Origin of the sequence: Terribacillus sp. AE2B 122, assembly GCF_902497585.1 — a bacterium.
GTDB lineage: Bacteria > Bacillota > Bacilli > Bacillales > Amphibacillaceae > Terribacillus > Terribacillus saccharophilus_A.
In genome coordinates, this window is sequence record NZ_LR700942.1 from 74930 (window position 1) to 132180 (window position 57251).

63 protein-coding genes and 1 other annotated feature (1 of these 64 cut by a window edge) are annotated in these 57251 nt (G+C 44.3%); of the genes, 52 read left to right on the forward strand and 11 right to left on the reverse strand.

The features are described 5' to 3' along the window. Window positions 1-155: 155 nt before the first annotated feature. From accD to AE2B122_RS00370, 5 genes are all read left to right on the forward strand, one after another. A complete protein-coding gene (gene accD, locus AE2B122_RS00350; protein WP_175072790.1) occupies window positions 156-1013 on the forward strand; it encodes an acetyl-CoA carboxylase, carboxyltransferase subunit beta in 858 nt (285 codons plus the stop codon). Then, the gene (gene accA, locus AE2B122_RS00355; RefSeq protein ID WP_095220152.1) at window positions 1010-1963 is read left to right on the forward strand and encodes an acetyl-CoA carboxylase carboxyl transferase subunit alpha; all 954 of its coding nucleotides are present in this window, start codon (window positions 1010-1012) and stop codon (window positions 1961-1963) included. The genes accD and accA overlap by 4 nt, the downstream gene beginning before the upstream one ends. 185 nt (window positions 1964-2148) lie before the next feature. Further along, window positions 2149-3108 carry a 6-phosphofructokinase gene (gene pfkA, locus AE2B122_RS00360; RefSeq protein ID WP_175072791.1) on the forward strand — a complete coding sequence of 320 codons (960 nt, stop codon included), beginning with the start codon at window positions 2149-2151 and terminating at the stop codon, window positions 3106-3108. A gap of 33 nt (window positions 3109-3141) precedes the next feature. Then, window positions 3142-4902, forward strand: a complete 1761-nt coding sequence (pyk, locus tag AE2B122_RS00365) for a pyruvate kinase (protein ID WP_095272609.1) — start codon at window positions 3142-3144, stop codon at window positions 4900-4902. Window positions 4903-5000: 98 nt separating this feature from the next. Then, the gene (locus AE2B122_RS00370; protein ID WP_175072792.1) at window positions 5001-5393 is read left to right on the forward strand and encodes an FxsA family protein; all 393 of its coding nucleotides are present in this window, start codon (window positions 5001-5003) and stop codon (window positions 5391-5393) included. Here the strand turns inward: AE2B122_RS00370 and ytvI are convergent. Further along, window positions 5390-6508 carry a sporulation integral membrane protein YtvI gene (gene ytvI / locus AE2B122_RS00375; protein WP_175072793.1) on the reverse strand — a complete coding sequence of 373 codons (1119 nt, stop codon included), beginning with the start codon at window positions 6506-6508 and terminating at the stop codon, window positions 5390-5392. The genes AE2B122_RS00370 and ytvI overlap by 4 nt on opposite strands. Window positions 6509-6553: 45 nt before the next feature. Between ytvI and AE2B122_RS00380 the strand changes: the two genes are divergently transcribed. The 17 genes from AE2B122_RS00380 (at window position 6554) to thrS (ending at window position 26681) form a co-directional block, all read left to right on the forward strand. Next, a complete protein-coding gene (locus AE2B122_RS00380) occupies window positions 6554-7018 on the forward strand; it encodes a DUF441 domain-containing protein (RefSeq protein WP_095220157.1) in 465 nt (154 codons plus the stop codon). A gap of 173 nt (window positions 7019-7191) precedes the next feature. Continuing rightward, a complete protein-coding gene (citZ, locus tag AE2B122_RS00385; RefSeq protein WP_095220158.1) occupies window positions 7192-8310 on the forward strand; it encodes a citrate synthase in 1119 nt (372 codons plus the stop codon). 73 nt (window positions 8311-8383) lie between these two features. Further along, a complete protein-coding gene (gene icd, locus AE2B122_RS00390) occupies window positions 8384-9655 on the forward strand; it encodes an NADP-dependent isocitrate dehydrogenase (RefSeq protein WP_095220159.1) in 1272 nt (423 codons plus the stop codon). Window positions 9656-9676: 21 nt separating this feature from the next. Continuing rightward, window positions 9677-10615, forward strand: coding sequence for a malate dehydrogenase (mdh, locus tag AE2B122_RS00395; RefSeq protein ID WP_175072794.1), 939 nt, complete (start codon window positions 9677-9679; stop codon window positions 10613-10615). A gap of 504 nt (window positions 10616-11119) precedes the next feature. Next, a complete protein-coding gene (locus AE2B122_RS00400; protein WP_038562167.1) occupies window positions 11120-11815 on the forward strand; it encodes a response regulator transcription factor in 696 nt (231 codons plus the stop codon). Beyond that, window positions 11815-13188, forward strand: coding sequence for a two-component system histidine kinase PnpS (pnpS, locus tag AE2B122_RS00405; protein ID WP_095272596.1), 1374 nt, complete (start codon window positions 11815-11817; stop codon window positions 13186-13188). Before AE2B122_RS00400 ends, pnpS begins: the two co-directional genes overlap by 1 nt. Before the next feature lie 92 nt (window positions 13189-13280). Beyond that, entirely contained in the window at window positions 13281-15917 is a 2637-nt protein-coding gene (gene polA, locus AE2B122_RS00410; protein ID WP_175072795.1) for a DNA polymerase I, read from the forward strand. Between the two features lie 21 nt (window positions 15918-15938). Next, complete coding sequence (mutM, locus tag AE2B122_RS00415; RefSeq protein WP_095220163.1) at window positions 15939-16763, forward strand: DNA-formamidopyrimidine glycosylase; 825 nt, start codon at window positions 15939-15941, stop codon at window positions 16761-16763. An 11-nt stretch (window positions 16764-16774) separates the two neighbouring features. Beyond that, entirely contained in the window at window positions 16775-17383 is a 609-nt protein-coding gene (coaE, locus tag AE2B122_RS00420; protein WP_371809480.1) for a dephospho-CoA kinase, read from the forward strand. A 98-nt stretch (window positions 17384-17481) separates the two neighbouring features. Then, a complete protein-coding gene (locus AE2B122_RS00425) occupies window positions 17482-18513 on the forward strand; it encodes a glyceraldehyde-3-phosphate dehydrogenase (protein ID WP_095220164.1) in 1032 nt (343 codons plus the stop codon). A gap of 238 nt (window positions 18514-18751) precedes the next feature. Next, window positions 18752-19126 carry an adenosylmethionine decarboxylase gene (gene speD / locus AE2B122_RS00430; RefSeq protein WP_038562156.1) on the forward strand — a complete coding sequence of 125 codons (375 nt, stop codon included), beginning with the start codon at window positions 18752-18754 and terminating at the stop codon, window positions 19124-19126. A 172-nt stretch (window positions 19127-19298) separates the two neighbouring features. Next, complete coding sequence (gene fabF, locus AE2B122_RS00435) at window positions 19299-20534, forward strand: beta-ketoacyl-ACP synthase II (RefSeq protein WP_175072796.1); 1236 nt, start codon at window positions 19299-19301, stop codon at window positions 20532-20534. 142 nt (window positions 20535-20676) lie between these two features. Next, window positions 20677-21141, forward strand: a complete 465-nt coding sequence (gene nrdR, locus AE2B122_RS00440; RefSeq protein WP_095220166.1) for a transcriptional regulator NrdR — start codon at window positions 20677-20679, stop codon at window positions 21139-21141. 29 nt (window positions 21142-21170) lie between these two features. Beyond that, window positions 21171-22535 (forward strand): replication initiation and membrane attachment family protein, encoded by a 1365-nt coding sequence (locus tag AE2B122_RS00445; protein ID WP_175072797.1) that lies wholly within the window; start codon window positions 21171-21173, stop codon window positions 22533-22535. 25 nt (window positions 22536-22560) lie between these two features. Continuing rightward, window positions 22561-23496 carry a primosomal protein DnaI gene (dnaI, locus tag AE2B122_RS00450; RefSeq protein WP_095272587.1) on the forward strand — a complete coding sequence of 312 codons (936 nt, stop codon included), beginning with the start codon at window positions 22561-22563 and terminating at the stop codon, window positions 23494-23496. A 109-nt stretch (window positions 23497-23605) separates the two neighbouring features. Continuing rightward, a complete protein-coding gene (ytxC, locus tag AE2B122_RS00455) occupies window positions 23606-24415 on the forward strand; it encodes a sporulation protein YtxC (protein WP_254593414.1) in 810 nt (269 codons plus the stop codon). Between the two features lie 319 nt (window positions 24416-24734). After that, window positions 24735-26681, forward strand: a complete 1947-nt coding sequence (gene thrS, locus AE2B122_RS00460) for a threonine--tRNA ligase (protein ID WP_095220170.1) — start codon at window positions 24735-24737, stop codon at window positions 26679-26681. Window positions 26682-26845: 164 nt separating this feature from the next. Here the strand turns inward: thrS and AE2B122_RS00465 are convergent, their stop codons facing one another. Next, window positions 26846-27337 carry a DUF1648 domain-containing protein gene (locus AE2B122_RS00465; RefSeq protein ID WP_175072798.1) on the reverse strand — a complete coding sequence of 164 codons (492 nt, stop codon included), beginning with the start codon at window positions 27335-27337 and terminating at the stop codon, window positions 26846-26848. 363 nt (window positions 27338-27700) lie between these two features. Here AE2B122_RS00465 and AE2B122_RS00470 point away from each other — a divergent pair, with 363 nt between their 5' ends. The 7 genes from AE2B122_RS00470 (at window position 27701) to AE2B122_RS00500 (ending at window position 30976) form a co-directional block, all read left to right on the forward strand. Beyond that, entirely contained in the window at window positions 27701-28042 is a 342-nt protein-coding gene (locus AE2B122_RS00470; protein ID WP_095220172.1) for a PadR family transcriptional regulator, read from the forward strand. Next, a complete protein-coding gene (locus tag AE2B122_RS00475; protein ID WP_175072799.1) occupies window positions 28039-28377 on the forward strand; it encodes a DUF1048 domain-containing protein in 339 nt (112 codons plus the stop codon). The genes AE2B122_RS00470 and AE2B122_RS00475 overlap by 4 nt, the downstream gene beginning before the upstream one ends. A 290-nt stretch (window positions 28378-28667) precedes the next feature. Continuing rightward, window positions 28668-28788 (forward strand) — a sequence feature (ribosomal protein L20 leader region). A gap of 79 nt (window positions 28789-28867) precedes the next feature. Continuing rightward, complete coding sequence (gene infC / locus AE2B122_RS00480; protein ID WP_038562130.1) at window positions 28868-29392, forward strand: translation initiation factor IF-3; 525 nt, start codon at window positions 28868-28870, stop codon at window positions 29390-29392. A 26-nt stretch (window positions 29393-29418) separates the two neighbouring features. Beyond that, complete coding sequence (gene rpmI, locus AE2B122_RS00485) at window positions 29419-29613, forward strand: 50S ribosomal protein L35 (RefSeq protein WP_095220174.1); 195 nt, start codon at window positions 29419-29421, stop codon at window positions 29611-29613. A gap of 39 nt (window positions 29614-29652) precedes the next feature. Continuing rightward, window positions 29653-30009, forward strand: coding sequence for a 50S ribosomal protein L20 (rplT, locus tag AE2B122_RS00490; RefSeq protein ID WP_038562125.1), 357 nt, complete (start codon window positions 29653-29655; stop codon window positions 30007-30009). Window positions 30010-30064: 55 nt separating this feature from the next. Beyond that, the gene (locus AE2B122_RS00495) at window positions 30065-30325 is read left to right on the forward strand and encodes a DUF1294 domain-containing protein (RefSeq protein WP_095220175.1); all 261 of its coding nucleotides are present in this window, start codon (window positions 30065-30067) and stop codon (window positions 30323-30325) included. Window positions 30326-30403: 78 nt separating this feature from the next. After that, the gene (locus AE2B122_RS00500; protein ID WP_095220176.1) at window positions 30404-30976 is read left to right on the forward strand and encodes a TVP38/TMEM64 family protein; all 573 of its coding nucleotides are present in this window, start codon (window positions 30404-30406) and stop codon (window positions 30974-30976) included. Window positions 30977-31009: 33 nt separating this feature from the next. Here the strand turns inward: AE2B122_RS00500 and AE2B122_RS00505 are convergent, their stop codons facing one another. Next, window positions 31010-31384 (reverse strand): hypothetical protein, encoded by a 375-nt coding sequence (locus AE2B122_RS00505; protein ID WP_095220177.1) that lies wholly within the window; start codon window positions 31382-31384, stop codon window positions 31010-31012. A gap of 113 nt (window positions 31385-31497) precedes the next feature. Between AE2B122_RS00505 and AE2B122_RS00510 the strand changes: the two genes are divergently transcribed. Together AE2B122_RS00510 and AE2B122_RS00515 are read left to right on the forward strand one after the other, a co-directional pair. Then, entirely contained in the window at window positions 31498-31989 is a 492-nt protein-coding gene (locus tag AE2B122_RS00510; protein WP_175072800.1) for a dUTP diphosphatase, read from the forward strand. Between the two features lie 19 nt (window positions 31990-32008). Beyond that, a complete protein-coding gene (locus AE2B122_RS00515; protein ID WP_175072801.1) occupies window positions 32009-33088 on the forward strand; it encodes a M42 family metallopeptidase in 1080 nt (359 codons plus the stop codon). A gap of 34 nt (window positions 33089-33122) precedes the next feature. On the opposite strand, the gene AE2B122_RS00520 is transcribed toward AE2B122_RS00515, so the two are convergent. Then, window positions 33123-33740, reverse strand: a complete 618-nt coding sequence (locus AE2B122_RS00520; RefSeq protein WP_305852002.1) for a lytic transglycosylase domain-containing protein — start codon at window positions 33738-33740, stop codon at window positions 33123-33125. An 81-nt stretch (window positions 33741-33821) separates the two neighbouring features. Continuing rightward, a complete protein-coding gene (gene sspI / locus AE2B122_RS00525; protein ID WP_095220180.1) occupies window positions 33822-34034 on the reverse strand; it encodes a small acid-soluble spore protein SspI in 213 nt (70 codons plus the stop codon). A gap of 94 nt (window positions 34035-34128) precedes the next feature. Between sspI and AE2B122_RS00530 the strand changes: the two genes are divergently transcribed. From AE2B122_RS00530 to AE2B122_RS00550, 5 genes are all read left to right on the forward strand, one after another. Further along, entirely contained in the window at window positions 34129-34869 is a 741-nt protein-coding gene (locus AE2B122_RS00530) for an RNA methyltransferase (RefSeq protein ID WP_095220181.1), read from the forward strand. Between the two features lie 338 nt (window positions 34870-35207). Further along, window positions 35208-36242, forward strand: coding sequence for a phenylalanine--tRNA ligase subunit alpha (pheS, locus tag AE2B122_RS00535; protein ID WP_095220182.1), 1035 nt, complete (start codon window positions 35208-35210; stop codon window positions 36240-36242). Between the two features lie 15 nt (window positions 36243-36257). Then, window positions 36258-38684, forward strand: coding sequence for a phenylalanine--tRNA ligase subunit beta (gene pheT, locus AE2B122_RS00540; RefSeq protein WP_175072802.1), 2427 nt, complete (start codon window positions 36258-36260; stop codon window positions 38682-38684). Window positions 38685-38753: 69 nt separating this feature from the next. Beyond that, complete coding sequence (locus AE2B122_RS00545) at window positions 38754-39206, forward strand: NUDIX hydrolase (RefSeq protein ID WP_175072803.1); 453 nt, start codon at window positions 38754-38756, stop codon at window positions 39204-39206. A gap of 150 nt (window positions 39207-39356) precedes the next feature. Then, window positions 39357-39662 (forward strand): HNH endonuclease, encoded by a 306-nt coding sequence (locus AE2B122_RS00550; RefSeq protein ID WP_175072804.1) that lies wholly within the window; start codon window positions 39357-39359, stop codon window positions 39660-39662. Here AE2B122_RS00550 and rnhC read toward each other — a convergent pair. Next, window positions 39659-40636, reverse strand: coding sequence for a ribonuclease HIII (gene rnhC, locus AE2B122_RS00555; RefSeq protein WP_371809481.1), 978 nt, complete (start codon window positions 40634-40636; stop codon window positions 39659-39661). The genes AE2B122_RS00550 and rnhC overlap by 4 nt on opposite strands. 117 nt (window positions 40637-40753) lie before the next feature. On the opposite strand from rnhC, the gene zapA reads away from it, so the two are divergent. From zapA to AE2B122_RS00595, 8 genes are all read left to right on the forward strand, one after another. After that, window positions 40754-41029 (forward strand): cell division protein ZapA, encoded by a 276-nt coding sequence (zapA, locus tag AE2B122_RS00560; RefSeq protein ID WP_038562093.1) that lies wholly within the window; start codon window positions 40754-40756, stop codon window positions 41027-41029. Beyond that, entirely contained in the window at window positions 41022-41588 is a 567-nt protein-coding gene (locus tag AE2B122_RS00565; RefSeq protein ID WP_095222221.1) for a CvpA family protein, read from the forward strand. Before zapA ends, AE2B122_RS00565 begins: the two co-directional genes overlap by 8 nt. Window positions 41589-41652: 64 nt before the next feature. Further along, entirely contained in the window at window positions 41653-43368 is a 1716-nt protein-coding gene (polX, locus tag AE2B122_RS00570; RefSeq protein WP_095220188.1) for a DNA polymerase/3'-5' exonuclease PolX, read from the forward strand. A gap of 24 nt (window positions 43369-43392) precedes the next feature. Continuing rightward, complete coding sequence (locus AE2B122_RS00575) at window positions 43393-45735, forward strand: endonuclease MutS2 (RefSeq protein WP_175072806.1); 2343 nt, start codon at window positions 43393-43395, stop codon at window positions 45733-45735. Window positions 45736-45755: 20 nt separating this feature from the next. Beyond that, entirely contained in the window at window positions 45756-46160 is a 405-nt protein-coding gene (locus tag AE2B122_RS00580; RefSeq protein ID WP_095220190.1) for a DUF350 domain-containing protein, read from the forward strand. A 99-nt stretch (window positions 46161-46259) separates the two neighbouring features. Then, window positions 46260-46574 carry a thioredoxin gene (gene trxA / locus AE2B122_RS00585; RefSeq protein WP_095220191.1) on the forward strand — a complete coding sequence of 105 codons (315 nt, stop codon included), beginning with the start codon at window positions 46260-46262 and terminating at the stop codon, window positions 46572-46574. A gap of 79 nt (window positions 46575-46653) precedes the next feature. Continuing rightward, entirely contained in the window at window positions 46654-48468 is a 1815-nt protein-coding gene (gene uvrC, locus AE2B122_RS00590) for an excinuclease ABC subunit UvrC (RefSeq protein WP_095272554.1), read from the forward strand. 426 nt (window positions 48469-48894) lie between these two features. Continuing rightward, a complete protein-coding gene (locus tag AE2B122_RS00595; protein WP_175072807.1) occupies window positions 48895-49188 on the forward strand; it encodes a hypothetical protein in 294 nt (97 codons plus the stop codon). Between the two features lie 68 nt (window positions 49189-49256). On the opposite strand, the gene AE2B122_RS00600 is transcribed toward AE2B122_RS00595, so the two are convergent. After that, the gene (locus AE2B122_RS00600) at window positions 49257-49700 is read right to left on the reverse strand and encodes a YslB family protein (RefSeq protein ID WP_175072808.1); all 444 of its coding nucleotides are present in this window, start codon (window positions 49698-49700) and stop codon (window positions 49257-49259) included. A 318-nt stretch (window positions 49701-50018) separates the two neighbouring features. On the opposite strand from AE2B122_RS00600, the gene AE2B122_RS00605 reads away from it, so the two are divergent. The 4 genes from AE2B122_RS00605 (at window position 50019) to AE2B122_RS00620 (ending at window position 53598) form a co-directional block, all read left to right on the forward strand. Then, window positions 50019-50639: a succinate dehydrogenase cytochrome b558 subunit gene (locus AE2B122_RS00605; RefSeq protein ID WP_095220196.1), complete on the forward strand. Its 621-nt coding sequence runs from the start codon at window positions 50019-50021 to the stop codon at window positions 50637-50639. 32 nt (window positions 50640-50671) lie between these two features. Beyond that, window positions 50672-52441, forward strand: coding sequence for a succinate dehydrogenase flavoprotein subunit (gene sdhA, locus AE2B122_RS00610; protein ID WP_095220197.1), 1770 nt, complete (start codon window positions 50672-50674; stop codon window positions 52439-52441). Beyond that, window positions 52441-53217, forward strand: a complete 777-nt coding sequence (gene sdhB, locus AE2B122_RS00615; RefSeq protein WP_095272546.1) for a succinate dehydrogenase iron-sulfur subunit — start codon at window positions 52441-52443, stop codon at window positions 53215-53217. Before sdhA ends, sdhB begins: the two co-directional genes overlap by 1 nt. Window positions 53218-53349: 132 nt before the next feature. Continuing rightward, on the forward strand, window positions 53350-53598 hold the full coding sequence (locus AE2B122_RS00620; RefSeq protein WP_175072809.1) for a hypothetical protein: 249 nt from the start codon (window positions 53350-53352) through the stop codon (window positions 53596-53598). Between the two features lie 105 nt (window positions 53599-53703). On the opposite strand, the gene AE2B122_RS00625 is transcribed toward AE2B122_RS00620, so the two are convergent. Beyond that, complete coding sequence (locus AE2B122_RS00625) at window positions 53704-54234, reverse strand: TetR/AcrR family transcriptional regulator (protein WP_175072810.1); 531 nt, start codon at window positions 54232-54234, stop codon at window positions 53704-53706. A gap of 1 nt (window position 54235) precedes the next feature. Next, window positions 54236-54934, reverse strand: coding sequence for an MBL fold metallo-hydrolase (locus AE2B122_RS00630; RefSeq protein ID WP_175072811.1), 699 nt, complete (start codon window positions 54932-54934; stop codon window positions 54236-54238). A gap of 132 nt (window positions 54935-55066) precedes the next feature. Here AE2B122_RS00630 and AE2B122_RS00635 point away from each other — a divergent pair, with 132 nt between their 5' ends. The 4 genes from AE2B122_RS00635 (at window position 55067) to AE2B122_RS00650 (ending at window position 56497) form a co-directional block, all read left to right on the forward strand. Further along, window positions 55067-55237, forward strand: coding sequence for a hypothetical protein (locus AE2B122_RS00635; RefSeq protein WP_175072812.1), 171 nt, complete (start codon window positions 55067-55069; stop codon window positions 55235-55237). Between the two features lie 98 nt (window positions 55238-55335). After that, a complete protein-coding gene (locus AE2B122_RS00640) occupies window positions 55336-55659 on the forward strand; it encodes a hypothetical protein (RefSeq protein WP_175072813.1) in 324 nt (107 codons plus the stop codon). Next, a complete protein-coding gene (locus AE2B122_RS00645) occupies window positions 55656-55799 on the forward strand; it encodes a hypothetical protein (protein ID WP_175072814.1) in 144 nt (47 codons plus the stop codon). The genes AE2B122_RS00640 and AE2B122_RS00645 overlap by 4 nt, the downstream gene beginning before the upstream one ends. Then, window positions 55796-56497, forward strand: a complete 702-nt coding sequence (locus AE2B122_RS00650; protein WP_175072815.1) for a peptidase E — start codon at window positions 55796-55798, stop codon at window positions 56495-56497. Before AE2B122_RS00645 ends, AE2B122_RS00650 begins: the two co-directional genes overlap by 4 nt. Before the next feature lie 8 nt (window positions 56498-56505). Here the strand turns inward: AE2B122_RS00650 and AE2B122_RS00655 are convergent, their stop codons facing one another. Further along, entirely contained in the window at window positions 56506-56673 is a 168-nt protein-coding gene (locus tag AE2B122_RS00655) for a hypothetical protein (protein ID WP_175072816.1), read from the reverse strand. Window positions 56674-56838: 165 nt separating this feature from the next. Continuing rightward, window positions 56839-57251, reverse strand: the 3' portion of a protein-coding gene (locus AE2B122_RS00660) for a DinB family protein (protein ID WP_175072817.1). The gene runs 40 nt beyond the window's last position; the window shows 413 of its 453 coding nt (coding positions 41-453); its start codon lies beyond the right edge, outside the window — the gene reads right to left on this strand; it ends in the stop codon at window positions 56839-56841.

The window sequence follows — 57251 nt, forward strand, 5'->3', positions numbered from 1 at the left end:
GACATGTAACCTGCACAGGAAGACGTTTCCATTGTTGGGAAATGTCTGTCTAACGCAGGTTATATCTATTTACATAGTTGAATTTAACGCGCACGTCCATGGAAATGATGGTACAATAAATAGTTAGATGCGTTTGTTCAAAAGGAGGAATTACCTTGCTTAAAGATTTTTTTAGCAAGAAGAAACATGCTTCCAAGCCGAGTGAAGAGGCGAAGCAGGATATTCCTGAAGGACTCATGCTCAAATGCTCGGACTGTGGGAAGATCTACTACCGGGAAGAGATGAGAAAGCAATTGTATGTGTGTCCGAACTGCGGTCACCATCATCAATTGCCTTCTGACGAGCGAATTAACAACTTGTTCGACGAAGGTTCATTTATGGAATATGATACAGAACTTAAAACCGGCAATCCGCTTGGATTTCCAAGCTATATGCAGAAGCTTGAGAAAGACCAGCTGAAAACAGGATTAAAGGAAGCAGTTGTAACCGGTGAAGGTACGATCAACGGTTTCCGTACTGCATTTGCTGTCATGGACTCTCGCTTCCGAATGGCAAGCATGGGATCTGTTGTAGGGGAAAAGATTGCTCGTGCAATTGAAAAAGCGCGTGAAGCGAACATTCCGTTTATCATTTTCACTGCATCTGGCGGTGCCAGGATGCAAGAGGGTGCTTTGAGTCTTATGCAGATGGCCAAGACGTCTGCTGCTGTCCAGCGATTCCGTGATGCTGGCGGACTGATGATTTCTGTCATGACGAATCCTACATATGGAGGAGTTTCTGCAAGTTTTGCGTCGCTTGGGGACTATAACTTTGCTGAGCCTGGTGCTCTAATCGGCTTTGCAGGCAGACGTGTTGTAGAAGAAACAATCCGCGAGAAGCTTCCGGAGGACTTCCAGACTGCGGAATTCCTATTGGCGCATGGACAGCTGGATGATGTTATCAATCGCCATGATATGAAAAAATATCTGACCACGATCCTCGATATCCATCAAGCAGGAGGAAACGTATCATGAAACAAGTATTGGAATTCGAGAAGCCAGTCATCGCTCTGCGCGAGAAGATTGCAGAGCTGAAGACATTCACGAAGGAGAGCGACCTAGATTTAACGGAAGAAATCGTTAAGCTGGAGACGCGGCTTGAAAGGCTGGAAAATGATATATACACAAATCTGAAGCCTTGGGATCGTGTGCAAATGGCACGGCATGCAGAGCGTCCGACGACACTTGATTATGTTGAACAGCTTTTCACTGATTTCCTGGAGTTCCACGGCGATCGATATTATGGAGATGATGCTGCAATTGTTGCAGGTATCGCCAAGTACAAAGGTCGCCCCGTAACAATCGTTGGACATCAGCGCGGCAAAACGACAAAAGAGAATATCCGTCGTAATTTCGGCATGCCGCATCCGGAAGGTTTCCGGAAGGCAGCACGTCACATGCAGCAAGCTGCTAAATTCGGACGTCCAATCATTTGCTTTATCGATACAAAGGGTGCTTTCCCGGGTCGAGCAGCAGAAGAACGAGGACAAAGTGAAGCGATTGCTCGTAACTTAATGGAAATGTCTGGCTTCGAAGTGCCGATCATTTGTATCGTTATCGGAGAAGGAGGCAGCGGCGGCGCATTGGCGCTTGGTGTTGGAGATCGCCTGCTTATGCTGGAAAACTCAACGTTCTCTGTCATTTCACCGGAAGGAGCAGCTTCCATCCTGTGGAAAGACGGCGGCAAGGCGAAGGAAGCAGCTGAAAAACTTAAGATCACGGCACCCGACCTGAAAGAGCTAGGCGTCATTGATGACATCATTCCGGAAATTCGCGGAGGTGCTCATCGGGATCTGTCGGCTCAGGCAGAGCTTGTGGATCAAGCAATTGCTGAACATCTTTCTCAATTGGAAAAATTGGACAAGCAAGTATTGCTGGAACAAAGATGGGAAAAATACAGTAATATTGGTTCGTTTGCTGAATAAGCACCTGAACATTTGGATTCATCTTCCGCTTCTGTAAACGATTTACATAGGCTTTTTTGCGGAATTCTTTCTCTTACTTTTTTTAATAAGAAAATTATATGTTTTTATTTGATAATAAGTTGGATAAGGATTATCTTTGAGAGGGTATAAAAGTTCTATAATCGAAATTGCTTAGAGGTGAGCGCATGAAAAAGATAGGTGTTCTAACAAGCGGAGGGGATTCTCCGGGCATGAACGCGGCAATCCGTTCTGTCGTAAGAAAGGCTATTTATCATGATTTGGAAGTGTATGGTATATACAACGGCTATCAAGGCTTGATTGATGGAAATATCAAACAGCTGGATCTTGGGTCAGTCGGCGATATCATTCAGCGTGGCGGAACAGTACTCCACACAGCCCGCTGTGAAGAATTCAAGACCGATGAAGGACAGAATAAAGGAATTGAGCAGCTAAAGCGTATTGGCATCGAGGGACTTGTTGTCATTGGTGGTGACGGTTCATTCCGCGGAGCAGAGAAGCTGACGCAAAAAGGCTATCCATGCATCGGTGTACCGGGAACGATTGATAATGATATTCCAGGTACAGATTTTACAATTGGGTTTGATACAGCACTGAACACAGTTATCGAAGCTATTGATAAAGTTCGCGATACTGCTACTAGCCATGAGCGTACGTATGTAGTCGAAGTAATGGGCCGCCATGCAGGTGACATCGCCTTATGGGCAGGTCTTGCAGACGGTGCTGAAAGTATTCTGATTCCTGAACAGCCGACAGACTTCAATGACGTAATCGAGCGTCTGAAGCGCGGTCAGGAACGCGGAAAGAAACATAGTATCATCATCGTTGCAGAAGGAGTCGGCAGTGGGTTTGAGTTCGGCAAACGTATCGAGGAAGCAACGAATATGGATACACGAGTGACTATTTTGGGACATGTGCAAAGGGGCGGATCGCCTACAGCAAATGATCGTGTGCTAGCAAGCCGACTAGGCGCGCACGCAGTTGATCTATTGCTTGAAGGCAAATCCGGACGCATGGTAGGAATTCAAAATAACAAACTTGTGGATCACGACATTCTGGAAATTTTAGACCAGAGACACGAAATCGACCTGGACATGTATAAGCTATCCCAGGAATTATCGATCTAATAGTTCTTGCACTACTGAAGGAGGATTCTCATAATGAGAAAAACAAAAATCGTATGTACAATTGGACCAGCTTCTGAGTCCGTAGAAACACTAGTTCAGCTTATCGAGGAAGGCATGAATGTTGCACGCCTTAACTTCTCTCACGGTGATTTTGAGGAGCATGGCGCCCGCATCAAGAATATCCGCGAAGCATCAAAGCGCACAGGTAAAACGGTAGCTATCCTTTTGGATACAAAAGGTCCTGAGATTCGTACTGGCGTCCTGCAAGGCGGAGAAGCGAATATCGAAAAAGGTGACGAGATCTTTGTCAGCATGACTGAGCTGGAAGGTTCCAAAGAGAGATTCTCTGTAACATATCCTGGCTTAATCAATGATGTTCATGTCGGCTCGAAGTTTCTATTGGATGACGGCTTGATCGAGTTGGAAGTACTGGACATCGATAAGGCGAATAATGAAATCAAAACAAAAGCATTGAACTCCGGTTTGCTTAAAAACAAAAAAGGTGTCAATGTGCCAGGTGTCAGCGTAAACCTTCCGGGTATTACGGACAAGGATGCAAGCGACATCGAGTTCGGAATCGAACAAGGCATTGATTTCATCGCTGCTTCCTTCGTAAGACGCCCATCTGATGTATTGGAAATCCGTGAATTGCTTGAAAAGCATGAAGCTGGCCATGTCCAAATCATCCCGAAAATCGAAAACCAGGAAGGCTTCGACAACCTGGATTCTATTTTGCAGGTGAGTGACGGTCTAATGGTTGCACGTGGTGACCTAGGCGTTGAAATCCCGGCAGAAGATGTACCATTGGCACAAAAAGAAATGATCAAGCAATGTAATATCGCTGGTAAGCCAGTTATCACTGCAACGCAGATGCTTGACAGCATGCAGCGTAACCCGCGCCCGACACGTGCAGAAGCATCTGACGTTGCGAATGCGATTTTCGATGGTACAGACGCGATCATGCTTTCTGGTGAAACAGCTGCAGGTAACTACCCTGTCGAGGCTGTCCGCACGATGAACAATATTGCTCGCAAAGCAGAGACTGCACTTGATCATAAAGCAATTCTTGATGAGCGATCCAAAGCAAGTGATATGACAATTACAGATGCAATCAGCCAGTCAGTTGGTCATACTGCTATTAACTTGAGTGTCAGCGCAATCGTTACTGCTACTTCAAGTGGCTACACTGCTAAGATGATTTCCAAGTATCGTCCGAAAGCACCTATCGTAGCAGTTACATTTGATGAAGCAACAAACCGCAGACTAGCCCTTGTATGGGGTGTACAGGCGATTACTGGTGAACGCGTAGAATCTACAGATGATATGCTGGATCTTGCGGTAGATACAGGACTATCTACTGAATTGTTCAAGCGCGGGGACCGTATCATCATCGCTGCAGGTGTACCTGTAGGAGAAACTGGTACAACTAACTTGATGAAAGTACATGTTATCGGTGATATCCTTGCTAAAGGACAAGGCATCGGAAAAGGCAGTGTCTATGGTAAAGCAGTCGTTGCAAAGGATGCCGAAGAAGCACAGCGTCTTCTTCAGCCAGGAGATATCCTTGTAACGTACGGCACAGATAAAGACATGATGCCAGCAATCGAAAAAGCTGGCGGTCTTATTGTTGAAGAAGGCGGTTTGACATCCCACGCAGCGGTTGTCGGCTTAAGCCTTGGTATCCCAGTCGTAGTTGGTGTAGCGGAAGCAGCAACAAAAATCTCTAATGGCGCACTAGTAACAGTTGATGCAGCCAAAGGTGATATTTACGACGGTCATGCAAGTGTTCTTTAAGATATAAGAGACGAGGAGAGGGTATGAGACCCTCTCCTTTTTTCATTTTACAAGGCTGTGGTACACTTGAATTATCCTGATTTATTGGAGCGTTGTGTATGAAAAAAGCGTTACTTTTCCTTTTTATCTTGTTCCCGGCTATTGAAATAACATTCTTCATCTGGGCTGGAATGGAAATCGGTTTTCTTTGGCTTTTCCTTCTTATCGTGGCAACAGGTCTGCTTGGAGTTGCGTTGGCGCGCCGTGAAGGAATCCAGACATATAGGAGGGCAAAGGAGCAAATGCAGAGTGGGCAGCCGCCGACTGATGAACTACTTAACGGTACTTGCATTCTGATTGGGGGATTCCTTCTATTGCTTCCCGGATTTTTCAGTGATTTGATAGGTCTATTGTTTTTACTGCCGTTTACCCGTAAAAGACTTCGTTACTGGGTACAGGCGCTGCTTATGCGGCTTATAGCGAAAAATACGATTCGTGTCTACCGCCGTTAAATCTGTTTGCCAGATTTGATATATTGCCAGAGGACACGCAGAACACCTGTATGGTAAAGCGTATGCAGGACAACTAATAGTACCGGGCCGGCTAAAAGGCCGATAAAGCCTAACAGCTGGAATCCAGCAAAGACAGCAATCAGAGTAGCTAACGGATTGAGCCCGATCTGGACTGACAGTAGATTGGGTTCCATTAGCTGACGCTGCAGCACGATTACGAGATAAAGCACAGCCAGTCCAATCGTTAAAGAGAAATTCCCGGTGAGAAAGCTGTACAGAATCCAAGGAACGAAGACAATCCCTGTTCCGAGATAAGGTACGATATCAATAAGGGAAATGAAGAAAGCTGTAGCAATCGGATGCTCAATGCGCAGTACAGCAAAACCGATACACATAATCACGAAAGTCAAACTCAAGAGCAAAGCCTGTGCTTTTAGGAATCCAAAGCATGCTTTTTTTAGGCCCTTGCCTACTTGCTTGGCGGAAGAGAGTAGTAGAGAAGGTAGAAATCGATTTAGGAACGCAGAGATATTTTCCCAGTCCTTACAGATGAAAAAAGTGCCTAGCAAGGCAAAAATACAAACGCTTATATAAAGAGGTGCCTTGCCAAGCAACATAGGAACAGCTTCCAGTGCAGTTTGAATGCCTTCTCCAAGTGTTGCAGACAGATGCTGAATGACTGCTTGCAAATTCTCATCCAATGCTTCTTGCTGGTCAGGGTTCAATTCCTGTTGAAAAGACATCAATCGCTCATAATATGGCACAATATAAAGCTCCGCCAGTTTTTGTACATAACCTATAAAATCAGTGAAATGTACGGGTACAGTCTTAGCCAGATAAGCTGCGCCTTGGGCAATTTCATTTACTGCCAACGCAAGACCAGCAAGACAGAAACCTAAAAATATCAATAGTATCAGTGCAACAGCTGCGGTCCTGTTCAAGGCTGTTTTTTGCTCAATCAGACGGACAGCAGGATTCATCAGAATTGCTAGGATGACCGAGATGATAAATGGATATACATAAGGAGCGGCCAGCATAATGATTGCAATACTGCCCGCGATGGATCCAAGGACAATACATAATCGCAGCATTTGGTGAAGTGTTGTCATTTGCATAAGCTCACATCCTTTTATTAGTGAAGAAAGTTTGGAGGAAAAATTTTGTTAAACACATCATCATTATTTTTAGTAATCATTCTTATATTAGGAATCATCGGAAAGAACCAATCCATTACGATCGCTGCATACGTTTTACTTGGCATTAAAGTACTGCAGTTAGATGACAAGGTATTCCCATTTCTAGCTTCCAAAGGTTTAAGTATTGGAATCACCGTCCTTACGATTGCGGTACTTGTCCCAATTGCAAGCGGAGAAATTGGCTTCAAAGATTTATATGCAAGTGTGAAATCATATTATGCCTGGGTAGCATTAGCAGCAGGTATTCTTGTTGCGGTTTTAGGAAAATACGGTGTGAATCTGATGTCTTCAGATCCACAGGTGACAGTAGCCCTTGTAATAGGTACAATCCTTGCTGTTGTGCTGTTAAACGGTGTTGCGGTTGGACCGCTGATAGGAGCGGGGATTGCTTATATGGTGTTCCAGATTGTTGGGCTATTTACTAAATGATGAAAAATTGATATTATTCAAATAATAAAGAAAACAAAAAAATTAAAACGTTTTCATTTCACAAACAGTTATATTATGTTTATAATGAAAGTGCTTCACTCAAATATCTAGCAACTTGAATTTTTTATTACACATGTTATGGATTTAACTTTTACTAAAGGGGAGAGATTAACATGGCAGTAGTTAAGGGGCTTGAAGGTGTTGTAGCGGCAGAATCAAAGATCAGCTCAATTATTGACGATCAACTGACTTATGCAGGCTATAGCATTGATGATCTTGCTAGTAATTCCAGTTTCGAGGAAGTAATTTATTTGTTATGGCATGATGAGCTGCCGACTGAGGAGCAGCTTGCACAGCTAAAAGGGGAATTGGCTGCGCAGGCAAAGCTGCCAGAACCGGTCATCGAACACTTAAAATCTTTTGATTTGAAAGCGGTTCATCCGATGGCTGCACTTCGCACTGCTGTTTCACTGCTTGGGTTGTACGATGAGGATGCAGAAGTGAATACACCAGAAGCGAATGCTAAGAAGGCAATCCGTCTTCAGGCACAGATTGCAACGCTAGTTGCAACTTTTTCTCGTATCCGTTCCGGTCAGGAACCAGTGACACCACGGGAAGATTACAGCTATGCTGCGAATTTCCTGTATATGTTCAACGAGAAAGAACCAAGTGACATTGAGATTGAAGCGATGAATAAGGCACTTGTGCTTCACGCTGACCATGAATTGAATGCATCTACATTTACTGCACGTGTCTGTGTCGGTACATTGTCTGATATGTATTCAGGTCTTACAGCAGCAATTGGTGCATTAAAAGGCCCGCTTCATGGAGGCGCAAACGAAGCAGTTATGGAGATGTTGTTCGACATTGGTGAGATTGACAATGTAGAACCGTATCTTGAAAAGAAATTTGCAAACAAAGAGAAGATCATGGGTATGGGACACCGTGTCTATAAATCTGGTGATCCGCGTGCAAAATTCTTAAAAGAAATGTCTCGTGAACTGACAGAGATATCCGGGCAGACAAAATGGTATGAAATGAGCGTAAAAGTAGAAGACATCGTCAAGCGCGAGAAAAACCTTCCGGCAAACGTCGATTTCTATTCCGCTACATGCTATTACAGCTTAGGGATCGATCATGATCTTTATACACCGATCTTTACAGTGAGCCGTTTCTCAGGATGGATTGCACATATCCTGGAACAATACTCAGACAACCGTCTGATTCGTCCACGAGCAGAATATGTCGGGGAAACACATCGTACGTTTACAGCATTAGAAGAAAGAGTCTAATATTTTTACAACCACAAAGGAAAATATTTGCTAAACTGATAGAGTATCAGATTTTATTTAGGAGGAATCGAACATGGCTGAAGCAAACAAAATCACAGTAACAAACGGAGCGCTGCAAGTACCAGACCGTCCGGTCATCCCTTTCATCGAAGGAGATGGAACAGGTCCTGATATTTGGGCTGCCGCAAGCCGTGTACTCGAGGCTGCTGTAGATAAGGCTTACAAAGGCGAGAAGTCAATTGAATGGAAAGAAGTTTATGCAGGTCAGAAAGCATTCGATAAGACAGGCGAATGGCTCCCGGAAGAAACACTTGATGTTATCCGCGAATACAAGATTGCAATCAAAGGTCCATTGACAACGCCGGTTGGCGGCGGTATTCGTTCATTGAACGTAGCGCTAAGACAAGAGCTTGATTTGTTTACTTGCTTACGTCCGGTCCGCTACTTCAGAGGTGTTCCTTCACCAGTGAAGAAGCCAGAGGATACGGATATGGTGATTTTCCGTGAGAATACGGAAGATATCTATGCTGGTATCGAATGGCAGAAGGGCTCACCGGAAGTGAAAAAAGTCATCGATTTCCTTGAGAATGAAATGGGAGTACATAACATTCGCTTCCCGGAAACATCTGGTATCGGCATCAAGCCTGTATCGGAAGAAGGAACACAGCGATTGGTGCGCGCAGCAATTGACTACGCAATCCAAGAAAATAGAAAAAGCGTAACACTGGTTCATAAAGGCAACATCATGAAATTCACCGAAGGAGCCTTCAAAAACTGGGGTTACGAACTTGCTGAAGCTGAATATGGCGACAAAGTATTCACATGGCAGCAGTATGATAAGATTGCTGAAGATCAAGGCCGTGAAGCTGCTGACAAAGCACAGCAGGAAGCGGAAGCGGCTGGCAAGATTGTCATTAAAGATGCGATTGCAGATATCTTCCTTCAGCAGATCCTGACTCGTCCTGCAGAGTTTGACGTAGTGGCGACGATGAACTTGAATGGAGATTACATTTCCGATGCACTTGCTGCACAAGTCGGTGGTATCGGTATCGCACCAGGAGCGAATATCAACTATGAAACAGGTCATGCCATCTTTGAAGCTACTCATGGTACAGCGCCAAAGTATGCTGGCTTGGATAAAGTGAATCCATCTTCTGTAATCCTTTCCGGAGTGCTTCTTCTTGAGCACCTTGGCTGGAGAGAAGCAGCAGATTTAATCACAAAAGCTATGGACAAGACGATTGCTTCCAAAGTTGTCACATATGATTTTGCCCGCTTGATGGACGGTGCTACAGAAGTGAAGGCGTCCGAATTCGGTGATGAACTGATCAAAAATATGGACTAATGTGTCGAAGGAGGAAACATCATGGCAATCAAACGCAGAAAAGTATCCGTAATCGGTAGTGGTTTTACAGGGGCTACAACAGCATTCCTGATCGCGCAGAAAGAGCTTGCGGATGTCGTGCTAGTCGACATCCCAGACATGGAGAACCCAACCAAGGGTAAAGCCTTGGATATGCTGGAGGCATCTCCGGTTCAGGGGTTCGATGCACATGTGAAAGGTACGTCAGACTATGCTGACACGAAGGATTCCGATGTGGTTGTCATCACTGCAGGTATCGCTCGTAAGCCTGGAATGAGCCGCGATGATCTTGTGAATACAAACAGCAAGATCATGAAATCTGTTACTGAACAGGTTGTGAAGTATTCTCCGGATAGCATCATTGTTGTATTGACCAACCCGGTTGATGCAATGACATATACAGTGTATAAAACATCCGGATTCCCGCGTAACCGTGTAATCGGTCAGTCCGGTGTTCTTGATACAGCTCGTTTCCGTACATTCGTAGCGGAAGAGCTTAACCTATCCATCAAGGATATCACTGGCTTCGTTCTTGGTGGACATGGAGACGACATGGTCCCGCTTATCCGTTACTCCTATGCAGGCGGAATTCCGCTCGAGACATTGATTCCGGAAGATCGCCTCAATGCGATTGTGGAACGTACACGTAAAGGCGGCGGTGAAATCGTCAACCTTCTAGGAAACGGAAGTGCGTATTACGCACCGGCAGCATCCTTGCTCGTGATGGTAGAAGCTATCCTGAAGGATCAGCGCCGTGTTCTTCCAGCTATTGCTTATCTGGAAGGTGAATATGGCTACAACGATCTATTCTTAGGTGTACCGACAATAATCGGTGGCAGCGGCCTGGAGGATATCATCCAGCTTGAGCTTACAGATGACGAAAAATCGCAGCTTGATAAATCCGTCGATTCTGTACGTAAAGTCATGACTGTGCTTCAATAATATAACGAATAGACTGGGCAAATATTGCCTGACAAAGAAAATCCGAACTATGTTGCAAATTCTTTTATAAAGAATTTGGACAAGTTCGGATTTTTCTATCTATTTATTTTTGGTGTAAGGTTAAGTCATACAATTATAAAAAAAGTAAAAAAAGAACAAGAGAACGTTCCAGAGAAATACCAGAAATGGAGGCGAACCGAACACCAGTACTACATCATATTATGGAAATATTATATTAAATGTCTCCGAGTTACTTAGTATTTTATAAATGCTAAAAGTGGTTTTCGTGTTTTAACGAAGTGTTACGACTAACTAGCGAAGGAAATACATGGAGACTCCTACGCCCATGGAAAGCGGAGTGTATTTCCGTAGCGGTGATGCAAATTGATAGCTATTGGTCACTGTTTTCTTATATTTACAAACTCTTAACAGAGAAAGCGAATTAGTATGGTTCACTTTACAGTTGGAAAACGGTATGATGTTGCATAGAGGGGGCTAGTATCCATGGCACAAAAAGTACTTATTGTTGATGATGAAGAATCCATCGTAACATTGCTGCAATACAATATAGAAAGAGCTGGGTTCGAAACGGAAACAGCCTTCGATGGCTTGTCTGGACTGCAGAAGGCTTTGCAGAATACATATGATATGATCGTTCTTGATCTAATGCTTCCGGAACTGGATGGAACAGAAGTGTGCAAGCAGCTGCGACAGAAGCAGATTGATACGCCAATTCTCATGCTGACTGCTCGGGATGAGGAACTGGACAAGGTACTCGGTCTCGAGCTTGGTGCAGATGATTATCTGACGAAGCCTTTCAGCCCGAAAGAAGTTGTTGCGCGGATCAAAGCTATTTTGCGACGCACGAATAAAAGTGACAATTATATGGAAAGCGGCGAAATCAAGATTGCAGGCTTGTCCATTTTCCCTGATCAATATGAAGCATCTATTAATGGAGAATCCTTGAGCTTCACTCGCAAAGAATTTGAACTCTTACTGTATTTATCAAAAAACAAAGGACGCGTCATGTCACGAGATCAGCTGCTTAGCTCAGTCTGGAACTATGACTTCGTCGGAGATACGCGTATTGTGGATGTACACATCAGTCATTTACGTGAAAAAATCGAACCGGATTCTAAACATCCTGTCTATATTAAGACGATCCGCGGCTTGGGCTATAAAATGGAGGAGCCGCAATAATGCGTCGCAGTTCTTATGGGATTGCCGTCTATGGATCGCTCATCCTGCTGATCTTTGCGGCAATCGGTTTTATCCTCATGCAAATCACTTCCGAGTGGTTTATTCTTTGGAGTGCCCTGCTGATCGGTGCAGCACTGATCATTTCGGTCTTATACCGACTGCAGGAACGCTATATCAAGCCTGTTTCCATGACTGCCGAAGTGGCAGAGGAACTGGTGAAAGGGAACTATAAGGCAAGGAATTACGAAAACTTTTATGGAGATGCCGGCCGCCTGATCCGCGCAGTAAATCAGATTGCGCGAAATCTGCACGAACTAGAGCTCTTAGAGAAGATGCAGGAAGATCAGCTGGAAACGGTGATTGATAATATGGAAAGTGGCTTGATGCTTGTCGATGAACGGGGATATGTGCACCTGGTCAACAGGAAGTTCCTTTCCGTATTCGGAGGCAAGGACAAGGATTATATCGGTCATGTATATCATGATACGATTTCACAAACCAATATCCATCATGTTGTTTCCGAGGCCTTCCTTTACGAAGAGAAGGTACGTGATGCTTTCACATTGCAGCGGGAGAAAGAGAAGCGCTTTTTCGAAATTGTCGCTGCACCTATTTTCAATGACTCCTACGATTTGAAGGGTGCTGTTCTCGTTTTCTACGAGATTACAGATCTGAAGCGTGTGGAGGAGATGCGGAAGGATTTTGTGGCCAATGTGTCGCATGAACTGAAAACGCCGCTTACTTCCATACGTGGTTTTTCCGAAACATTGCTGGAAGAAGGGGCATTGGATGATAAGGAGCTCACGGAGCGCTTTATTACGATTATTAATAATGAAAGTCAGCGCCTTCAAGCATTGGTGAAGGATTTGCTAGAGCTTTCTCGTTTAGAGAAAGATGAACTTCAAGTGAGGATGGAGCGGCTTGATTTTCGCTATATGGTCGACGCGATTATGCCGATGATAGAGCAGCATGCAGCTAACAAGCAAATCGAGGTGGAGCTGGAGCTGCCTGACAGTGTCATCATGCGCGGAGATGAGGACAGGTTAAAGCAGCTTGTTATCAACTTGATGAATAATGCCGTCAACTATTCACCGCCAAGCGGGAAGGTGAAGTTGAAAGTAACACAATCGAATGATGCAGTGTTTGCCGAGATATCTGATACTGGTATGGGAATTCCGGAAGATTCACTCGATCGTATTTTCGAGCGTTTTTACCGTGTTGATAAGGCTCGCAGCCGTAATACCGGCGGAACGGGACTGGGTCTTGCTATTGTCAAGCACGTGGTGGAGGCGCATGGCGGAACGATCACGGTAAGCAGCGAAGTGAATAAAGGATCCACGTTTTCTATCCGATTGCCAAAGGCTCTTGGCTAAGATCGTCCAGCTGGACGATCTTTTTTGTTTCGGCAAGGAAACATGGTAAACTAATTAAAAGAGACAGGAACGATGATAAAGGAGTTTGATGTATGACGAAAAAATTGGTATTGATTGATGGGAACAGCATCGCGTATCGTGCTTTTTTTGCGCTTCCGCTGCTGAATAATGATAAAGGAATCCACACAAATGCTATCTATGGATTCACTACAATGCTATTCCGTATATTAGAAAATGAGAAACCGACACATTTGCTAGTCGCCTTTGATGCAGGGAAGACGACTTTCCGTCATGAAACGTATAAAGAATACAAAGGTGGCCGTCAGAAAACACCATCCGAATTATCGGAACAATTCCCGCTGCTGCGTGAATTACTGGATGCATTCTCAATTAGGCATTATCAGCTAAATCAATATGAAGCGGATGATATTATCGGCACATTGACGAAACAAGCAGAAGCGGATGATTTCGAGGTTAAAGTCATTTCCGGGGACAAGGATTTATTGCAGCTTGTTAGTGAGAAGACGACTATTCAGCTTACGAGAAAAGGTATCAGTGAGATTGATTCTTATACACCGGACTTTCTATTGGAAAACATGGAAGTTACACCTGATCAGATTATCGATATGAAAGCACTCATGGGCGATAGCTCCGATAATATACCAGGAGTTCCGGGTGTCGGCCAAAAGACTGCTGTCAAATTGCTAAAGCAGTTCCAAACGCTGGATCGTATTTACGAACAGCTGGATGACGTATCAGGAAAAAGCATCAAGCAGAAGCTGACCGATAATAAAGAATCGGCGTTCATGAGCCGGGAGTTGGCGACAATAGAAACAAAAGCGCCAATCGAAGTAAGACTTGAAGAAATTAATTATGATGGCTTTCAGCCTGCAGCTGTGAGTACGATATTCAAAGATCTTGGATTCCAGTCGCTGCTTGGCAGGCTTGGTGAAGAAGGTGCACCAGAAGAAGTATCTCAAGAGCTTACACCGCTGGATGTAACAATCGTGGATAACATCACAGATGATCTGTTCACCGGTGAAGATGCACTTGTTGTCGAGATGCTGACTGATAACTATCATACAGCTCAAATTGAAGGGTTTGGCCTCGCCAATGCAAACGGAGCATATTTCATACCCTCAGATGTCGCATACGAATCAGATGTGTTCAAAGCGTGGGCAGAAGATAGTACAAAAGCAAAATGGGTTTTTGATGTAAAACGATCTGTCGTAGCATTGCTGCATCACGGAATTACGATGGAGAATGCTGATTTTGATCTACTATTGGCGTCTTACTTGATCAATCCATCTGAGAATCATCATGACATCCCGGCAATTGGGCATCGATTAGGTAAAAACAATGTCTTATATGATGAAGAAGTATACGGAAAAGGCGCAAAAATGAAGGTGCCGGATTTGGAAGCCTTCAGTGACCATCTTGCCAGAAAAGCGATGGTCATCTACCAGCTTAAGCCAGAAGCAGAAGCCAAGCTTTCGGAAAACGAGCAGCTTGATTTATTCCGTAACCTGGAAATGCCGCTTGCCAGCATCCTTGGAGAAATGGAGTATCTAGGTGTCCAGGTTGATGTGGAACGTATCAAGGAAATGAAGGAAGAGCTTGGCGGAAGATTATCGGAAATCGAGCAGAAGGTGTACGAACTTGCGGGCGAAGAATTCAATCTTAACTCACCAAAACAGCTTGGACCGATCCTTTTCGAAAAGCTGGGTTTACCGGTCATCAAGAAAACAAAAACAGGCTATTCCACATCAGCAGATATATTGGAACAGCTTGCTGATCAGCATGAGATCATTCAGCAGCTTCTTTTATACCGTCAATTAGGGAAACTGCAGTCCACTTATATAGAAGGACTTTTGAAAGTGGTGGATAAGGACACGAATAAAATCCATACACGATTCAATCAGGCATTAACACAAACCGGTCGATTGAGCTCTACTGAGCCGAATTTGCAGAACATCCCGATCCGACTTGAAGAAGGTCGTAAAATCAGACAAGCCTTTGTACCGTCAAAAGAGAATTCCGTTATCTTTGCTGCTGACTATTCTCAAATTGAGCTTCGAGTTTTAGCGCATATCGCTAAGGATGAAAAATTGATTGAGGCATTCAATGAAGATATGGATATTCACAGCCGGACAGCAATGGACGTTTTTCATGTTGAAGAGAAGGATATTACCAGCAACATGCGCCGCCAAGCGAAGGCAGTTAACTTTGGTATCGTTTATGGAATTAGTGATTATGGATTATCTCAAAGTCTCGGTATCACACGTAAGGAAGCACAGCAGTTCATCGATCGTTATCTCAAGAGTTTCCCTGGTGTAAAAACATACATGGAAGATATCGTCCAGGATGCTAAGCAAAAAGGCTTTGTAACAACGCTCATGAATCGCAGACGCTATCTTCCGGATCTGACCAGCAGGAACTATAATGTGCGAAGCTTTGCTGAACGGACAGCGATGAATACACCAATCCAAGGCAGTGCAGCCGACATCATCAAAAAAGCGATGATTGATTTGGCAGAACGTCTTGAAACAGAACAGATGGAAGCGAAGCTTTTGCTTTCGGTGCACGATGAACTGATTCTGGAAGCACCAGAATCTGAACTCGAGAAATTGAAAGAAATAGTACCCGATGTTATGGAACACGCTGTTGAGCTGGATGTACCGCTGAAAGTGGAATATGCATACGGCAAGACATGGTACGATGCGAAATAAGTAAGGAAAGAAGGACAAGGAATGCCGGAATTACCTGAGGTAGAAACAGCAAGAAGGACATTGGAACAGCTTGTCGTCGGCAAGACGATTGAAGATGTCACTGTCCGCTGGCATAAAATTATTAAATTCGATGAAGGTGTGGAAGCCTTCATCAATCGGCTGAAAGGACAAACATTCCGTTCGATTGGCCGAAAAGGAAAGTTTCTTTTATTTTACTTGGATGGAGATGTACTTGTGTCTCATTTGCGTATGGAAGGAAAGTTCTCCGTCAAGCCGGAAACAGAACCATCGGACAAGCATACCCATGTCATCTTCAAGCTGACAAATGGTGAACAGCTCCGTTATAACGATGTCCGCAAGTTCGGTACGATGCACCTGTTCACTGAAGGCCAGGAAAATGATACACCGCCGCTTACCTTAGTTGGGCCAGAGCCTTTTGATGAAGCTTTTACTTTGGATTATTTCAAAGACAAGGTACAGCGAAGCAGCAGGATGATCAAAAATATCCTGCTGGATCAGACTGTGGTTGCAGGTTTGGGCAATATCTATGTTGATGAGACATTGTTTAAAGCCGGGGTACATCCGGAGCGTCGAGGCAGTTCGATGGAAGACATGGAATTGGTTCGTATTCAGCAAGCAGCGGCTGAGACATTGCTGGAAGCAGTCGAAAAGGGCGGCAGCACTATCCGTAGTTATGTGAACAGCCAAGGGAAGATCGGCACGTTCCAGCAGCAGCTGCTCGTATACGGTCAGAACGGAACACCATGTCCGAATTGCGGCAGGGAAATCATCAAAATCAAAGTAGGCGGAAGAGGCACACATATCTGTACTTCCTGTCAGAAGTAAAGGAGGACTCAATGGTGGGTATTGTAATTGGACTGACCGGCGGCATTGCATCCGGAAAAAGTACAGTGAGCGACTTGTTCAAAGAATATAATATCCCGGTTGTTGATGCGGATATCGTCGCCCGCGAGGTAGTCGAGCCGGGTGAGCCTGCTTTGGATAGCATTGTTGATTCATTCGGCAGTGAGATATTGCTTCCTGACGGGTCGCTTGACAGGCAGAAGCTAGGCGGAATTATCTTTCGAAATCAAGAGAAACGCGAGATTTTGAATGGTATCGTCCATCCCGTTGTCAGGGAAAGGATGATAGCTAATCGCGATCGTCTTAAAACTGGTCATCCAGCAGTTGTTCTTGATATACCACTATTATTTGAAGGCAACCAATTGCATCTAGTTGATAAGGTTGTTGTTGTAAATGTGGACCCGCGAATCCAGCTGGAAAGACTGATGCAACGAAATGATCTTACTGAGCAGGCAGCATTGGACCGAATCAACAGCCAAATGCCATTGGCAGACAAAGCAGCCCGAGCGGATGCAATCATTGATAACAATGGCAGCAGGGATGAAACGAGAGCGCAGCTGAAAAAGCTTTTGCTAACTTGGAACATAAGAGAAGGAGCCTAACAAAAAGGGCTCCTTTTTTATTCGCATTTTCCCTTTAATATGTTATACTAATATCAATAAATCAATATATAGTGTGACACATTAGAGGAGGCATAATAATGACAACACGTATCGCGATTAATGGATTTGGCAGAATTGGACGATTGGTTTGCAGACGAGCAATGGAAATGCCTGATTTGGAAATTGTGGCAGTGAATGCTTCTTATCCGGCAGAGACGCTGGCTCATCTTCTCCGCTATGATAGCGTGCATGGTAACTTGGATGCTGATATTTCCGCAGAAGCTGGCTCAATTGTTTACGCTGGGAAAAAGATCCGTGTCATAGGAGAAAGAAATCCAGCGCAGCTTCCATGGAAGGATCTAGAAGTTGATGTCGTCATCGAAGCTACCGGGAAGTTCTGTTCTCAGGAAACTGCATCCCTGCACTTGGATGCAGGCGCTAAAAAGGTTGTCATTACAGCTCCTGGAAAAAATGTGGACGCAACGATTGTAATGGGTGTAAATGATCGGATATATGAAAGTGATGTGCATCATATCGTTTCCAACGCTTCCTGTACGACAAACTGCCTGGCTCCTGTCGTTAAAATACTGGATGAACGGTTTGCGATTAAAAACGGACTGATGACAACTGTTCATAGCTTCACGAATGACCAGAAAAATATCGATAATCCGCATAAAGACCTACGCAGAGCCAGAGGATGTACACAATCTATCATTCCGACGACAACAGGGGCGGCCAAAGCACTTGCGGAAGTCTTGCCGCATCTGAAGGGAAAGCTACACGGCATGGCATTACGTGTTCCGACTCCAAATGTATCGCTTGTTGATCTCGTAGTCGATGTGGAAGAATCCGTCACAGCTGAGCAAGTTAATGATGCGTTCCGAACAGCGGCAGAAACGGATATGCGTGGCATTGTATCTTATAGTGAAGAGCCATTGGTCAGCATTGATTATACGACTACTGCGCAATCGGCTACAATTGATGGGTTATCCACTATCGTTATGGAAGGTAAAAAGATAAAGGTTATTGCTTGGTACGATAATGAATGGGGGTACTCCTGCCGAGTCGTCGATTTGGCCCAGCTTGTCGGCAGCAGTCTTCTGAAAGTGGATAAAGCAGAAGTCGTCTAAGTGGAAAACCCCCTCTTTGTACTAATTTTGAACGTATGCTTGCCAAACAGGTACAAACACTATATACTACTTTTTGCATGCATTCTTTGCAGCATACAAGCATGATGTCAAAACTGTTTTCCTAAAGAATTTATGCAGCAAGTGACTGCTTAAAGGGTTAGGACCTCTTAGGACTAACTTTCCCCCGTGGCAATTCACGCATCTATTTTTTAGGTAAATATTCAAAGGGGGAAGTACATTGGATACAATGGGAAGACATGTTATAGCGGAACTATGGGATTGTAACACAGAAAAACTGAACGACATGCAGCTGATCGAGCAGATCTTCGTTGACGCGGCATTGAAATCAGGAGCTGAAGTACGGGAGGTTGCCTTCCACAAATTTGCGCCGCATGGCGTGAGCGGAGTGGTTATCATCTCTGAATCACATCTGACAATTCACAGTTTTCCGGAACATGGCTACGCCAGCATTGATGTATACACTTGCGGTAACATCATTGACCCGAACGTAGCAACCGATTATATCATTGACGCGCTTGAAGCTAAAACCTGTGAAAAAGCAGAGCTTCCGCGGGGCATGGGTCCTGTGGCAGTACAGCCGAAATCACATTAATACCTGGATAACCAACCCTGTACCTTTTAGGAACAGGGTTTTTTTATGTTGTATCTCAATTCGGGAAAATGGCAAGCCTACATAAGGGATAGATAGCTTATGGTCGCATTTTAGTTTTACTTCAGATATAATATCAGGTACTAATAGTTACTGCTAGAAAGAAGGTATGATTTTGAATAGACGTGTCGTAGTTACTGGATATGGTGCTGTTACGCCGCTTGGTTCGGATGTAGAGACATTCTGGAATAATATTAAAGCTGGAGAATCCGGCATCAAACAGCTGGATCCGGAGAAATTTGCCGGAATAGCTTCGCAAATCGGCGGAATTGCCAGCGGATTTGATCCGGAGAAGTATTTGGACAAAAAAGAAATTGAACGCTATGACTTGTATAGTCAATTTGCTTATGGTGCTTCTTTGCAGGCAATGGAGCAAGCCAATCTTTCAGTGGATACCGTAAATCCGGAACGTGTCGGAATTTATATCGGTTCCGGTATTGGCGGCGTAAATACAATATTGGACAATCATGCCACTATGCTCGAGAAAGGTCCTCGGCGCGTTTCACCATTTATGGTACCGATGATGATTAGCAACATGGCAGCAGGAATAGTTTCAATTAAGACGGGCTTTAGCGGTCCTAGCTTCGCACCTGTATCTGCTTGTGCAACTGGTAACCATGCGATTGGGGAAGCATTCCTGAATATTAAGCACGGGCTTGCAGATGCAATTCTTGCTGGTGGAGCGGAAGCATCGATTACGCCTTTCGCTTATGCTGGTTTTACAAAAATGCGCGCGATGAGTACGCAAAATGATACACCTCAAACTGCAAGCTCGCCATTCGATGCTAATCGAGATGGGTTTGTCATGTCAGAAGGTGCAGGTATTCTTGTGCTGGAAGAGCTGGAACATGCGCAAAAACGAGGCGCAAACATCCTTGGTGAAATTGTGGGATACGGGTCGACAACAGATGCGCACCACATTACATCGCCTAATTATCTTGGTCCTGCACGCGCAATGAAGCTGGCAATGCAAATGGCTGATTTAGACCTTGGGGACGTGGATTACATAAATGCGCACGCTACAAGCACCCCTGAAGGAGATAAAACGGAAACAAAAGCAATTAAGGAAGTATTTGGAGGCAAAGCTAGTGACTTGCTAATCAGTTCAACGAAATCAATGACTGGTCATTTGTTTGGTGCTGCGGGAGCTGTAGAAGCAATTATCACACTGAAAGCCTTGCAAGATGGCATTGTACCTCCAACGATCAATTATCGTGATGCTGATCCTGAATGCGATCTGTCTTATGTACCGAACGAAGCAGTGGAAAAGGATTTAACAGTTGCTTTGTCGAATGGTTTCGGTTTCGGCGGACACAATGCAGTGCTCGCACTGCAAAAATGGAAAGGGTAGCCCTTGGCTGCCTTTTTTTGTTGGGTCTAAGAACGCTTCGATTTTTAGCTTGAATCATGGTAGAATAGGAAAAAGACGATGCAAAAGTGTCGCAAATGCGCGAAGCCTGTCGAGGTTCGCGAAAGTAATGGGGTGGATCGGCATGAGATGTCCAAACTGCCAATATAAAAGCACAAAAGTATTAGACTCCCGTCCCATCGAGGAAGGGCGTTCCATCCGGCGACGCAGGGAATGTGAAGACTGCGCTTTTCGCTTTACAACGTTCGAACGTATTGAAGCAACACCTTTGATTGTTGTTAAAAAAGAAGGAACGCGGGAAGAATTCAGTAAAGAGAAGCTTTTGCGCGGGTTGATCAAGGCGTGTGAGAAACGTCCGGTCGCGCTTGAGCAGATTGAACATATTGTAGCGGAAGTGGAGAAGGAACTGCGTAACAGCGGAACATCCGAAGTACAAAGCAATGATATCGGTGAGATGGTCATGGAACGTCTGTCGAAGGTGGATGAAGTGGCTTATGTACGTTTCGCATCTGTTTACCGGCAATTTAAGGATATCAGTGTCTTCTTAGAGGAATTGAAGGACTTGATTAAAACCGATAAGAAAGAGTAATAGTTTGCAAGAAGGAAAGGACAGATAGTATGAACAGTCAGCATATCGGGAAACTTCTGCCAGCTGATGGTTACCAGCTCCGAATGAGAGCAGTGCTTCCGGAAGCATATTCGACAGCGCTGACGCATCTATATCAGCCGCTGGTCGGTATACGAGCAGTGACTTTATATCAAACGCTGGTCAATGATTATTTCCTGCATCATGGTACATGTGAACCGCAGACACATCATATGCTTATGACGCTACTGGACATTCCGATGGATCAATTGTATCAAGCGAGGCTGCAGCTGGAAGCGATAGGACTCATCCGGACATATCAAAATCTTGGGGAACAGAATGTGTACACATACGATTTGTATGCACCTTTTTCACCAGATGCATTCTTCCAAGATGATATGCTTTCCCAGCTGCTTTATCACCAATTAGGCGAAAGCAGATTCAAGCAGATGAAAGATCTCTTGATCAAAGAGGAGGATTTGCCTGAAACGATGGAGGAAGTTACAGCATCGTTTGAAGCTGTCTTTTCAACGGGTAATTTGACAAAGCACGCTGTTCAGCCGAGAAAGACAGCAGCTAGGCCGGTTGCAGATGTAAAGAGAGGACCTTCCATTGAAGCTGAGGTGGTCGATTTTGACTGGCTGCGTCAATCATTGAAACAGCGGATGCTCGATCCGGAAGTGATTCTTACACCTCGAAACCAAAAGTTGCTTGAGTCGATGACAGTTTTGTACAGCTTGACGTCAGCGGAAATTGATAAAGCACTGCTTTGGGCTGTCTCCGATGAACATGAGCTGAATCCGGCAGAATTCAAATCTGCTTGCCATGACCTATTTCTAGCACGTCCAAAAACTGCCGATACGAAGGTTACGGAGCTTGTCCAAAAGGAATCCAAACAGGAGACAGACAAACAAGCTACTACTAAGCAAGAGCAACTCATCCAGATTCTGGAGACAATATCGCCGAAACAGCTATTAGAGGATATTTCCGGAAACGGGACAGCAGCAGCTTCCGACTTGAAGGTCATCCGTGACGTTATGTCGGAGCAAGGCATGGCACCTGGTATTATGAATGTGCTAGTCTATTATGTTCTTCTCAAATCCGATATGAAGCTGTCGAAAGCATATATGGAGAAGATTGCAGCACATTGGGCTCGTAAAAAGATAAGTACAGTAAGAGAAGCTATGGAGCTTGCTAAAAGCAGCAACCAGCCGTGGAATGCAGCAACCAGCACGAATCAGTCCGCAGCAAGAAGAAAAACCTCAGGCCGTGCGGAGGTTGTCCCGGAATGGTTCGATCAAAAAGGCAAAGTGGAAGCTCCAAGTACTGCAGCTGTGCCTGATGCAGATGTAGCCGAATTGCTAAAACAGTTCAATGAAAATAAGCGGCACGTGTGACTGATAGAAGGAAGGGGGTGCACGTATGGAACCGATTCAAGCATCCTTGCGGAAATGGATGCAGGAAAATAATAACTTTAAAGAGAACTTTGAACGCATGCAGCAGCAAGTGAGGCAGGATCCAGAAGTCAAAGCGGTCTTGGAAGCAAATCCGCAGCTGACGGAACAGGATATCCAGCGAAATATGATGCGTCTATTCGAATATACAACACAATCAAAGCAATGCCACGACTGCCCATCACTTGGAGAATGCCGGAATATCCTTAATGGCTATACTCCAACTATTGAGGTAGAAGGTAATGTCATTCGTCTTGCATATGATAAATGCCATACCCGACTTCAGCAGGAAGAACGGCAGAAGCAGGAATCACGAATCAACAGCCTGTACATGCCGAAGGATATACTGGAGGCGTCTACAGAAATGCTTGATCATGGCGATTCAGAACGCCAGCAAGCGATTTTGAAGACATTGCAGTTCCTGCAGCAGACAGGAGATACCATCCCAGAAAAAGGGCTATATTTCTATGGACCGTTCGGCGTTGGTAAAACGTATTTCCTCGGTGCCATTGCTAACTATTTGGCCGAGAGAAACATTTCCAGCATGCTTATCTATATGCCGGAATTTGTAAGAGAAATGAAAGCTTCTATGAAAGATGACTCGGTCAATGAAAAAGTGGAGCTGTTCAAGAAGACACCAGTACTCATGCTCGACGATATGGGCGCCGAATCCCAATCGGCATGGTTCAGAGATGAGATACTCGGTTCCATCCTTCATTATCGTATGATGGAAAGGCTGCCGGTCTTCTTTACATCCAACTATTCAATTGCCCAGCTGGAGCAGCAGATTGCCACGACCAATCGCGGTGATGTGGAACGAGTGAAAGCAGGCAGGATCATGGAGCGCATTAAGCGTGTCGCCAATGAGGTGCCGTTGTTCGGGAAAAATAGAAGAAACGATTAAGAAAAGACAAGCTGAAAATCGGCTTGTCTTTTTTTTAGGCTCATAATTCCATTCTCCGCCCATATAATGTAACAGTTGATAGTGGCGAGGGTGGTTGATATTGCGTAAAGTGTTTATCAAATCAAAAAAAGAGATGGATACATTCTGTTCGTGCCTGGCTTTACTGGATGGAACAAAACAGGTATATGTAGACGAAGATGATCGCTGGGGCTATGAAGCGACGATTCATGATGGCTATCACCGGCGGATTGCAATCGCCTTAGTAGAAACATTTCTTCATCACCGAGAGACAGAATGGATCGAGCAAATCGTTAAAGAAGTCTATTATTATAAGGATGAGGAAGCGATAAAGCGTATAGCAGAATTGACGCATACGATTCTCGTCGGAGATATGTATGAAGAAGAAAAAGAACCGAGTTTGCCCCGACAGCAAATTACACAAATTTTTCAAGAGATTGCTGCCAAGCACATCAGAATTTTCTACGATGCCGTCATCCAATTTCGCAGTACTGCATACAGGGAAGCATTGATGGATGTAGTCGGTCATGCGTTAGATGAATATAAGCGTGAAGAAGAATATCAGCTGTATGTGGAATCTCTGCGAGAATACGTTGGTAAAAAGCCGATGGGAACTGACGAAATCCATGTTATACAAGGGCGTGACTTCTCCTTTTACAAAGAAGACGGAACATGCTATTCCGCTGAGGAGATTACGTCGCTTGCTGATGAAGAACCGCTTTTTTTGGCTGGTATAGGGAAACAGGAGAAAAATCTGACGCCTTTGATTGCCATGTCGCCACGGCGAATTTACTTGTATGGTGACTACCCATCTGAACCGAAGACGCTGACTGTCATTAATGTTTTTCAGGAAAGAGCCGCATACCTTCCCTTACATCAATTTCCTTTCTCCCGTTATTAGCATGTCCTTGCATTTTCCTGAATCAGCGCTTATACTTACCTTATATGAAGAAGCGACAATAAAGGACATGATAGTGAAATCCGTTTGCATGTAAGAGAGGGGAGCCTAGGCTGGAAGCTTCCTGCATACGCTTTGCTGTTACCACCTTTTACAGCTCCGTCGGGGGACGAAAGAAAACCGGCGGCGTTTAATCGACGTTACTGATTCTTGAGCCGGTATATTTACCGGGAATTAGGGTGGAACCACGAGACTAACGCTCGTCCCTTTGCACAAACTTTGTGCAAAGGGACGGGCTTTTTATATTTAGGAGGAAAGAACAATGGCAGAAGTATTAGAAATCATTTTCCCAGATGGAGCAAAAAAAGAGTTTCCTGCTGGAACAACTGGCGAGGATATTGCTGGTTCCATTTCATCAGGTTTGAAAAAGCAGGCGATCGCAGTTAATATTGACGGCGTTGCATATGATCTGCGCACACCGCTTCCAAATGGCGGTGCAATCGAAATAGTCACACTTAAGCAGGAACAAGGCGTGGAAATTATGCGTCACTCTGCTGCGCATCTGCTTGCACAAGCAGTAAAACGTCTGTATGGCAATGTACAGTTCGGAGTAGGTCCAGTAATCGAGAATGGCTTCTACTATGATATGGATCTTGAGGCTAGCATCACACCAGAGGATCTGCCGAAGATCGAAAAAGAGATGCAGCGAATCGTTGATGCCAACCTTCCGATTGTCCGTAAGGTTGTCAGCCGTGATGAAGCGAAAGCGATGTTCTCTGAAATTGGTGATAAGTTGAAATTGGAATTGATCGATGCGATTCCGGAAGACCAAGATGTAACAATCTATGAGCAAGGGGAATTCTTCGACCTTTGCCGCGGTATCCACGTACCATCTACAGGCAAAATTAAAGTGTTTAAGCTGCTTAGCATTTCCGGAGCCTACTGGAGAGGCGATAGCAAAAACCAAATGCTTCAGCGTATTTACGGTACTGCTTTCGAGAAAAAAGGCGAGCTGGATCACCACTTGAAAATGCTCGAGGAAGCAAAAGAGCGTGACCACCGTAAATTAGGAAAAGAGCTGGAATTGTTCACAGTTTCTCAGAAGGTCGGACAAGGTCTGCCGCTTTGGCTACCAAAAGGTGCAACTATCCGTCGTACAATCGAACGCTACATCGTCGACTTGGAAGAAAGACTTGGCTATGATCACGTTTATACTCCAGTATTAGGCAGTGTAGACCTTTATAAAACTAGCGGACACTGGGACCATTATAAAGATGATATGTTCCCGCCGATGGAAATGGACAATGAAGACCTTGTGCTTCGTCCGATGAACTGTCCGCACCATATGATGGTGTACAAAAATGAATTGCATAGCTACCGCAGCCTGCCTATCCGTATTGCAGAGCTTGGTACGATGCACCGTCATGAAATGTCTGGTGCTCTTGCTGGCTTGCAGCGGGTTCGCGCGATGACATTGAATGATGCACATATTTTCGCACGTCCAGATCAATTGAAAGATGAGTTCATCCGTGTTGTCCAACTTGTACAAGCTGTTTACAAAGACTTCGGTATCGACGACTATTCTTTCCGTCTTTCTTACCGTGATCCTGAAGACAAAGAAAAATATGTTGATAATGATGCAATGTGGGACAAAGCACAAGCGATGCTGAAAGAAACAATGGAAGATCTTGAACTTGATTATGTAGAGGCAGAAGGCGAAGCAGCATTCTACGGTCCGAAGCTAGACGTTCAGGTGAAAACTGCTCTTGGTAAAGATGAGACATTGTCCACTGTTCAATTGGACTTCCACTTGCCAGAACGCTTTGACCTGACTTACATTGGCGAAGATGGTAAAGAACATCGTCCAGTCGTTATCCACCGTGGTGTAGTATCGACAATGGAACGTTTCGTTGCCTTCTTGATCGAAGAATACAAAGGTGCCTTCCCAACATGGCTTGCACCAGTCCAAGCAAAAATCATTCCGGTTTCTCCTGAAGCACATATGGATTATGCACGCCAAGTGGAAGATACACTTCGTATGGAAGGTATTCGTGTACAAGTGGACGAGCGCGAAGAGAAGATCGGCTATAAAATTCGTGAAGCACAAGTACAGAAGATTCCGTTCCAGATTGTTGTAGGGGATCAGGAAGTGAGCGACCAAGCCGTAAACATCCGCCGTTACGGAGAAAAACAATCCGAAACGAAAGATCTGAAAGCTTTCGTTGCAGAAATTAAAGAAGAAGTAGCGAAGCGCGTATTGCGTAAATAACATAAAAAATCCTTTCATCACTAAAGTGGTGAAAGGATTTTTTCTTTGCTCAGGTAGATGAAGAGACTAAATAGGCATAGAGGAAAAGGGTTTATGTTTTCAAGGTGGTTACAGGGGATGTTTTTTTATTTCGCCAAGACACTTCCCGACATGCCAGAAAGAGATCATTTTATTTTACGCTGCTTCATCATACTCTCCACAATAGGATAAAACACAGCGAGCAATATGATTATCAATGTCCAGCCGTGACCATCATTTATCCAGCCTAGAGCGATCATACTTAATTCCAATTCAATGAAGCAAAAGACCAGTACACAAATATTCTTCACCTTATTGAGCATTTTTCGGCTAAGTTGATAAAATGCTGCCGCGTTTTCATCATTCAGTCGTTTCGGATAATTGTGTATATGAGGATATTTGCCCAATAGGTGCATGATTGTGAACATAGGTATACTGAGAGCCGGAAGTAGAAGCATGCTTTCTTTTGCTGCCCAGTCATCGACGTGTCCGGTCAGCCCCATGTGGAGAGGCACTTGTTCGGGAAGCTGCCGCCAGATTATGATCAAAAAAACGACTGTAGCAATATAGCCGCCGATTCCGATGATATCCCAGACTTTTTCGCTGCGGGTTTTTGGTATGTTGAGCTGTTTTGGCATTTGTTTATCACGTCCCTTTGTTTACATACGATTCTGATGGAGTAAACGTTTCGTCTGAATTAATCTTTTAATAAAGGATAGAAACTGATGAAATAACTTCATTGCAAATACGCAGCGACATGTATCCTGCATAAATAATAAGAATAAAACCTGTCATCTACTAGAGTTTGAGAGGTTTATTTTTTGTAAGACGAGATCCTTATATCGACCTTCTTGAAGTTTGTATCATTTAAACTGTTTATGTTTGATCGTTAATTGTATTGTTGACAATCAACACTAATATGTAATACTATATACTGGTAGTTAGTAATACTAAATACCGGTTATTTCTTATTAAACAGTATATATATGGGAGAGAGATTATTGGAAAATATAACTGAAATGCTGAAAGGGGTGCTTGAGGGTTGCGTGCTTGAGATTATCAGCCGCGGAGAAACATACGGTTATGAAATCACGCAGCAGCTGCGACAGCTTGGCTTCACTGATGTAGTTGAAGGCACAGTTTACACCATTACAATGAGGCTTGAGAAAAATGATCTCGTAGACATTGAGAAAAAGTCATCGACTAAAGGACCGCCGAGAAAGTTTTATACGCTTAACGCTGCAGGGGAAGAACATCTGAGAGTTTTTTGGGATAAATGGGAATTTGTCTCAAGCAAAATCAATGAACTCAAAACTAATCATAATAAAGGAGAGATAACATGAGTATTGTTGAAAAAATCATTGGAAATATAGCTGATAAGCGGGAATGGAAAGAGATGGAGATGCGAGCAAAGGCGCTTCCAAGTGAATACCACACTGCTTACAATGCTATGAAAGAATATATGTGGGTTTCTTATGGTCTTTCTGACTGGAATGAAATCAATCGTATTTTTCGAGGTGTTCTCGACCTTTTTGAAGAGGGTGCAGCAGAAGGCAAGAAAGTCACAGATCTTACCGGAAAGGATACGGCTGCGTTCTGCGACGAATTAGTTAAAGACTCTCCAACTTGGAGAGATAAGTATCGCATAAAGTTAAACAATAAAGTGAATCGTGGTTAGATGCGTATCTCTTTATTTACTCTAACGGAGCTAACCGGAAAATATGGTACGGGTTCGCTCCCGTTAGTCAGTTTTGAGTGTATCAAGCTGTATTGGTAAATATTTATCACCATTGGTTTACATGCGAATCATTTGGGGAATAACTATTCTCTATGTATTATTTTAATTCGAGAGGTTGTCAGCATCGAAAGAATATGTTACATTAATTGAGCAGGATTACTGGGCTTCAATATGATTGACAGCATTAATCAGCTATGATAAGATTGTAAAAGTGAAATAAATATGTGATCTGAGACAAGCAGAAGTACCCACTTCTCACCTGATTGACGCCGCTTGGCAGTTGGCAGGTACGAAAACAGTGTTCTAGGACAAATGTGGGTGCCGTATGCGTACCGGCATTTTTTTTATGCTTTTTTACAACCATGTTTAACTGATAAGCGGCGGATATCTTGTCCCCGATCATAAGTTTCCCAAAATATCCTGGAGGTGGATGATTATTAGCAAAGATACGAATATCAATGAGAAAATTCGCGCACGTGAGGTTCGACTCATTGATTCAAACGGTGACCAGCTTGGCGTAAAATCCCGTCAAGAAGCATTAGAAATCGCACAAACAAGAAATCTTGATTTGGTGCTTGTGGCTGCAAACGCAAAACCACCCGTGTGCCGGATTATGGATTATGGTAAATTCCGCTTCGAGCAACAGAAGAAAGAAAAAGAAGCGCGTAAGAACCAGAAAATAATCAACGTAAAAGAAGTTCGTTTGAGCCCGGGTATCGAGGATCATGACTTCCATACGAAGCTTCGCAACGCGCGTAAGTTTCTTGAAAAAGGCGATAAAGTAAAGGCTTCTGTTCGTTTCCGCGGACGTGCCATTACGCATAAAGAATTAGGCCAAGAAGTTCTCGAAAAGCTAGCTGGAGAGTGCAAGGATGTTGCAACGGTTGAAATGAAACCGAAAATGGAAGGCCGCAGCATGTTCCTAATGCTTGCTCCTATAGCTGAGAAACAGTAAGCCGAAGGATATAAGGAGGAAATACGATGCCAAAAATGAAAACCCACAAAGGGTCCGCTAAACGTTTTAAGAAAACAGGTACTGGAAAAGTAGTTCGTAACCACGGTTACACAAGCCACTTGGCTGCTAATAAATCTACTAAACAGAAACGTAAACTTCGTAAAGATTCACTTGTTTCTGCTGGTGATCTTAAACGTATCAAACAAATGCTACCTAAATAATAAAATTAAAGATTTTTTTGTCCTATAGGAGGGAATACTATGCCACGTGTAAAAGGTGGAACAGTAACGCGTCAGCGTCGTAAACGCGTTCTTAAGTTAGCTAAAGGTTATTATGGTGCGAAACACGCACTATTCAAAGTTGCAAAACAACAAGTAATCAAATCCGGTCAGTATGCATACCGTGACCGCAGACAGAAAAAACGTGACTTCCGTAAACTTTGGATCGCACGTATCAATGCTGCTGCACGTATGAACGAACTTTCTTACAGCCGTTTGATGCACGGTCTTAAACTTGCTGGTATCGAAGTAAACCGCAAAATGCTTTCAGAGCTTGCAATCTCTGACGAAAAAGCATTCGCGCAACTTGCTACTAAAGCAAAAGACGCATTGAAATAAGCCAAAAAGCCGCTATCCTTTGATAGCGGCTTTTTGTATAGAAAGGGGTAGGAATATGGAGCTGCTCATTAGTCTGTATCTGCTGGTTGTCAATATCCTGCTGTTCAGCTGGATGGGAATAGATAAGCAAAGAGCAAAGGAGCACGCGTGGCGTATAAGTGAACGAAGGCTATGGATTACAGCAATCATTGGCGGCGCAATGGGCGGTTGGCTCGGGATGCAGGCATTCCGACATAAAACAAAGCATACCGCGTTTGTTATCGGCTTTCCATGCCTTGTCGTCATGCATGTCCTGCTGATTCTTTATTTGCTGTAAGATAAATGCTGTGTGCTTGTCATAAAGGCTCGTCTCCTGTCATATATATTAGAGACATCTAAGAGGGAGTGAGCAGCAATGGACCAGGTTGGCGTGAGTATGTTGACGGTCGTCGCAACAGGGGGATTGTTTGCCCCGCTTTTGTTCGTCCTCCTGTACCTGCTTCGACCAGCTTTATTTCTGCCTGTCGTTTTCTTATGTATTTCAGGTGGAATCCTATTCGGTGCTGTAGCTGGTACGATTTTGTCCATTATCGGTATTACCGCATCCAGTATGCTGTTCTATGGTATCGCCCAGCGTTTTCCTCGGTCGGCAAACAGGATTCTCATGCTGAAACAAAAGCTGATTGGCAGGCACACGAGCTTTACAACGGGGCAAGTCGCCTTGATGCGGCTAGTACCTTTTATTCACTTCCACATCTTAAGCGTCTGCTTGATGGAAAATAACCGCAGTTGGAGATCATATGGGAAGGCCTCGATTCTATCGAGTATCCCGCTTGCTGCAGCCTATTCTTTTGCTGGAACATGGCTGCGCTACTTGCCGCCAGCAGCGATAGCGGGTGTATTAGTAGTCCTGCTGGTCTGTATATATCTGATGCGGAAAAAGGAATTTACGATCAAATGGGAAGAATTTTTTAAAGAAAGTGCATAAAACACTGGCGCTTCTATAAGCTCCAGTGCTTTATCATATTTCTGTGAGGACAAGCTCTTTTATCGGATGCTTCCATTCAATAGAAGCATAAGGGAAATGGCTTAAAATGCATTCTTCCATCTTATATAAATCATTTCTGGAAAATCCGGATAATCGATCCGGCTGTACAGCATTCATAACAACTTTGGTTACTTCAAAGCGGTCTTCCCTTGGCTGCAAATACTTCTTACCAATCATCCGATAGCCGCGATAGCTTAATGAAAAATGGTGATCGTACTGCTCACGGTATTCTACTTCCTCTGCATCGAGGAGTGACGGATTATTGGCTTGGTTCTTCCTTGCTTTCATGACGGTGTAGAACAAAAGAATCGCCGCACCTGCAAGCAAAAGGAGAAAAAGAATCTTCATAGCGAGCAGGCCTCCTTTACTTTTTGTATAGATACGATTACGCTAAAGAAGAAGTTTCATCCGTTTTACTATACCCTCACTACATAGGAATAACGCAAGAAGGAGTCTTATATATGGATTACGAATATCTATTCAATAAACAGCGCGAGCTGGATACCTACATCGAAGACAATCTTGAATCAGCAGCAAATCGTGATGATCTTTTCCGTAAAAAAATATTAGCACTTCAGGTCGAAATAGGTGAATTGGCTAATGAGACCCGCTGTTTTAAATTCTGGAGCAGAAAAGGCCCGAGTGAAAAAAGTGTCATACTAGAGGAATATGTGGACGGCCTGCATTTCATTCTGTCAGTCGGACTTGATAAAGGTCTTACATATACGTCTAGTCCGCTAACGAATAACGGAATCGATCAAACCGATTCATTTTTGGAACTGTACCGCAGCATCGGAGCTTTTTATAACGAACCAGTACAGGAAACGTATGTCACGCTTTTCCAAAGCTTCCTGCAGCTAGGTCAACAGCTTGGCTTCAATGAAGCCTCGATTCTAAAGGCCTATCAGCAGAAAAACGAAGTGAATCATACAAGACAGGACGAAGGCTATTAAACGGAGGAGGAATACATATATGAATGACAAATTAAAAATGCTGAAAAGTTTGACTGATGCACCAGGTGTTTCAGGAGATGAAGCTGGTGTCCGCAACGTAATGCACGAGTATATCTCTCCATTTGCTGATGAGATAACGACTGATAATCTCGGCAGTTTAATTGCCATGCAAAAAGGCAGTAAGGAAGATGGTCCGAAAGTGATGGTTGCCGGTCACCTTGATGAAATTGGCTTTATGGTTACACGTATCGATGCGAATGGCTATCTGTATTTCCAGACACTCGGCGGCTGGTGGAGTCAAGTCATGCTGGCGCAGCGTGTGACTGTCCATACAAGGAAGGGCGAGCTTGTCGGCATCATCGGTTCCAAACCGCCGCATCTATTATCACTTGAGAAAAGGAAAAAACCTGCTTCTATCGAAGAGATGTTCATCGATATTGGTGCAAGCAGCAAGGATGAAGCAGAAGAATTCGGCGTACGTCCAGGTGATTCGGTTGTACCTTATTTCGAATTCACGAAGATGAAGAACGAAAAACTGCTTCTGGCGAAAGCATGGGATAATCGTATTGGCTGTGCAGTAGCAATCGATATTTTGAAGAACTTGCATGATGCCGACAAAGAAGCAGCAGTATATGGTGTTGGTACTGTCCAGGAAGAAGTAAGAAGACGGGGTGCTACTACTTCTGCCAATAAAATTGGACCGGACATCGCTTTTGCAGTTGATACAGGTATCGCAGGTGATACACCTGGCATCAGTGACAGAGAAGCAACAGGCAAGCTAGGTGCTGGACCGCAGATTGTTTTATATGATGCTGCGCATATCGCCCATAAAGGCTTGCGTGATCTTGTAATCGAAACAGCAGAGGAACTAAACATTCCTTATCAGTACGATACGATCAAAGGCGGAGCGACGGATGCGGGCAGCATTCATCTGACTGGCGATGGTGTCCCTGCTTTGACAATCGGAATTCCGACGCGCTATATCCATACACATGCGGCCATGCTGCATGAAGATGATTATGATAATACAGTAAAACTATTGACTGCAGTTATTCAGAAATTGGATAAAGAAACAGTCGAGAAAATTACGTATAGCTAAATAAAAAACCAGCTTCCAAGCGGAAGCTGGTTTTTTATGCTAGGTAGCTGCCCATTATCTTTTGGACATAATTCGTCGTTTCATTGAATGGGGGGATGCCGTTATATTTATCGACATTACCCGGGCCAGCATTGTATGCTGCCAAAGCCAGGCTGGTGTTGCCATTGTAGCGGTCCAGCATCTGTTTCAAGTATTTCGTGCCTGCCATCACGTTTTGCTCCGGATCAAAGCTGTTCGTCACGCCGAGTCCAGCTGCTGTAGCTGGCATAAGCTGCATAAGACCTTGTGCACCTACACCACTTTCAGCTAATGGATCAAAGTTCGATTCCATCTGAATAACAGAACGAATGAGCTTTTCGTCGACACTGTATCTAGAAGCAGCATCAGAAATGATACCATCAATTGTCTTATTACCAGAACTTTCGGGAGTGCTATCTGTAACAGACGGAACCGAAGGAACGCTTTGAGTTTGTGTCATGGAACTGAGCGCTACATAAGGGTTGAGTCTAACCGAAGAACCGGTATTCATTGTCTGCTGGAGCAGATTGCTGAAAGACTGACTGGAATTTGTGGTCGCTGAAAAGGCTGCCCGTTGCTGATAAGTAGCGAGCATCGTCGGACTAAGTGTGGAAAGTAGATAAGATGTATCCAAAAAACATATCTCCTGTCACATATTGTTAGTCCAATTGTAGCTCAAAAGAACCAGGGGTACAAGACCTATTTCAGCGGTGTTTTACCCTTGTGTTTGGACGCCCTTAGCTAATGTATCGACCATTTCATGTTTCTCCTGATCGCTGGCGTTTTTCCAAATCAGTTCGAATAACACTCCCAATCCAGGCAGAAGAACTTCTCTACCATCGATGGAATCTGTAATCGTTGCTTGCAGCTGTTCTTCATTATTGTCCTTAATGTTGGCCAAGATGGCACGGCGGATATCTAAATCCATGCATGAGCACCTCTTTTCTTTTTTATAGTTTGACCGCTGTTCGTAAAACTATGTATGATAGAGGATATGTCAAGAAAGAGGAAGTGAACGTGCGTTGATCACATCAACTCAAAATGCCCAAGTGAAACAGTGGCAGAAATTGAAACGAAAAAAGGAACGGACAAAATCGAATACCTTCCTGGTAGAAGGATTCCATCTTGTAGAAGAAGCGATTAAAGCTGGCTGGACGATTGACCAGCTCATATTGCGCGAGGAAACAGAACATCCGGAATGGGCGTCGGAATTGGAGCCGATACGTGTATCGGACCATGTTTTTAAAGCCATCACAGAGACGGAAACACCGCAAGGAATTGCGGCGGTTGTACAGATGCAGGACAAGAAGCTTAAGCGTCACAATCGTATCCTCATGCTGGATGCTGTCCAGGATCCAGGTAATTTAGGTACAATCATCCGCACGGCAGATGCAGCCGGTTACGATGCTGTCTACTTAGGGGAGGGATCTGCGGATCGGTTTAATGACAAGGTTATCCGCGCGACACAAGGCTCTATCTTCCATTTACCTGTTTTAACTGCCGATTTGGAGCTTCTATTGCCGGAACTGCAAGAAAACGGATATACCGTATGGGCAGCAGCATTAGAAGGTGCTGTCGATTATCGGGATTTGACTGCACCGAAAAAAACAGCACTGCTTGTCGGCAATGAAGGAGCAGGAATCGACAAACGGCTGATTGCCCAGAGCGATATGGCCGTAAAAATCCCTATTTTCGGGAAAGCAGAATCACTGAATGTGAGTATTGCTACAGGTATTTTGCTGTATCACACGGTAAATAGGTAAAAGCGGGTTGCAAGAAGTGCCGGGATTTTCTATAATGAAACAAGATTAATATTGAGATGCGTGGAAAGAGTCAGTAATCCCTGCGGATCGCAACAACAGGAAGGCATGCCTATAGACTGAGAGCATGCCGGTTGCGGCAGCGGATGAACCTTCACTCTGGAGCAGGCACCGGGACCTTGTCGATGACAAGTAAAGGTGTATCCGGATTGCTAAATCCGTTATCAAGCTTCAAGTTGGGTATACATGTATACCAACAAGGGTGGTACCACGAATGAAAGCTCGTCCCTTTTCGGAGGGAGGGGCTTTTTTTATGCTCAAAAATCATAGGAGGCAAAAGCATGAGAGAAAAGCTCGAAGCATTACAAGCAGAAGCCATCGAGAAAGTACAGTCATCAGACAATCTGCAGAGTTTGCAGGATGTGCGCGTCGCTTATTTAGGGAAAAAAGGTCCAATCACTGAAGTACTTCGCGGCATGGGAAAACTTTCTCCAGAAGAACGTCCGGTTATCGGTGAATTGGCAAACAAAGTCCGTGAGGCAATCGCGACTGCTTTGGATAACAAAAAGAATTTGCTGGAAGAAGCAGCACTGAATGAACAGCTGCAAAAAGAGGCGATCGATGTCACATTGCCAGGGCGCCCAGTTAAAGCAGGCGGTCCGCATCTTTTGACTAGTATCATTGAAGAAGTGGAAGATCTTTTCCTCGGCATGGGATTTGAAATTAAAGAAGGTCCAGAAGTGGAAACTGATTATTTCAACTTTGAAGCACTTAACTTGCCGCAGGACCACCCTGCACGAGATATGCAGGACAGCTTCTATGTTACAGATCACTTGCTTTTGCGTACACAGACTTCTCCAGTTCAAGCTCGTACAATGCGTGAATACGACGGTAATAAAGCTATTAAAATGATCTGCCCAGGTATTGTGTACCGCCGTGATACAGATGACGCAACACATTCGCATCAGTTCACCCAAATTGAGGGTCTGCTAGTCGACAAAAATGTTCGCATGAGTGACTTAAAAGGTGTTCTGCTTGAATTCTCTCGCAAGCTGTTCGGAGCCGACCGTGAGATCCGTCTGCGTCCAAGCTTCTTCCCGTTCACAGAGCCATCTGTTGAGGTCGATGTAACATGTAAGGTTTGTGACGGTAAAGGCTGTAACGTATGTAAGCATACTGGCTGGATCGAAATCCTCGGTGCTGGTATGGTGCATTCCAACGTCCTTCGTATGAGCGGCTATGATCCGGAAGAATATTCTGGTTTCGCATTCGGTATGGGTGTTGAACGGATTGCGATGCTCAAGTACGGTGTCGATGATATCCGTCACTTCTATACAAATGATGTACGATTCCTATCGCAATACCATAAGGCATAACGGGAGGCAAAAACGATGTATGTATCTTTGAATTGGCTGAAGCAATATGTAGACATAGATAATATTACGCCGGAGGAGCTGGCAGAAAAAATCACACGCTCCGGAATTGAAGTAGAAAGTATCGAACGCGTAGCACCAGAAAGCACAAATGTTGTCGTCGGCTATGTGGAGAGCTGTGAACAGCATCCGAATGCAGACAAATTGAATCTTTGCCAAATCAATGTTGGCACAGAAACATATCAAATTATCTGCGGTGCACCGAATATCGCCCAAGGGCAAAAGATTGCTGCGGCACTTCCAGGAGCGCGTCTTCCAGGCGGCGTGAAAATCAAAAAAGCAAAACTGCGCGGCGTGGAATCGCATGGCATGGTCTGCTCATTGCAAGAACTGGGTATCGATGAAAAATTCGTGCCGAAGGATGTTACAGATGGTATTTTCGTTTTCCCGGAAGACACGGAAGTGGGTACTCCAGTAGCAGAATTGCTTAACTTGGATGATGTTATTTTAGAGCTTGGTTTAACGCCAAACCGTGCTGATGCAATGAGCATGCTTGGAGTTGCTTATGAAGTAGCAGCCATCCTTGGCAAAGAAGTCAATCAGCCCGAAGAAACGTATCAGACAAGTGACAGCAAGGCAGCTGATCTTGTATCAGTAAAAGTGGAAGACGCTGAGCTTAACCCGTATTACGGTGCGTTTGTCATTGAAGATGTAACAATTGCACCATCACCGCTTTGGATGCGTAATTACTTGATGGCAGCTGGCATTCGTCCAATCAACAACGTTGTTGACATTACGAACTATGTGCTTCTCGTTTACGGACAACCGCTGCACGCGTTTGATTATGATAAAGTGGCAACGAAGGAAATCGTCGTCCGTTCTGCTAAGCAGGGCGAGAAAATCCAAACATTGGACGATCAGGAGCGCACATTAAAAGGCGATGAAATTGTCATTACGAACGGTAATGAGCCAATTGCTCTTGCAGGTGTGATGGGCGGAGCTAACTCAGAGGTTTCCGATGATACGAAGAATGTATTGCTAGAAGCTGCTTTCTTCGATGCACGTGCCATCCGTCGTTCCAGTAAGCACCATAACTTGCGCAGTGAAGCAAGCGCACGCTATGAAAAAGGCATCGATCCAAATCGTGTGCAGCGAGCTGGAGCATATGCAGCGCGTCTTCTAGCCGAGTATGCTGGAGGAAAGGTTGCACAAGGTATTGTGGCATTCGACGAGCTGGATCGTGAAGAGAAGCAAGTCAAAATTGATACAGCAAGTGTGAATAACCGTTTAGGTACAACAATTTCTGATGAAGAAATCGCGTCCATCCTGACAAAATTGCAGTTTGGCTTTGAACAAGATAACAGTCAGTTCACTGTCTTTGTTCCAACAAGACGCGGAGACATCAGTTTGTTCGAAGATATGCTGGAAGAAATCGCTCGTATTTACGGCTATGATAATATTCCTTATACATTGCCTGAAGGAGAAGCTTTCGCTGGTAAATTGACGACAAAGCAATATTTGAAACGTCAGCTGAAGCAGTACTTGCAAGGTGCTGGACTGATGGAAACCATCACATACTCGCTAACAAGCAAAAAGCGCACAGAAATGCTTGTAAGTCCAGATGTGTCGGAGCAGGCAGTATTCCCGGTTAAATTAAAAATGCCGATGAGTGAAGAACACAGCCATTTGCGCCTTAGCATCATTCCAGAACTAGTTAACACACTTTCTTATAATGTGGCTCGTAAGCAAGAGAATCTGGGCTACTTCGAATTCGGCCGTGTTTTCCTGTCCAATGAAGAACAAATTACAGAGCAGCCGAACGAAACAGCACGTCTAGCTGGTGCTTTGACTGGTACTTGGATGGAACAGCCATGGCAGCAAGAGAAGAAGCCAGTCGATTTTTATGTAGCTAAAGGAATCGTGGAGGGAATCTTTGCCCAGCTAGATCTTGGACCTGTATTCCAGCAGGCGCAAGTCGACGGCTACCACCCAGGACGTACAGCAACCGTTTCCCTTAACGGCAAAGTTGTCGGCGTAGTTGGTCAACTTCACCCGACAGTTCAAAAAGCATTCGATCTTAAGGAAACATATGTTTTTGATTTAGATATCGCTTATTTGATGGATCAGTATGAAGAAGTACCAAGCTTCCGTACGATTCCGCGTCATCCTTCCGTTACAAGAGATATCGCGCTAGTTGTAGATGAAGCAGCACATGCAGGTGACATTCAGCGTACAATCCAAGAAGCTGGCGGAGAACTTGTTCAGCAAGTACAGATCTTTGATGTGTATCAAGGAGAGCACATGGAAGCAGGCAAGAAATCTATCGCCTACACAGTGCTTTACCAGGATCCGACACGCACCCTGACAGATGAAGAAGTGGAAGCATCATATAACAATATCATTGAAAATGTGAAAGCGAAGCATGATGCAGAATTAAGAAGTTAAGTTGAAGGATAACGAAGCTAGTAGAGCTTTGTTATCCTTTTTGCTTTATCATTTGAAGGAGGAGAAAAAGTGGATTATATCTCATACATACGGAGTAAAGTAGGAAACGAGAAAGTGATCATGGTAGTGGCTGGGGCGTTTGTTCTGAATGAAGAAGGTGAGCTTTTGCTGCAAAAAAGAAGAGACACAGATGAGTGGGGATTGCCCGGAGGCTTTATGGAAATGGGAGAGAGCACAGTGGAAACAGCCCGACGTGAGGTTTTCGAAGAAACCGGTCTTCAACTTGGTGACCTGCAGCTCTTTCGGGTATACTCTGGACCTGAATATGACAAGACGTTTGCCAATGGTGATCAAGTGGCGCTTGTTCAAGTTTTATATAGTTGCCGAGAATTCACGGGTGAATTAATTAGATCTAATAGCGAGTCTTTAGATAATGCATTTTTCCAGATGAAAGAATTACCGAAAGAATTGTTCCAGGAGCATGTATCATTCATTCAGGATTTTCAGCAAGCGTTGAAATAGATGAATGCTAAAGTATGGGTTCGATTTTAAGACAAATAACATATTTGAAAGATACAGGAGAAACACAAGTGTCGCTGCGCTATTATCGGGAATTATAACGTTAAAAGGCATAAATCCTGTCTATACTGGTAATAAGCGAGGGGATAAGAGATGGCAAGGCAGCAATCAGGAAGATGCGAGCTCTGTGGCAGGGACGAGGTCACCTTGACAGAGCATCATCTGATCCCGAAGGAAATGGGTGGCACATTTCTGGATACAGCCATGATATGTATACCATGCCATAAGCAAATTCATGCTTTATATACAAATGAGGAGCTCGCTGCAAGGCTGCCTAGTATCGAAGCCTTACGGACAGACGAGAAATTGTCTAAATACATCAAATGGATCCGTAAACAACCTGCGGGCAGGCTTGTTCGGACAAGAAAATCAAACAGCCGCCGCGGATACGGGCGTTAGACGAACTTCTCCGCTTTTGCGCTATTGGCGAAGTGCATCTTTGTAAACACAGGCAGTGCTTGTCTGCCGTGTGTACGGATAAGGCGACCGGCTGCTTGATCGACAGCAGCGCTTGCACCTTTTGGTATTGTGAAGCCGGCTTGTTTGGACAGTTTATCCATCTCCCTTACAAAGCTTGCCCTGGAAATGATCGAAGCAGCTGCAACGGCAAGTGAATGGCTTTCCGCCTTCGTCATAAAGCTCACGTTTTGCTGAAGCTTCTCACCTTCTGTAGCAAGGTGTTTGATATACGTTGATGGCAGCTGGAACTGGTCAATTAAGATTCCATCGGGCTTGGTCGGATCAATTTTGGCCAGCAGTTTCTGGATGGCGTGATGATGCAGCATCGTTTTCATCTTCCCTTGGGACCAGCCACGCTGCTGGAGCTGATTGTATCTTTCATTACGCATCACGAGCAGGGAGTAAGGAAGCTCCACGTGCATTAGGTCCTTGGCAATACGCTGAATGGCATCATCCTTCAAAAGTTTGGAGTCTTTGACGCCGAGCTCTTTCAAAAGAGCGAACTGGCTTTGATCTACATATACACTCGCTACCGTAATTGGACCGAAGAAGTCACCGGTGCCGGCTTCATCCGATCCGATGTGAGAAGAAGTGAATAAAGTCGGAGCAGGGGCGTACCTGTGATCATTAACACTTGGTTTTAAGCCTGCAGGTCCTTTGTGACCAGGATGTGTGTGATCTTTGACACCTGTTTTCGGTCCAGCTGGTGCAGTTCCCCATTTATTTGCTTCTGTTTCCGGCGATTTACCTTGGAAAAGTACTTTTCCGGATTTGTATGCTGTGATGGAACAGCCAGGTGTCTTTGCTGAAAAGATAGCTCCCGGAGGGGCAGGTTTCTCAGCACGGCTGTATGTTGCTTTCATCTGCTGGATTGTGTCCAGCGGCAATTGCAAAACGATTTGTCCCACGTTCATCTCTCCAATCTGACAATTAGTATAGCACGCCGTCCGTCTATACAGAATAGTTTCCTAAATCGACACCTTCATGTTAATATAAAGACTAGTATTATAAGAGAAGTGAGGGGAGATAACGTGTCCCAATCTGATAAAACACGTGTTACGGTGGAAATACATAACCGGTCCTATACAATTGTCGGACAAGAGCCAGCTCATCGCATGCGGATGGTGGCAAGCCTTGTCGACCAGAAGATGTCGGAGATCCATCAAGCGAATCCGAATCTTGATACCGCGAAACTAGCCGTATTGACGGCTGTGAATACAACTAACGATTATTTAAAACTGAAAGAAGAGTATGCACAATTGCTAGGCTCTATTACAAGGAAAGAGGCTAGAAAGGATAATGATTGATTTACTTATTATCGCCATGCTCCTGTTCGGCGTTCTCGTCGGCCTAAAGCGCGGCTTCATCATGCAGCTGTTTCATTTAGCAAGCTTTGTCGTATCATTCATTGTAGCAGCTATATATTATGATCAGCTCGCACCGAAGCTTGAACTTTGGATTCCGTATCCGGATATATCTTCCGATAGCGCTTGGTCTGATATATTCGGGGCAGTACCGCTCGATCAGGTTTTCTACAATGCAATCGCGTTCGCAATTTTGTTCTTTGCGACGAAAATCATTCTGCATATCATCGGATCCATGCTTGATTTCATAGCAGACTTGCCGATATTGCGCTCAGTAAATAAGTTACTCGGCGGCGTACTCGGCTTTGTTGAAATCTATCTGCTTGTATTCGTGATATTGTATCTATCGGTATTGCTGCCGATCACACCAGTGCAGGAAGCGCTGGACAGGTCAATACTCGCAGCATGGATCGTGGAACATACACCATATATTTCTGGTGAGATCAAGGATCTATGGCTGAATCATGTTGCAAATAAATTACCCACAGAATTGATGGGATGAAATGCTTAACCCTTGCGGCATCGTGCGCAAGGGTTTTCTACCTTGTTTTGAAAGGATGAGAGGTATGGCTATCAATAAAAAGGACGTAGTCAAACTGCTTGAGACAATCGCAATTTATCTTGAGCTAAAAGGGGAAAATACATTCAAGGTGTCCGCTTATCGGAAAGCTGCAGCGGCACTGGAAGCAAATGACCAATCCATAGATGAAATAGAGGACTTTACGAAACTGAACGGAATCGGTAAGGGAACGGCAGCGGTTATCGAGGAATACATCAAAGACGAACAGTCAGATACTTTACGTCAGCTGCAGGAGGAAGTACCAGAAGGATTAGTCCCTTTGCTTGATTTACCTGGCTTAGGCGGGAAAAAGCTGGCCAAGCTGTATCAGGAGCTAGGCGTAATCGATGCAGCTAGCTTGAAAGAAGCAGTCGAATCAGGTAAAGTCGCATCGTTAAGCGGGTTCGGTAAGAAATCTGCAGAAAAAATTCTCGATGGCCTTGCGAATGTTGGATCTAGACCAGAACGCATTCCAATCGCAATGATGCTGCCCTTGGCGGAACGAATCGAGTCCTTCCTGGAATCATTGGAAGGTATCGAGCAGTATGCCCGTGCAGGGAGTCTGCGGCGGATGCAGGAAACGGTGAAGGATTTGGATTTCATCATTGCAACCAATGATCCGAAAAGTGTCCAGGAGCAGCTGCTTACAATCGATAACTTAAAAGAAGTCATCGCTAAAGGCGATACGAAAGTGTCTGTCACGTTAGAAGAAGGCTATGACATCAACGTAGACTTCCGATTGATCGAACCTGCAGCATTCGCAACAACGCTCCACCATTTCACTGGTTCTGCAGACCATAATGTGGCTCTGCGTCAGCTGGCGAAAAAACGTGGTGAGCGTATTAGTGAATACGGTGTTGAAAACGTAGAGACAGGGGAATTAACAACCTTCCAATCTGAAAAGGAATTTTTCGGACACTTTGGTTTGTCATTCATTCCGCCTGAAGTAAGAGAAGCGCAGGGTGAGTTGGATAGCTTCAAGCAGGAAATGCCGCTCGTTCAGCTATCGGATATCCAAGGCGATTTGCATATGCACTCAACTTGGAGTGATGGTGCCCAGTCGATTGAGCAGATGGCCAAACAGGCGATAGAGCTTGGCTACTCTTATATAGCGATCACGGACCACTCTAAGTATCTTAAGGTGGCTAATGGACTGGATGAGAAACGACTGCGGAAACAACGGGAAGAAATAGAGCGCATCAATGCGTTGTATCCGGACTTTCATATATTCGCTGGTGTCGAAATGGATATCCTGCCAGATGCTCGTTTGGATTTTGATGATGACTTCCTGCAAGAAATGGATTATGTCATAGGTGCAATTCATTCCAGCTTCTCGCAATCAGCTGACCAAATCAAAGAACGTCTGACTGCGGCGCTCGAGCATCCAAACGTCAATGTCATCGCTCATCCAACTGGCCGCCTTATCGGAAGAAGAGCCGGCTATGCGGCTGATCCTGACTGGCTCCTCGAAAAGGCTGCTGAGACAGGTACGGTCATCGAGCTGAACGCCAACCCTAACCGGCTGGATCTGTCATGGACATATTTGAAGAAAGCCCAAGAGCTCGGAGTGAAAATTGCTGTTAATACCGATGCGCATAGTTATGCAACGCTATCATTCATGGAAGTCGGTGTGGCGATGGCACGAAAAGGCTGGCTAAAACCAGAGACAGTTATCAACACATGGTCTAAGCAACAATTAATGGAGCTTTTTCAGCGCAGCTAACAGCTTGAAAAGTGGGGGGAAAACATGAATAAACGAATATTCCGTGTACTGGAATTCGATAAAATCATACAGAAGCTAAGTGAACAAGCAGCATCATCACTTGGTAAAAAAAGAGCTATGAAAATTCAGCCAGCAACAGAGCTGGCTGAAGTAGAACAGCTTCAGGCAGAAACAGATGAAGCTGCTTCTGTCATCCGTCTTCGCGGCGGTATACCGCTTGGCGGCATCTATGACATTCATGCAAGCGTCAAGCGTGCAGTTATCGGAGGTATTCTCAACGCAAACGAATGTCTTGATATTGCAAGTACAATTTATGGCGGCAAAAACTTGAAGCATTTCATCGAAGAGTTGGAAGAACCGGAGATGCCGATTATCCGCAGTCTTGTTGATCAACTTGTATCACTGAGTGATTTGGAGCGTCATATTAAGAGTGCTATTGATGATCATGGTCGAGTGATGGATGGAGCTTCAGAACGACTCCGCGGTATCCGTTCTCGCATCCGTACGAATGAAAGCAGAGTGCGGGAAAAGCTTGATTCCTATACCAGGTCTAAAAGCAAGATGTTGTCAGATTCCATCATAACAATTCGGAATGACCGCTATGTGCTGCCAGTGAAACAAGAATACCGTGGGGCAATCGGCGGTATCGTCCATGATCAGTCTTCCTCTGGTCAGACTTTATTTATGGAACCGCAGGCTGTTGTAGATCTGAACAACCAGCTGCAGGAAGCAAGAGCACAGGAAAAAGCGGAGATTGAACGTATTCTGAAGGAAATCAGTATGCGAGTTGCGGAAGATGAAGCAATTTTGCTTGCAAATATCGAGATTCTTGGTCAAATTGATTTCATTTCAGCACGTGCCAAGCTAGGTGCAGTTATGCGCTGCTCTATGCCGAAAATGAATGATAAAGGTATTATTCATTTGAAGCAGGCAAGGCATCCGCTAATTGATCAAGAGCAGGTAGTAGCAAATGATATCGATCTTGGAGAAGATTACTCTACCATCGTAATTACTGGTCCGAATACCGGCGGTAAAACCGTTACAATCAAGACAATCGGCTTGTTTACGCTTATGGCCCAGTCAGGCCTTCAGGTACCCGCGCTCGATGGCGGTGAAATGGCAGTCTTTACAGAAGTGTTCGCAGACATCGGTGATGAACAATCCATTGAACAGAGTCTGAGTACTTTCAGCTCGCACATGGTTAATATTGTAGATATTCTGAAGCAAGTTGATCATGAATCGCTCGTACTATTTGATGAGCTTGGTGCCGGAACAGATCCCCAGGAAGGTGCTGCGCTGGCGATGAGCATACTTGATGAAACGATAAAACGCGGTGCAACTGTTGTAGCGACGACGCATTATCCTGAGCTGAAGGCATATGGCTATAACCGCGACCGTGTCGTGAATGCAAGCGTGGAGTTTGATGTGGAAACACTCAGACCGACATATCGTTTGCTTATCGGAGTACCAGGCCGTAGTAATGCATTCGAGATTTCCAGACGTCTTGGTTTGAAGGAATCCATCATTGATAGTGCCAAGGAATTGATCGGAACCGATTCGAAGAGTGTCGAAAACATGATCGCATCTCTGGAAACATCGCGCAGAGAAGCAGAACATGATTATGAAACAGCTCGGGCACAGCTTGAAGAAGCTGAAACACTGAAACGCGATTTGGAGAAGCGTTGGCAGGAATTCGATAGCAAGCGTGAGCGTTTGTATCAAAAGGCTGAAGAAAAGGCTGCCAAGGCTGTTGAGCAGGCTAGGGAAGAAGCAGAAGAAATTGTTGCTTCTCTTCGAACAATGAAAAATCAAGCCAGTGTCAAAGAGCATGAAATCATCGAAGCTCGAAAACGACTGGAAGATGCTTCACCGGAGCTTGCGAAAAAAGGCTCAAACGCAGTGCCGCAGACGAAGGAAAACAAGCAGCTCATGCCTGGAGATGAAGTTCTTCTTTTAACTTTGGGACAAAAAGGAACAGTTGTTGAGAAGGTCAGTGACAAAGAATATTTGCTCCAAATAGGAATTATGAAAATAAAAGCGAAACGAAAAGACATCGAATTCGTAAAGAGACAGGACGTATTTAAAGAAAAGCCGGTTGCAACAGTTAAAGGCTCCGCCTATCATGTGAGCACAGAACTGGATTTACGCGGGGAACGCTATGAGGATGCACTGCGCCGCGTCGAGAAATATGTAGACGATGCGCTGCTAGCTGGATATCCGCACGTATCGATCATCCATGGTAAAGGGACGGGTGCCCTGCGTACAGGCGTGCAGGAATTTGCCAAACGCCACCGAGCAGTGAAGAATTATCGTTCTGGAGGCATGAATGAAGGCGGAACCGGTGTAACCGTGCTTGAATTTCAGTAAACAGCGGGGAGTACGGGGATATGGAGTCATTTTGGGAAAATACGATTGTCCTGACAGCCGCGCGTTATAGCGTGGCGGTACTGAGTATCATCGTGTTTATGGCTATTTTTGAGCTGGTGACTTCCTATAAGAACTGGGAAGAAATCCGCCGGGGAAATTTGTCTGTTGCGATGGCGACAGGCGGTAAGATGTTCGGAGTAGCGAACGTGCTTCGTTTCTCCTATGAACATAATGATGGCATTCTCCAGAGCATCATGTGGAGCTCCATTGGTTTTGTGTTGCTGTTGATCGGCTATTTTATTTTCGAATTCCTGACGCCGACTTACAAAATCGACACGGAGATCGCTAATGATAACCGGGCAGTTGGATTTATTTCGCTTGTTATTTCAGTGGGATTATCTTATGTTATAGGAGCAAGTATTTAGTGCAATGTTTAGGAATGAACGCTTCTAAGCAAACTAGTAGCGTTACGGACTTCAGCAGTGCTATACTCGATGAAAGCTTTTATTTAGGAGGAATTTAATATGGCAATTGTAAATGCTACTGATTCAAACTTTAATACAGAAACAAGCCAAGGACTTGTCCTTGCTGACTTTTGGGCAACTTGGTGCGGACCTTGTAAAATGATCGCACCAGTATTGGAAGAAATCGACGGCGAAATGAGCGATAAAGTTAAAATCGTAAAACTTGACGTTGATGAAAACCAAGAAACTGCTGGAAAATTCGGCGTAATGAGCATCCCGACATTGCTTCTTTTTAAAGATGGCGAAGTTGTAGATCAAGTGATTGGCTACCAGCCAAAAGAAGCACTTGTTGAGCTTGTTAACAAACACGCGTAAGCAATAGACATGAGATCCCTTGTTACATTTATGTAGCAAGGGTTCCTTTATGTAAAGCACTAGTAAAAGGGGAAAGCGAATGAACAAGACGATAACTGATAAACTCGCTGTTCTGCCGCCGCAGCCTGGCTGTTATTTGATGAAGGATAAAAACGGGACGGTCATTTATGTCGGAAAGTCCAAGCTCCTCCGCAACCGGGTCAGGTCCTATTTCACCGGTGCGCACGACCGCAAGACACAGCGGCTCGTCGCGGAAATCGTGGATTTCGAATATATTGTTACCTCCTCCGAAATTGAAGCACTCATCCTTGAAATGAACCTAATCAAAAAATATGATCCGAAATATAACATCCTCCTGAAGGATGATAAAACATATCCATATTTGAAAATCACAGCAGAAGAACAGCCGCGTTTGCTGGTGACACGAAAAGTGAAAAAAGATAAAGGCAAATACTTCGGACCATATCCGAACGTAATCGCAGCCAGGGAGACAAAGAAACTGCTGGACAGACTTTACCCGCTGCGAAAATGTAATACGATGCCGGACCGTGTCTGCTTATATTACCACATGCACCAATGTCTTGGTCCTTGTGTCTATCCTGTCTCGCAGGAGACGAACCGGAATATCGTACAGAATATCACGACATTCTTAAACGGCGGACACCATCAGATCAAGAAGGATTTACGCCAGAAGATGCAGGAAGCTTCTGAAGAGCTCGATTTCGAGCGTGCGAAGGAGCTGCGTGACCAAATCCAGCATATTGAATCTGTTATGGAGCAGCAGAAGATGACATTGACGGATCAGACAGACCGCGATGTATTCGGCTTCGCCTATGATAAAGGCTGGATGTGTGTACAAGTATTCTTTATCCGCCAAGGTAAGCTGATCGAACGTGATGTAAGTATGTTCCCGTTCTTCGATGAACCAGAGGAAACATTCCTTACTTTTGTCGGGCGTTTCTATCTGCACCAAAACCATTTGCTGCCTAAGCAAGTGCTCGTCCCAATCGGTACGAATGTGGAGGGATTGCAGCAGCTCTTGGAGACAGATGTAGCCATTCCATATCGCGGCCGAAAGAAAGAGCTTGTCGAGCTTGCTGGAAAGAATGCCAAAATCGCTATTAAAGAGAAATTCTCACTTATTGAGCGTGATGAGGACCGGACAATTAAGGCGGTCGAATCGCTTGGAGAGAAGCTCAATATAGCAACACCACACCGCATTGAGGCATTTGATAACTCTAACATCCAAGGTAGCGATCCGGTATCTGCAATGATCGTCTTTACCGATGGCCGTCCGGATAAGAAGGAGTATCGGAAATACAAGATACGTGATGTGAAAGGTCCCGATGATTACGATACAATGCGAGAAGTCATTCGCAGACGATATAAACGGGTGCTGCAGGACAATTTGCCACTACCGGACCTGATTGTCATTGACGGCGCAAAAGGGCAGATGAGCGCAGCAATAGAAGTACTGGAAGACGAACTGGGGCTTGATATACCGGTTTGTGGCCTTGCTAAGGATGATAAGCACCGTACAAGTGAATTGCTGTACGGGACACCGCCGCAAGTTGTCGATTTCGAACGAAATGCCCAAGATTTTTATTTGGTGCAGCGTATCCAGGATGAGGTACACCGATTCGCCATCAGCTTCCACCGCCAGCTGCGCGGTAAGAGCGCAATTAAATCGAAGCTGGACGATATTCCAGGTGTCGGTGAAAAGCGCAGAAGATTACTCATGCGTCACTTTAAATCAGTGACAGCTATTCAAGAAGCAAGCGTTGAAGAAATCGCTAAGCTAGGTATCCCGGCACCAACTGCACAAGTTATTTTGAACCATTTGAATAATTCAGAGGAAGTTATAGAAGAACAGGAAGAAGGAGACCAGGCCTAAGATAGGCCTGGTTTTTTTGTGTGCTATTTTAGAGAACACAGTTGAAGATGTGTAATAAATGTTGTTTTACTCTTTGGGATCTATGATATACTTTAATTAACATTAATTTCCAAAAAATCTCTAAGAGAGGTGAAATAATGGGGTTTTACGGCTTGCTTTTTTAGGAGTAGCTGTAGGAGCTATAGTCTGTGCTATAGCGTGGATATTTAATAAAAAAACCAAGTTTCATATTCCCCTAGTATTTCCTAGCATTTGTTTCGGTATCATAATTATAACTGCAGGACTGATAGTTGGGGCTTGGGATGGTATGAGTATCTCCATTATTGGAATTGGGACTCTGGCTTTTACTATTCTGCCAATGGGAGGCATATTGGTTAAACAATATCAAGTTAAATAGGATAATGGATGCAAATAGGAGTGGCATTATTGAGATATAAGAACTTTTTCAAAGGTCCTGCTGCTATTAGCACCTTGTGTGCATTATTGTCGTTAACACTCGGTACCCTAAATTTGCTGCTTATCATGGTCACTCCTGAATTATGGAAACAACTAAACTTCCTAGAAGGCTTTGTTATTAATACCGTAGTATTCGGCACCCTGATTAGTTTTGTTTTTGCCTTCTTTGCGCCTGATAAAGAGGTGAGGATAATACTTATCTTATCTACTTTAGTTATGGGCCTTACATTATGCCCCATAACTGTTGGGACAGGTATTTTTTAAGATGAAACAATAAAAAATGACGTGTGAAATACACACGTCATTTCATCCATTTTTATAGGTTGACTCCATCAATCTTCCTTTGCAAAATAAACATTAAACTGAACATGTTCCTTTTTCGGCACATTTTCGTCCACGCATTCACAAGCGAGCTCCTTGATCTGCTCGATGCTTGCAGCGAGGAAGCCTGCTTCCATTCTGTACTCTTGTCCGACTCCGACGTTCCATCTATGTATGACTGGCGCTCCCGAGAGTTCGAATGTCATTTCATACCGTTTTTGTTTGACTAAGCTCAGGTTGCCCCAGCCCATTTGGATAAAAAAGTCCTCGACTTGTTCCATGGATGCTGGGTTTACTCTCCGTGCCAGTTTTTTACCCAGCACGTAAAGGATGGAAGAAGCGTCCTCACCTAATAAGTCTGGTAAACTGACAAAACGCAATATATCATGGCCGGCTCCATGAGTGATGAGCTGTTCCATATAATCCTTGTCGAATTCTTGCATTTTCTTTTGCATGCATGTCTTCCTTTCCCGCCTTGTTGCAATTACAAAGTATCTTTATTCACTTTACCATGAAAACCGGGTATACTGCCAATGTCTTTTGGCTGAATTGACAATGTTTATGAAACTGACAATATTCGTCGATATTCTCGTGAATTATATAAAATAAAAAAATAGATTAGTAAATTTTTTAAAGCGTTTTCTTGACGCCTAAATTTGATAGTTATACAATAATATTGTTAATAAGGATTCGGTTTTCATTCGGTTTTATTTTTAATCGAATATGAAAACGCAATCATTCTGTTAATTCAGAGAGCTATTGAGGGGGTACGTATGAACGAGAATCGAGAGTTTTTCTACCGCAGGCTTCATTCATTGTTAGGAGTGCTTCCAATCGGAATCTTCCTTATCCAGCATTTGGTCATTAACCACTTTGCTGCGTACGGAAGCGGCAGCTTCAATACTGCTGCTGGTTTCATGCACAATCTTCCATTCCGCTTTGTGCTTGAATGGATCGTCATCTACATACCGATTCTGTATCATGCCATTCTCGGTGTGTACATTGTACTGACAGGTAAGAACAATACAAGAAGATATGGATACTTCCGGAACCTGATGTTTCTGCTGCAGCGGATCACTGGTATCGTGACACTGATTTTCATCGCATGGCATGTCTATCAGACTCGCGTTATTACAATCTTCACGCAGGAAACAATTGATTTTGATTTTATGGAAGCTATTCTGACTCAGCCATTTTTCTTCTGGTTCTACTTGATTGGCGTCATTTCCACAACGTTCCACTTCGCGAACGGACTATGGAGCTTCCTGGTCACTTGGGGAATCACAGTATCTCCGCGTTCCCAGCGAATCGCGACATATGCGACGCTGCTTGTGTTCCTTGGCGTAACGTATTTAGGGGTACGCTCTTTGCTGGCATTCGGCATGGGTGTATAAGATAGCGGCTTTAAGAGAGGGGACTTAAAGATATGAGTAAACGTAATATAGTTGTTGTCGGCGGGGGACTGGCAGGTTTGATGGCAACCATCAAAGCAGCAGAAGCCGGCGTTCATGTAGATTTGTTATCCATCGTTCCGGTAAAACGCTCTCACTCCGTTTGTGCACAGGGAGGCATCAACGGAGCGGTTAATACAAAGGGTGAGGGTGACTCCACCTGGGAGCATTTCGACGATACGGTTTACGGAGGGGACTTCCTTGCCAATCAAGGGCCCGTAAAAGGAATGTGCGATGCAGCACCGAGTATCATCCATATGCTCGACCGAATGGGTGTCATGTTCAACCGGACACCAGAGGGTCTGCTTGACTTCCGCCGTTTCGGCGGTACGCAGTATCACCGGACAGCTTATGCTGGTGCGACGACTGGTCAGCAGCTGCTTTATGCACTTGATGAGCAAGTGCGGCGCTACGAGACTGCAGGTCTGGTAACAAAATATGAGGGCTGGGAATTTGTTCATGCCATCATTGATGATGAAGGTGTCGGACGCGGTATCCTGACACAGAACATCCAATCCCATGAATTGCGCGCGTTGCGGGCAGATGCTGTCATCATGGCGACAGGCGGACCTGGTATCATCTTCGGAAAATCGACGAACTCGATCATCAACACAGGTTCTGCTGCTGGAGCTTTGTATGAGCAAGGTGCAATTTATGCGAATGGAGAGTTCATTCAGATTCATCCTACGGCTATACCTGGTGACGATAAGCTCCGCCTTATGAGTGAATCAGCACGCGGAGAAGGCGGCCGTGTATGGACATACAAAGATGGAGAGCCTTGGTACTTCCTTGAAGAAAAATACCCGGCGTACGGAAACCTTGTGCCGCGTGATATTGCGACACGGGAAATCTTCGATGTGTGTGTTAATCAGAAGCTCGGCATCAATGGCGAAAACATGGTCTATCTTGATTTGTCCCATAAGGATCCAAAAGAGCTGGATGTTAAACTGGGCGGTATCATTGAGATTTATGAAAAATTCGCAGGTGACGATCCACGTAAGGTTCCAATGAAAATCTTCCCGGCAGTCCATTACTCTATGGGCGGTCTTTGGATCAGTGATGATCAAATGACAAATATTCCAGGAATCTTTGCAGCTGGGGAATGCGATTACTCTCAGCATGGTGCAAACCGTCTTGGTGCGAATTCCCTACTGTCAGCAATTTACGGCGGAATGGTTGCCGGACCGAATGCGATCAAATATATCGACGGACTGGATAAGCATGCCGATGACATCTCCAGCAAGCTATTCGATGATGCGCTTGCCAAAGAGCAAGCCAACTTCGATAAGATGATTAAAATGGACGGGAATGAGAATGCGTACAAGCTGCATCGTGAGTTAGGTGAGTGGATGACAGATAACGTGACAGTGGTCCGTGAGAACAGTAAATTGCTCAAAACGGATGATAAACTGCAGGAGCTGCAAGAGCGCTGGAACAATATCAACATTCATGATACATCCCTTTGGAGCAACCAAGGTGTTATGTTCACCCGCCAGCTGAAGAACATGCTGCATTTGGCTCGTGTAATGACAATTGGTGCTTACATGCGGAATGAAAGCCGCGGAGCGCATTACAAACCTGAATTCCCAGAACGGAACGATGCGGAATTCCTGAAGACTACTATGGCTAGATATGATGAAACATCCAACTCGCCAGATATCTATTACGAAGAAGTCGACACTTCCTATATCAAGCCGAGAAAACGTGACTACAGCGCCGCGAAAGCGAAGGAGGCAAAAGCATAATGGAAGCGACGAAAACGAAGCAAGAGACGATTACAATCATTGTGACACGTCAGAACGATCCGAGTAGCGCCCCTTATGAAGAAACCTTTCATGTACCATACCGGGAGAATATGAACGTTATCTCTGCTTTGATGGAGATTCGGAGAAACCCGGTGAATGCGGAAGGCAAGGAAACGACACCTATCTATTGGGATATGAACTGTCTGGAAGAAGTTTGCGGAGCATGTTCCATGGTTATCAATGGTACGCCAAGGCAGTCCTGTGCAGCACTTATCGATAAACTGGAACAGCCAATCCGTCTTGAGCCGATGGCCACGTTCCCGATTATCCGTGACTTGGCAGTGGACCGCTCCCAAATGTTCGACAGCCTGAAAAAAGTCAAAGCTTGGGTTCCGATTGATGGTACGTATGATTTAGGACCTGGTCCGCGTATGCCAGAGAAGAAAAGACAATGGGCATATGAGCTTTCCAAATGCATGACTTGCGGCGTGTGCTTGGAAGCATGCCCGAATGTGAACGATAAATCTGATTTCATCGGTCCAGCACCGATTTCCCAAGTACGTTTGTTCAACTCCCATCCAACTGGTGCAATGAATAAAGGGGAACGTCTGGAAGCATTGATGGGAGAAGGCGGCATCGGCAGCTGCGGTAACTCACAGAACTGCGTACAGGTTTGCCCGAAAGGTATTCCGTTGACAACGTCAATCGCCGAGTTGAACCGTGCAACGAATATCCAGTCGTTCAAGAACTTCTTTGGAAGTGACACGAATTACTAAGATAGTTAATTTCTGAAGCAAAAAACGGAACTCCACATAGAGAGTTCCGTTTTTTTGTTAAGCTATCTTTAGAAAACTTGCTGCTGTACAATAGAGAAAATATTTATGATATTAGCCGAGGAGATGTTATTCATGAAAAAGAAAGCATTCTGGTTGCCTATACTCTCGTCCTTTCTTGTAATGGTGCTTTTATACACAATCGGTAACATATTCGAGATTTCATATCTTAGCTGGACTTTCTATAAGGAAAATCCATCAGATGGGGTTGTATTTGAAGCTGGAGGATCTCTTATTCCAGTTCTTATTGGTTTAATAATTGGTTTCGTTTTAGAAGGAATTTTGAAAAATAAACAGAAAGACGATATTGACTTATCGCGATAGCATCTCCACTTATTAACGAATACCTTGTAACTCCTAATCTATTCTATAGCTAAACAGACACGCTTATACGTTTTTTTACCTTCCAAAGCTGCAGGCTCGTAAGACTTAAGATTGTAAACCTCGTACATATATTCCAACCATCTGTTCAAGTGATTTCTCCAGATCAACATCAAGTTTAAATCCTGCGTGCTTATTTAAATCAATGAAGCCGTGCAGCATACTTCGGAATCCACGGATAGCATGGATCTTATCTGTTTCATCTAATGAGAATGCTGTTAAACCATCAGCTATAAGCTGCACAAGCGCTTCACTAACTTTCCCGGTTCCACCTGGAAGGGAGGAGGCATACAAGCCAGGGTGAGAAGTACCAAAATGTACATATGCCTTTGCTAGTGACAGTAGCGGCTGTGCGCCCTGTTCGGTATCTCTCAGAGCTTCATAAAGTTGTATTTGTGCAGCTTCGGCCATTGCGTGCTTGATTTCCTCTAAGTTTTTGAAATGGTTATACAAAGAGGGCGGCTTAATTGATAGGGAGCGAGCAATATTTGCCATCGTGACTGCTTCGTATCCTTGCTGTTCAGCTAATGAAAGAGCAGTGTCGATGATCATCGTTTTGGTAAGCTGCATTCTAGGCATGTTATCTGGCTCCTTTTTCGGCACGCAGGATGGCTTGCTTCATAGACGTCAATGGTTCATGAAGCAAATCTCCATGTCCAACAGCCAAGATTGTAGGCTCTAAGTCTGCTAGCTTTTTGGCCGATTGAATCGAGATTTCTTTATTCCATGTGGCCCAGCTAGGGAATGGGAACTGCCACCTTAAATCTCCGGATACCGCTATTCCGCCTCGAAGCTGGAAAGCATCTCCGACAAGAAGTGCACCATCTCGATGGTCGAACAATGCCAGCATACCTGGTGTGTGCCCAGGCGCTGCTATCACTTCGAGTGATCCGACATGGTCACCTTCGCTCAAGAACCTTTCTGGTCTCGTCTTGATATTCTTCGGATATCCGCCCTTGATTGGGAGTCCAGCTTCCATTTTCGTTTCGTTTTGAAGTATATCCCACTCCATCTGCGATAACATGACCTCTGCATCGGGTAAAGCTTCTTTTAAGTTGTCTAGAGCCCCAATATGATCTGAATGGGCATGTGTTAATACGATTTTAGTTATTGGTTTACCAATCGTACGGGCTGCTGAAAGAATAGAAGATGCTGAGGATGCTAGCGCTGCATCGACCAATGTTAATCCATCTTCTTCTTCGACCAGATAACAATTCACCGGAAATAGTCGTGGCATAAATGTTAGCTGATAAAAGTTGTTTTGTTTTTGAATACGCATAAAAATCCCCCTCTAAACTAATGGTATTAGTTAAACTATAAACTAATAGGATTAGTTTTACAAGGGATTATTTTCCATGATGCAGAATGTATGATACGGTTTAACTAAGAAGGTCGCAAAGGAGGGGGAACGATGTTTGGTTCTAAACTTCAGCGCTGGGGTGTAGGGTTGCTTTTATTTGCCTCCTCATTGCTTTTGTTGGGAACAATCACACAGAAGCCTATTTTGTTTATTCAAGGTTTTATATTACAGGTGGTTTCTCTTGTTTTACTTGCCATGCATATAGGAGATAATCACACTTAAAGAAAAAAACGTTAATCGATCTATCTTACCTTATTTTAAATCATTTCCATTTAAAGTGGGCTGGAAGAGAAGGAAGTTCAAGGAAGGAGCTGACCAATATGCGGACAGTAAGCTGGAAAGTATTCTGTTTTACTCTGCTTCTTAGTATCACTTGTTTCTTTTTCATTGATATCTTAACTATTAAGACCAATTATGTAAGTGGGAATGGAAATTTGGGATTGCCTCTTTATCCATTAGCATGTTTCTTTCTTTTGGCAGTCATGTATTGTCTGTTTGCAACCTATTTCAATAAGCTGAATGGCCGTCCAAGAATGCTGCACGTATTAACCATTGTATTCACTTGTATAGGTATTGCTGTTTGCTTTTCATTTGCCAGAGAAAAGTACGTACTTCGGATCGCAGAACTGGAGCAGACGCTGTGAGTACAACGTTTATGCAGGATTATGGCTGGCAGGATATCCATTTGAATAACTTATACTTCAATGTATACACCTACATAGCTGCCGTTTCTCTTGCCTTGCTGCTGGCCGGGTTGTATTGCGTGGTAAGGAGACGAGTATGATGAAAAGACAGATTATCGCACTTGGCGGCGGAGGTTTCTCTATGGAAACGGACAACTTGGCTCTCGATCGGTATATACTTTATCAAAGCGGAAAAGATGAACCGCGTGTTTGTTTCATTCCAACGGCTAGCGGAGATAAGCCGGATTATATTCGACGCTTTTACGAAGCTTTTCATCAGCTTCCATGCAAGCCTAGTCATCTGTCGCTGTTTGAACCTAATTTCAAAGATTTGCGCACATTTGTATTGGAGCAGGATATCCTCTATGTCGGAGGAGGAAGTACCCGAAACATGCTGGTGCTGTGGCGTGAATGGAAGCTGGATAACATACTAGCTGAAGCTTACCAGAGTGGTGTTATCTTGGCGGGACTAAGCGCTGGGGCCAATTGTTGGTTTAAGGAGGGGCTGACGGACCCTTTGAACGGCCCGCTGTATGCAATAGATGGTCTTGGTTTTTTACCAGGAAGTGTTTGTCCTCACTTTGATGGAGAGGAAAAACGTAGACCAGCTTATGTGAAGGCTGTAGGAGAAGGTAGTATGAAAGAAGGCTATGGGGTTGATGATAGTGCTGCTTTACATTTCGTAGATGAACAGTTGGATCAGGCTGTATACTCTCGGAAGAATGCTGCTGTGTATAACATAAAAAGGCAAGAAGACGGCGCTTATGAAGAAGCTATTCCGGCTGCTTACCTGAATTAAATCGGCCATTACATTTCAACAATAAACCAGTGAATATGCGAAGCAGTTTCGGAAACCAGCTGCTTTTTCATCAATTCGGCATCTTCCATCGTATCGAATAGCTTACACATCGTACTGCCAGTCTCTTTCAGGCAGCGAATGTCTTCCTTCTCTTCACGCATGATCACATACGCCAATAGTCATCCCTCACTTATAGTTTTCTATCTAAGATGTGTTTAGAAGATTATATATCGAAGATGACCTGTTGTATAGCAGATTTATGTAAAAATTTGAAAATAACAAGGTAAATTATACCAGAAAAAAATAACCTCACAGCTTCTATGCTGGAAGGTTATTTTTGTTTAGCGGAAAAATGGAAGATCTTTTGCTCCGACTAAACGGGCATAAATGAACAACTGACCTTTGTGATGCAATTCATGATCATACATAGCTTGAAGATAAAGTTCTTTCTTACCTTGCATACCTAGTATCTTTGCTTCGTTATCTAATGCTAGTTCTTCATCAGTAATTTTCTCAAAGTCTTTAATCGTTTGATCAGTAAAATGCTTTACTGCTTTTCTGAGGTCTTCCATCGTATGTACTTCAGGAAGATCTGGAGTTGTCATGGATTCCGTTTTCACCATATTTACGAACACACCGTTCCAGGCGGTTACGTGAAGGACCAGGTCACGAAGTGTCATCGCATCCTCCCATGGTTTAAAATCGAGATGACCATCTTCGATTTGATCGATGAGTTGAATTAATACATTGCGGT

Coding starts and splice junctions, on each gene's coding strand:
- accA (WP_095220152.1), top strand. CDS start 1,010: ATGAAACAAGTATTGGAATTCGAGAAGCCAGTCATCGCTCTGCGCGAG.
- pfkA (WP_175072791.1), top strand. CDS start 2,149: ATGAAAAAGATAGGTGTTCTAACAAGCGGAGGGGATTCTCCGGGCATG.
- pyk (WP_095272609.1), top strand. CDS start 3,142: ATGAGAAAAACAAAAATCGTATGTACAATTGGACCAGCTTCTGAGTCC.
- AE2B122_RS00370 (WP_175072792.1), top strand. CDS start 5,001: ATGAAAAAAGCGTTACTTTTCCTTTTTATCTTGTTCCCGGCTATTGAA.
- ytvI (WP_175072793.1), bottom strand. CDS start 6,508: ATGCAAATGACAACACTTCACCAAATGCTGCGATTATGTATTGTCCTT.
- citZ (WP_095220158.1), top strand. CDS start 7,192: ATGGCAGTAGTTAAGGGGCTTGAAGGTGTTGTAGCGGCAGAATCAAAG.
- icd (WP_095220159.1), top strand. CDS start 8,384: ATGGCTGAAGCAAACAAAATCACAGTAACAAACGGAGCGCTGCAAGTA.
- mdh (WP_175072794.1), top strand. CDS start 9,677: ATGGCAATCAAACGCAGAAAAGTATCCGTAATCGGTAGTGGTTTTACA.
- AE2B122_RS00400 (WP_038562167.1), top strand. CDS start 11,120: ATGGCACAAAAAGTACTTATTGTTGATGATGAAGAATCCATCGTAACA.
- pnpS (WP_095272596.1), top strand. CDS start 11,815: ATGCGTCGCAGTTCTTATGGGATTGCCGTCTATGGATCGCTCATCCTG.
- polA (WP_175072795.1), top strand. CDS start 13,281: ATGACGAAAAAATTGGTATTGATTGATGGGAACAGCATCGCGTATCGT.
- mutM (WP_095220163.1), top strand. CDS start 15,939: ATGCCGGAATTACCTGAGGTAGAAACAGCAAGAAGGACATTGGAACAG.
- coaE (WP_371809480.1), top strand. CDS start 16,775: ATGGTGGGTATTGTAATTGGACTGACCGGCGGCATTGCATCCGGAAAA.
- AE2B122_RS00425 (WP_095220164.1), top strand. CDS start 17,482: ATGACAACACGTATCGCGATTAATGGATTTGGCAGAATTGGACGATTG.
- nrdR (WP_095220166.1), top strand. CDS start 20,677: ATGAGATGTCCAAACTGCCAATATAAAAGCACAAAAGTATTAGACTCC.
- AE2B122_RS00445 (WP_175072797.1), top strand. CDS start 21,171: ATGAACAGTCAGCATATCGGGAAACTTCTGCCAGCTGATGGTTACCAG.
- dnaI (WP_095272587.1), top strand. CDS start 22,561: ATGGAACCGATTCAAGCATCCTTGCGGAAATGGATGCAGGAAAATAAT.
- thrS (WP_095220170.1), top strand. CDS start 24,735: ATGGCAGAAGTATTAGAAATCATTTTCCCAGATGGAGCAAAAAAAGAG.
- AE2B122_RS00465 (WP_175072798.1), bottom strand. CDS start 27,337: ATGCCAAAACAGCTCAACATACCAAAAACCCGCAGCGAAAAAGTCTGG.
- AE2B122_RS00475 (WP_175072799.1), top strand. CDS start 28,039: ATGAGTATTGTTGAAAAAATCATTGGAAATATAGCTGATAAGCGGGAA.
- infC (WP_038562130.1), top strand. CDS start 28,868: ATGATTATTAGCAAAGATACGAATATCAATGAGAAAATTCGCGCACGT.
- rpmI (WP_095220174.1), top strand. CDS start 29,419: ATGCCAAAAATGAAAACCCACAAAGGGTCCGCTAAACGTTTTAAGAAA.
- rplT (WP_038562125.1), top strand. CDS start 29,653: ATGCCACGTGTAAAAGGTGGAACAGTAACGCGTCAGCGTCGTAAACGC.
- AE2B122_RS00495 (WP_095220175.1), top strand. CDS start 30,065: ATGGAGCTGCTCATTAGTCTGTATCTGCTGGTTGTCAATATCCTGCTG.
- AE2B122_RS00500 (WP_095220176.1), top strand. CDS start 30,404: ATGGACCAGGTTGGCGTGAGTATGTTGACGGTCGTCGCAACAGGGGGA.
- AE2B122_RS00505 (WP_095220177.1), bottom strand. CDS start 31,384: ATGAAGATTCTTTTTCTCCTTTTGCTTGCAGGTGCGGCGATTCTTTTG.
- AE2B122_RS00510 (WP_175072800.1), top strand. CDS start 31,498: ATGGATTACGAATATCTATTCAATAAACAGCGCGAGCTGGATACCTAC.
- AE2B122_RS00515 (WP_175072801.1), top strand. CDS start 32,009: ATGAATGACAAATTAAAAATGCTGAAAAGTTTGACTGATGCACCAGGT.
- sspI (WP_095220180.1), bottom strand. CDS start 34,034: ATGGATTTAGATATCCGCCGTGCCATCTTGGCCAACATTAAGGACAAT.
- pheS (WP_095220182.1), top strand. CDS start 35,208: ATGAGAGAAAAGCTCGAAGCATTACAAGCAGAAGCCATCGAGAAAGTA.
- pheT (WP_175072802.1), top strand. CDS start 36,258: ATGTATGTATCTTTGAATTGGCTGAAGCAATATGTAGACATAGATAAT.
- AE2B122_RS00550 (WP_175072804.1), top strand. CDS start 39,357: ATGGCAAGGCAGCAATCAGGAAGATGCGAGCTCTGTGGCAGGGACGAG.
- rnhC (WP_371809481.1), bottom strand. CDS start 40,636: ATGAACGTGGGACAAATCGTTTTGCAATTGCCGCTGGACACAATCCAG.
- AE2B122_RS00565 (WP_095222221.1), top strand. CDS start 41,022: ATGATTGATTTACTTATTATCGCCATGCTCCTGTTCGGCGTTCTCGTC.
- polX (WP_095220188.1), top strand. CDS start 41,653: ATGGCTATCAATAAAAAGGACGTAGTCAAACTGCTTGAGACAATCGCA.
- AE2B122_RS00575 (WP_175072806.1), top strand. CDS start 43,393: ATGAATAAACGAATATTCCGTGTACTGGAATTCGATAAAATCATACAG.
- AE2B122_RS00580 (WP_095220190.1), top strand. CDS start 45,756: ATGGAGTCATTTTGGGAAAATACGATTGTCCTGACAGCCGCGCGTTAT.
- trxA (WP_095220191.1), top strand. CDS start 46,260: ATGGCAATTGTAAATGCTACTGATTCAAACTTTAATACAGAAACAAGC.
- uvrC (WP_095272554.1), top strand. CDS start 46,654: ATGAACAAGACGATAACTGATAAACTCGCTGTTCTGCCGCCGCAGCCT.
- AE2B122_RS00600 (WP_175072808.1), bottom strand. CDS start 49,700: ATGCAAAAGAAAATGCAAGAATTCGACAAGGATTATATGGAACAGCTC.
- AE2B122_RS00605 (WP_095220196.1), top strand. CDS start 50,019: ATGAACGAGAATCGAGAGTTTTTCTACCGCAGGCTTCATTCATTGTTA.
- sdhA (WP_095220197.1), top strand. CDS start 50,672: ATGAGTAAACGTAATATAGTTGTTGTCGGCGGGGGACTGGCAGGTTTG.
- sdhB (WP_095272546.1), top strand. CDS start 52,441: ATGGAAGCGACGAAAACGAAGCAAGAGACGATTACAATCATTGTGACA.
- AE2B122_RS00620 (WP_175072809.1), top strand. CDS start 53,350: ATGAAAAAGAAAGCATTCTGGTTGCCTATACTCTCGTCCTTTCTTGTA.
- AE2B122_RS00625 (WP_175072810.1), bottom strand. CDS start 54,234: ATGCCTAGAATGCAGCTTACCAAAACGATGATCATCGACACTGCTCTT.
- AE2B122_RS00630 (WP_175072811.1), bottom strand. CDS start 54,934: ATGCGTATTCAAAAACAAAACAACTTTTATCAGCTAACATTTATGCCA.
- AE2B122_RS00635 (WP_175072812.1), top strand. CDS start 55,067: ATGTTTGGTTCTAAACTTCAGCGCTGGGGTGTAGGGTTGCTTTTATTT.
- AE2B122_RS00640 (WP_175072813.1), top strand. CDS start 55,336: ATGCGGACAGTAAGCTGGAAAGTATTCTGTTTTACTCTGCTTCTTAGT.
- AE2B122_RS00650 (WP_175072815.1), top strand. CDS start 55,796: ATGATGAAAAGACAGATTATCGCACTTGGCGGCGGAGGTTTCTCTATG.